This window comes from Pseudomonas sp. PS01299 (assembly GCF_029960145.1).
GTDB lineage: Bacteria > Pseudomonadota > Gammaproteobacteria > Pseudomonadales > Pseudomonadaceae > Aquipseudomonas > Aquipseudomonas putida_A.
In genome coordinates, this window is sequence record NZ_JASCPO010000031.1 from 1 (window position 1) to 42,466 (window position 42,466).

Genomic DNA, 42,466 nt, shown 5'->3' on the forward strand with positions numbered 1-42,466 from the left:
ACCCGTATGGCATCACCTGTAATGGTTGCGGCTTCATCAACGCGCCGCGCGTGACGCTGACCACCGGCAAACCGGTGCTGGATGGCGCGGGGCGGCTGGATCGTTTTCAGGTTGATCAGGGTTCTGTTGCCATCGAAGGCACCGGGCTTAACGCGACCAACGTCGACCGCTTCGAAATCATCACCCGTAGCGCCAAAATCAACGCTGAGCTCCAGGCGCAGAACCTGACCATCGTTGCCGGGCGCAACGACGTCAACGCACAGACCTTGAACGCCACGGCCCGCGCCGATGACGGCAGCGCCAAACCGCAACTGGCAATCGACTCTTCGGCACTCGGCGGCATGTATGCGGGAGCGATCAAACTGGTGGGCACCGAGGCCGGTGTCGGGGTGAAGCTCGACGGTAAACTGATCGCCAGCGGTGGCGATATTCAGCTTGATGCCAATGGTCAATTGAGCCTGGTTGATACCTCGGCGACCGGTGCGGTCAACGTCAAGGCGGCCAGTCTCGATGCGCGCGGGCCGGTGTATGCCGGCACGACATTGAACGTGCAGACCCAAGGCAATCTGACCAACCGCCAGACCCTGGCTGCCCGCGACAGTATCAACCTCAGTGCCGGCGGTCAGCTGACCAACGCCGGAGTCATCGAGGCCGGGGTCAACGCCGACGGCAGCCGTAACGCCAACGGTGATCTGAGCCTGAGTGCGCAAAACCTCGACAACACTGGCAAAAGCCTCATCGCCGGCCGCAATCTCACCGTCAGCGCCGCGCAAACCCTGAGCAACCAGGGCGGTACGCTCAGCGGACAAACCACGGCGGTCACGGCGGGCACGCTGGACAACCGCAACAGCGGCCGCGTGCTCGGCAACGCGACGCTGAACGTCACCGCCAATCAGCTATTCAACACTCAAGGGGTGATCCATAGCTCGGGCAATCTGACCGGTAGTTTCGGTCAGATGGACAACAGCAACGGCGAGTTTTCCAGCAACGGCGTCACCCGGCTCAACGCGGCAACGGTGAACAACCGCAGCGGTCAGATCCTCGGCGATCTGGGGCTGAATATCGACCTCAGCGGCGCGCTGGACAACCGTGACGGCGTGCTCGGCTCCGGCCAGTTGGTGAGTCTGCAGGCGGCCAGCCTGGATAACCGCGATGGCGGTGTGCTGGTCAGCGACGGTAGCCTGGCCGTGCGTCTGCGCGGCGCACTCGACAACCGCAACAAAGGCGAGATCACCGCCAAGGGCGCCATCAATGCGCAAGCCGGCAGCCTCGACAACCGCGACGGCAAAGTCATCGGCAAAACCACACTGGCACTGCGCAGCGATACGGCAGACAACCGCACAGGCGTGATCCAGGCTGATCAGCAACTGACGCTCAACGTCGATCGCCTGGACAACCGCGACAAAGGCCAGATCACCGGCAAGTCCGGTATCGCTTACGCCGGTACACGTCTGGACAACAGCGGCGGACTCATCAGTGCGGTCGGTCCAGTCAGCCTCAACGCGGGCGAAGTGCAAAACGCCGCAGGTCGGATCTCCAGCCAAGGTGATCTGACTGCGGCCATAGGGTTGCTGCAACAGCAGGGTGGTGCGCTGGTCGCTCAGGGCAATCTGAGCCTGACCGGCAAGACGCTCGACAACCGCAATGGCGGTCTGGTCGGCACCACAAAAGCGCTGAGCCTGATTGTCGACGACATCGACAACCGCAACGGCGAAATCTCCAGCAGTCTGCTGTTGAACATCAAGGGCCAGCGCCTGGACAACAGCGACAGCGGCAAGCTGCTGGCCGGCACCGAGCTGGGCCTCGCCGTGGCGAAACTGATCAACCTGAATCAAGGCCTGATCAACGCCAAGGGCGCAACCACGCTGACCGGCGGCAGCCTGGATAACAGCGGCGGTCGCTTCAACAGTCTCAACGGTCTGGTGATTACCCTCGACGATGCCTTGATCAACGCGCAGGGCACTATCAGCAGCGAGGGCACGCTGACGGCCAATCTTGGCCGGTTCGACAACAGCGCCGGTAGCCTGAGCACAGCCGGCGTATTGTCGGTAACCAGTCGTGGCGCGGTGCTCAATCGGGCGGGTTCGATCAACACCGACAGCTCCTTGACCCTGACCAGCGCCAGCCTCGATAACAGCCAGAAAGGTTTGATCAGCGCCAAAGGCGCCAGTCATGTCGATACCGGTGACTTCGATAACAGCCTGGGCGGCAAACTCACCAGTGAAGCGTCTCTGACGCTCAAGGCCGCTCAGGTCAACAACGCCACTGGCCGGATTGCTAGCCAGCAAGCGTTGAACGTATCGGTCACCGGGCTGGATCAGCAGGGTGGCGAGCTGTTCAGCAAATCCGACCTGACCCTTGATTTGAACCACGGCCAATTGAACAACCAGAACGGTCTGATCAACGCGCCCGGCACGCTGCTGCTGAAAAACCTCAATGGCGTGAACAACCAGAGCGGCGAGATCTCCAGCCAGCAAGCATTCACCCTCGCCGCCAATGAGCTGGACAACAGCAACGGCAAGCTGATCAGCCAGCAAGGGCTGACGCTGCGCATTGCTCAAGCCCTGAATAACCTCAAAGGTGTTATTTCTGCGGCGGCACTCGACAGCCATTCCGTGAGCCTCGACAACCAGGATGGCTTGATCAGCAGTCGTGGCCCCCTGGTGCTGACCACCGACAAGACCTTGAACAACCAGTCCGGCACACTCATCGCCGACGGTGAACTGACGCTGACCGCTGATACGCTGATCAACCAGCAGGGCAGCATTGCCGGCAAGTCCGATGCCAGTGTTCAGGTCAAAAACCTGAACAACCAGAACGGTAAACTGATCGCCACCGGTATGCTCAAACTGAGCGCCGAGACCCTCGACAACCGCCAGGGTGGCTTGCTCGGTTCGACCAAAGCCATGACCCTGACGGTCGATGCGCTGGACAACCGTGGCGGCGAAATCACCACCAACAGCGATCTGCTGCTGACCGGTAAAAAACTCGATAACAGCGATGGCGGCAAGGTCTTCACCAGCAACGCACTGACGCTCACGGTCGATCAGTTGCTCAACCGCAACAAAGGCCTGATCGATACGGGCACGCTGCTGAAGCTGCAAGGTCGTACGCTGGACAACAGCAGCGGAGAATTGCTCAGCCAGCAGGACATGCTGCTGAACCTCAGCGGCGACTTCACCAACCACCTCGGCAAAGTCAGCAGCGAAGGCGCGCTGACCGTCAATACTGCGCAACTAAGCAATACCGGTGGCAGCCTGTCCAGCGCTGCAGATCTCATCCTCGACAGCACTGGCAAGGTCGATAACCAGGGCGGGCGGATCGTCACCGATGGCGCCCTCGTGCTGAAAAGTACCGGCCTGGATAACCGGCAGAAGGGCACGCTCAGCGGCAAAGGCGCGGTCACGGTCACGACCGGTGACTTCGATAACAGCAGCGGTTCGCTGAGCAGCGCCGACACGCTCGATCTCGTCGCCGGCCAGGTGACCAACAGCGATGCCGGCAGCATCGGCAGCCAGGGCGTACTCACCGCGTCGGTGACCGGCTTCGATCAACAGGGCGGCAAGCTGCTCAGCAACACGCGCCTTAGCCTGGACCTGAACCACGGCCAGTTGAACAACATCAACGGCGTGATCAGCGCGCCCGGCACTCTGCTGCTCAAGCAACTCAACGGCGTCAACAACCAGGGCGGCACGATCTCCAGCACTGAAGCGTTCACCCTGACCGCGCAAAGCCTGGACAACAGCAACGGCAAACTCCTGAGCAATCAGGGCCTGACCCTGCGCATTGCCAACGCGCTGGATAACGTCAAGGGCCTGATCGGCGCGGCGTCGATTGATGGGCGGGCAGGCAGCCTGAACAACAGCGGTGGCAGCCTGGTCAGCCGTGGCGATCTTGAACTTACGGTCGATGGCCTGTTGCGCAACGCTGCCAGCGGCCTGATCAGTGCCGCGCAGGCGCTGAACATCGGCAGCGCCGATCTGAACAACCAGAGCGGCACGCTGCTGGGTGTCAGCGCGGTCACGCTCAATGCGATGGCGCTGAACAACCGCGACAAGGGGTTGATCAACAGCAAGGGCAACCTGACGCTGACCGCGACCAGTCTCGACTCCAGCAATGGCGGTGAAGTCTCCGCCGCGGGTGACATCGATCTGACCCTGACTTCGTTGACCCAGAACGGCGGCCGCCTGTTGGGCGACCAAGCCGTCACGCTGGAGCTGGCCAACGGTGACCTCGATAACCAGAACGGTCTGCTCACCGCCAAAGGCCCGCTGACCCTCAAGCGTCTGCGCGACCTGAACAACCAGCGCGGTGAGATCTCCAGCAACCTGAGTTTTGACGTCATCGCTCGTGCCGTGAATAACAACGCCGGCAAGTTGATCAGCGGCGAAAAACTCTTGCTGCGTGGCACCTCGATCACCAACCAGAAAGGCTTGCTGTCCGGCTGGCAAGAGTTGAGCGTCAGCGGCAACAGCCTCGACAACCGCGACAGCGGCACACTCTCGAGCAAGCTCGGCGATGTCGCGGTCGAGCTCAAAGACGCATTGCTCAACAGCGGTGCCGGTGCATTGGTTGCCGAAGGCAGCCTGACCGTCAAGGCCGGCAGCCTCGATAACAGCAACAAAGGTATTTTGAGCAGCGGAGCAGGGCAGGTCCTCACGCTGAACGGGGCGCTGACCAACGTCGGCGGCGCGATCAATGCGCAGCAGGCGATCACCGCCACGGTTTCGCGACTGGACAACAGTGGCGGCCAGATCGCCAGCAACGACGCGATCACCCTCAACCTCAGCGGCGACCTCAACAACAACGGTGGCCGACTGGCTGGCGCGGGCCCCGTGCTGATCAAGGGCGTGACTGATCTGAGCAACCAGAACGGCCAACTCGCCAGCCAGAAGAATCTGAACCTGTCGACCGGCACGCTGGACAACAGCAACAAGGGCACCATCGCCGCCAATGATCTGCTACAGATCACCGCCAGCGGCGCAGTGCGCAACAACGCTGATGGTTTGATCTACAGCCAGAACTCAGCGCTGCAACTGAAGGCGGCGAGCCTGAACAACGGCAAGGGTGCGCTGCAAAGCGAAAACGGCCTGACCCTGGATGTCAGCGGCGACCTCGACAACCAGAGCGGCAAGGTCATCGCACAAAACGGTGATGTGAGCATCAACGCCGCCAATATCGATAACCGTGGCGGGACTCTGTCCAGCATCAAGGGCGCGCTCGAAGCGCGCACGGTAGGTGTGCTGCGCAATGGCTACGACCTCAACAACAACCGTCAGGGCGGCATCATTCAGGCACAGGGTCTGAAGCTGTCGGCACTGGCCGGGCTGGACAACAACGGCGGACGCATCTCCGCGCAAGCGACAGACGCGAACATCACCACGGCCGGATTCGATAACCGCAACGGTGTGCTTTATGCCAAAGGTCTGGTGAGCGTCAGCGGCACCAATCTGGACAACGGCGCCGGGCAGATTGCCGGTGAGCGCATCGACTTCGGCCTCAGCGGCGCGCTGAGCAACGTTGCGGGCGTCATTGAAAGCAACACGCAACTCGCCGTCAGGGCGGCCAGCGTCAACAACCAGAATGGTCGTCTGCGTTCGCTGGGCAACTGGGGCAAGACCGATTTGCAGATCGGCGGCCAGCTCGACAACCGTAACGGCGTGCTGGAAACCGCCAACACCGACATGACTGTCAACGTCGGAAGCTTCCTCAATGACGGCGGGCAACTCAACCACGTCGGCCGCGGCAAGTTCGAAATTTCCACGGTCAATGTGATCGGTGCGGGTGGCAGCATCACCACCGGTGGGTTGCTGGAACTCAATGCTGATACCTGGAACAACTCCAGCGTGATTCAGGCCGGAACCTTGAACGTCAATGTCCGGCAATTCAGCCAGAGTGCCAACGGCAAGTTGCTCGCCTCGGATGTATTACAGCTGCGGGGCGGCAACTGGACCAACGACGGCTTGATCGCCAGTGATGGCTTGATCGATATGCAGTTGAGCGGCGGCTACAGCGGCAATGGCCGGCTGTCGAGTCAGCGCGGCACTTACCTCTCTGCAGCACAGATGAACATCGGCGCGGGCGGCAGTTTTGCTGCGGGTGCGACCTCGACCATCAGTGTGGGTGGGGCACTCATCAACGCCGGGCGCATCACTTCCAGTGAAGACCTGACCGTCAATGCCGGTAGTGTGACCAACTACGGCACCCTCGGTGCGGCGCAGAACCTGAACATCAACACACCTTCGTTGCTCAATGATCGCGGGCTGATTTTCAGCGGCAACGACATGACGCTCAGTGTGGGCAATCTGACCAACCAGCACGGTGATTTCTACGGGTTGGGGAATGTGACCATCAAGGGTTACGGCGGCGCCGCGCGGGCTGCTGGGGTCTACAACATCTCCGGGTCAATGGAGAGCGGTGGCGGGTTCGCGATCAATGCCGATGTTTTCGAGAACCGTACCGAAGGCCCGGTGATGTCGGGTGATCGGAAGCTGATCTCGGGGTTTATTGCAGGCAGCTGTGGCGACTGCGTCGGGGATAACTACAGCCTGTTTATCGCTGCTCGCGAGACCTATCAAAGCACTGACAGCGATAGCACCCAATCTGCGGTGATCAATGCCGGTAAGGATTTCGTGTTCCAGGGCGGTACGTTTCTCAACAGCAAAAGTACGGTGGCAGCGAGTGGCAATATCAATATCACCGCTGACAGTCTCAAGAACATTGGTGCAAAAACCGGAACCATCGAAGTTACCCGCTATTACTCCTTCGGCTTGACCGATGGAGGAACCGAGCGGTTTTTCAACAACGTTGTGATGCCTTACAACCAACGGAACAATCCGGATTTTCCAACTGTTTATTACGTTGCTCCACAGGACGAGATCCGCAAAGCGAAACCCGAATCGACCGAGTTCTCTCAGGGTGGAGAACTTGGACAATACTTCGAATGGGTCGCGCTTTTAGACTCCGTAACGGGCGAAGACGTCAGTGCGCGCAAGTATGGGGCAGGCCTGTCCGGGCTCAAGTATGGCTTCGAAAAAGCAACGCATTCGCTATACGACCCGAATAACCTGGTAGCACTGCCGAGCCAGCTGAGTCAGCTCACCCCGGACAGAACAACAGAGGTCGCCGTCGACAGCACGGGTGCCACAAGCACCGTTACCGGTCGCAACGCAGTTATCCAGGCAGGCGGCAATGTCTCGATCACGGCCGCCAAAACCCTGGAAAACAGCGTTATCCATCAGGACTACGGTTCCACTGGTGGCACCAATAAAGTTGCCGATACCAAAGTCAGCAGCAGCACCGCCATCATCCGCATCAACAGCCAACTGCCGCCGGACCTCGCCCAGCAGCAAGTCAACCCGCTGTCCCTGCCTGGCTTCTCCCTGCCAACCGGGGAAAACGGTCTGTTCCGCTTGAGCGGTCAGGGCGCCGCTGATACCGCGCCAGTCGCCGCGACCGGCCCGGCGCCAACCTGGACCGTAGGTGGGCAAACCGTCACTACCGAGGCACACGTAGTAGCCGGAAGCAGTGGTGGCCCGCGCAACCTTTTCGTTGACGCCCCGCCTGCAGTCTCCGACAGCACACGCGCAGTGGATACGTTCCACCGCACCCCGAGCATCGTGCAGGCCGTCGCCAGCACGGTCGACGTCAACGTGCCGGTGAAACCCGCCGGCCCGGGCATGAAAGACCGCGGCAACGACGCCATGGAGTCGATCGACACACGTCCGGTGACCCGCGTCACCGGTCTGCCGGACACCAAGGCGCCGTCCAACGCGCACAAATACCTGATCGAAACCAACCCGGTGCTGACCGACCTCAAGTCGTTCATGAGCTCCGACTACCTGCTGGAAAAACTCGGCTACGACCCTGACCAGAGCGCCAAGCGTCTCGGCGACGGCCTCTACGAACAACGCCTGATCCAGCAAGCCGTGACCGCCCGCACCGGCCAGGCGTTCATCGACGGCCAGACCTCCAACGAGGGCATGTTCAAGTACCTGATGAACAACGCCATCGCCAGCAAGCACGCCCTCAACCTGTCGGTAGGCGTCGGCCTCACCTCGCAGCAAGTTGCCGCGCTGACGCACGACATCGTCTGGCTCGAAGAGCACGAAGTGAACGGCGAAAAAGTGCTGGTGCCGGTGGTTTATCTGGCGCAGGCCAATGGTCGCCTCGGCCCGACCGGTGCGTTGATTGCCGGTAACGATGTGACATTGATTGCCGGTGAGAACCTGGACAACGTCGGGACGTTGAAGGCGACGAATAATCTGTCGGCGACGGCGGGCAAGGATCTGGTCAACAATGGCGTGATCGAGGCGGGCAACCGACTGGATCTGTTGGCGACCAACAATATCGTCAACAAGTCTGGCGGGATCATCACCGGGCGCGACGTGAACCTGACGACTCGCACCGGGGATGTGATCAACGAACGCACCATCACCTCCTCCGACAACAGCACCCGCTTCGGCACCCAGCATCATGACTATGCCGATAACGCGGCGCGGATCGAGGCGGCCAATGACCTGACCGTCAAAGCGGCCAACGACATCAACATCACCGGTGGCGTGATGAAAAGCGGCCAGGACATGGTCCTGAACGCCGGGCGCGACATTAACGTGTCGTCGGTGCAAGTCACCAACAGCGTGTTCCATGACGATCGGCACAACAGCAGCGACATCACCCAACTGGGTGCTGACATTGATGCTGGACGTGACTTCAAGGCTGATGCCAAACGCGATATCAGTGTTATCGCGAGTCAGATTGACGCCAAGCGCGACGTGGCGATGTCAGCCACTGACAACATCCTGATCAGCTCAGCGGCGGATGAAGAACATTCCCTGTCCAAGAGCAAGAAACTGACTCGTCAGGAAGACCATGTCAGCCAGGTCATGTCCGGCATCACGGCGGGAGGCGATGTCAGACTTGATGCAGGTAAAGACCTCAGTGTGGCATCCAGCAGGGTTACCGCTGGTGACGAAGCCTATCTGGTCGCGGGGGATAATCTCCAGATTCTGGCGTTGCAGGATTCCGACTATTCGCTTTACGACAAAAAGAAAAAGGGCAGCTTCGGTAAGCTCAAAATGAAGCGGGACGAGGTGACCGATATCAAGCATATCGGCTCCGAGATCAAGGCTGGCGGCGATCTGACGCTGTCCAGCAAAGGCGATCAGCTCTACCAGGTTGCCAAGCTGGAAAGTGGAAACAACATCACGCTGGACAGCGGTGGAGCGATTACGTTTGAAGGGGTCAAAGACCTCCATGACGAAAGCCATACCAAGACCAACAACAATGCCGCGTGGGTGTCGTCCAAAGGTCGCGGTAATACCGATGAAACCCTGCGTCAGACCCAGATGATTGCCAAGGGCAACATCGTGATCAAAGCGGTCGATGGCCTGAAGATCGACATCAAGGATGTCAACCAGCAGTCCGTCAGCCAGACCATCGATGCGATGGTTAAGGCTGATCCGCAGTTGGCGTGGTTGAAGGATGCCGAGGCGCGCGGGGATGTGGATTGGCGGCTTGTGAAGGAGATTCACGAGTCGTTCAAGTACGAGAACTCGGGAGTTGGTCCGGCAGCACAAATCGTAATTGCGATCATGATGTCGTTCGTGATGGGCCCCGGAGGATTGGCCTTGGTCAGCGGCGGTGCCGGCGGTGTAATTGCCACCTCTCTGGCGACCACCGCCGTGACCAGCACGATCAACAACAAGGGCAACCTGGGCGCTGCTTTCAAGGAGACGTTCAGCGCTGACAGCCTCAAGAGTGCGGCCATCGCCGGCTTTACGGCCGGCGTGCTGAACTACGCGGACGCGAATTGGTTTGCGGGTGGAACCAGTAAAACAGCAAATATCCTGACCAGCAGCAACTTTACCGACGTCGCAATCCGCACGACAGGCCGGGCGATCATTTCCAGTGGCATTTCCACCACCATTGGTGGAGGTAGTTTTGGTGACAATTTTGGTGCGGCGTTGCTGGGTGGGGCGGGTAGTGTCGCCATGGCCACCGGGTTCAATTGGGTTGGTGACAACACAATCAAGTTCCCGGAAGGCAGTGTTGAGAAAGTTGTAGCGCATGCGCTGATGGGTGGCTTGCTTTCCGAGGCAATGGGCGGGGATTTTGCTACCGGTGCGGCGGCTGCCGGGTTGAACGAAGCGGCTATGAATGTTCTTGTTGATTTCGTAGGCGATAACAAAGAACTGCATCAAATGCTTTCGCAGCTTACTGGTCTAGTTGGGGCGGCAGCTGTTGGGGGGGACTTCCAACTGGGTGCCGATATCGCGGGAAATGCAACGCGGTACAACCACGATTTGCACGAGGGAGCAGCGCGGGATCTCGCGAAACAGGCATTGGGTTTCTGCAATTCAAATCCAGGTAGCTGTGACGTTGGTGTTGATGTTTCAGGACTGACAATCGAGGACGTTGTTGACGCGATGCGCGTCGAGGGCTTGCACGGTGCTGGGATTGATAGCGTGAAGCCTGAGGCGATTGCATTCTTGGATGATTTCATATTTTCAAGAATTCCCGGGTATAGAGACACCCTTTACAGCCCGACAGAGTCGGAGGCATCGAGACTCGACACCGAACAGAAGTTTACACTGGCTTTTTCGATACTCAACCTGGGCCAGGCGGTCAGACACTTTGGTAACACTTTGCAAGGACTGGTGGGTCTTGAAGCGGGTGGCGCAGTTATCGTTAAGAATGTGGAAGAGGCTGTCGCGGGTAGCCTGCCAGAAAAAGCGGTAGAAACGATTAAAGCCCTGCCAGGCCCTCGTCAAATTGATGCGGCCTGGGGAGCCCTCAGCTATAAAAAAGGTGGCCTTATGACGGGGATTGAACACGTAATGTACCGCCATGGGCCTGATACAGGATTCTCGGAAGTTAGCAAATTCTCCAAAGGAACGTCGATGAAGGATATTTCTGCTTATGTCGACAGTGCGCTGAGATACGGTAAAGTCTCTCAAAATGGGCCAACGGGCTACGCTATTGAATACAATGTCGGAAAAGTAATTGGTACTGATAATCTAGGTAATTCGACTAGTATTTTGAAGGTTAATGTGCGCGATGGTGTGATTCATACCGCGTTTCCACTGTGAGGCTTTGATGATGAGTGAGTTGTTTCAGCGTTTTTTAAGTGAGGAGCTTAATGAAAGTACTCGTGAGCTATTACGCAGAGAGGTTTTAAGTGCGCAAGATCCCGGTAGTGTTATGTGTATTCGCGAGTTTAATTTTAATTTATTTGATGTTTTGATTGATTTTGAGAGGCGGGTTGTAGTAGTCCAAGACGTGCTGTTGCCAGAAACTGATCCAGGTTTAGTTATGTCGCTGGATGAATTTAGAAACTTATGTGGGATTTGAGGAAAGTGCGGGTCTCATTTATTGAGACCATCTCAAAGAGGTGAATGACCGACCCTGAGCATTAAGAAATCATACTGAGAGGCGCAAAAGTAAGGAAAAGGGAAAAGGGAAAAGGGAAAAGGGAAGTGATTTATTTTTATCTACGCTGAATTCGCAGGTTGAAAATACATCTGTCCCTGATAGATCCCAGATCCCTGATAATCTGTCGGCGACGGCGGGCAAGGATCTGGTCAACAGTGGAGTGATCGAGGCTGGTAACCGGCTGGATCTATTGGCGACCAACAATATCGTCAACAAGTCCGGTGGCATCATCACCGGGCGCGATGTGAACCTGACGACTCGCACCGGGGATGTGATCAACGAACGGACCATCACCTCCTCCGACAACAGCACCCGCTTCGGCACCCAGCATCATGACTATGCCGACAACGCCGCGCGGATCGAGTCGGCCAATGACTTGACCGTCAAAGCGGCCAACGACATCAACATCACCGGCTGGACAGCGGTGGAGCGATTACGTTTGAAGGGGTCAAAGACCTCCATGACGAAAGCCACACCAAGACCAACAACAATGCCGCGTGGGTGTCGTCCAAAGGTCGCGGTAATACCGATGAAACCCTGCGTCAGACTCAGATGATTGCCAAGGGCAACATCGTGATCAAAGCGGTCGATGGCCTGAAGATCGACATCAAGGATGTCAACCAGCAGTCCGTCAGCCAGACCATCGATGCGATGGTCAAGGCTGATCCGCAGTTGGCGTGGTTGAAGGATGCCGAGGCGCGTGGGGATGTTGATTGGCGGCTGGTGAAGGAGATTCACGAGTCGTTCAAGTACGAGAACTCGGGGCTTGGGCCCGCATCGCAGTTGATCATCGCATTCGCATTGGCTGCTGTAATGGGGCCAATGATGGCTGGAATGAACGTGATGTTGCAGTCAGTGGCGATCAATGTAGCCACGACAGCGACGGTCAGCACCATCAACAATCGGGGCAACCTCGGGGCTGTTCTAAAAGACGTCACCTCGAAAGAAGCTATTAAAAGTTACGCCGTATCGGCTGCGACTGCAGGAGTGGCGCAGGGACTTAACTACGACCCCGGTTCGATGGGTTTCAATTCAGAGAGTTTGAAGGTTGTAGCGATGAAGGTCAGCGCGGATGCGCTGATCAAAACAGCGGTTTATGGCGGAAGTCTGAAAGACAATCTCGCCAGTTCAGCCGCGGGAACCGCAGCAAGTATCGGCGGAGCGGTAGGGGCCGGAAAGATCGGTGACCATTTAGCAGATATCAGTCTGACAAAAATTGCACTGCACGCTGGCTTGGGTGGCTTGGGTGGCTTGCTGGCCGAGGCGATGGGTGGCGATTTCCGAACGGGAGCCATTGCCGGTGGTGCCAATGAAATACTAGTAGGGCTGCTCGGCAACAAGCTATTGCCCTCAAATTATGTACGGGGTTCCCCTTAATACATTCAAGCTCAGGCCAATATTCTTGCTCTTTCCCAAATTGTTGGTGTGCTTGGCGCTACGTTGTCTGGTGGCGACGCCGGCACTGCCGCAGCGGTCGCGGCGAACGCAACACAGTACAACTTTCTAGGCAAACATTCCGAAGCCGAACGAGACAGAGCAAGGGAAAAGTTCCAGGAGACCAATGGGATTGAACCGGCCAGACAGCTCGTGGAACTCGAAGGCGCGGATCATCGTAGTAACAACTTGCTTGCCAAGTTTCGATCTGACCCAAGCTCGCTCACGACAGAAGAACTCACCGAGCTCAAAGTCTATGTGGTGGTTTATGCCGCGGACATGTTGAGTAAGCCCGGCGCCACCCAAGACTCCGTCAAACAGGTGGTTTCCAAACTGTTTAGCGAGGGACCAACGACTACGGGTGTTTATCAGTATGCGGGTACCACCGAAGCAAAAAATGCTGCCGCCGATGCGATGCGCGGACAACTGGATGGCTGGTTTGATCAACTTGCATGGGTTAGACCGAAAACCGAGAACGAACTGATTTACAGAGACGCGCAGGGCTATTTGCGCATCAATAACGAACAGCAGGGTCTGTCAAATCTGGGAAGTCCGGCGCTCTACGGGCTCACGGGACCGCTGGGTACGAGCATTCGCCTGGCTGCAGCGGCCAACGGTGTGCTTCAGATGGGGGTCGGTGCGAATCAGGCATTTAATGGCGACTTGTGGAATGCCGCTGGAAATATCGCTATCGGAGCTCTTGGGGTGGCTGGAGCTGGGATCTCTGTTACAAAATTACCGAGCGCGCCCCCTGCCAGTTCGAACACCGAATCTGTTCAACATTCTTTTGCTACAGATACAGTACGTTCTTTTGATCGAACTGTACTGCATGCTCCCGCAAACGATAAACTCTATGAACGTGCCACACAGGAGTTGCTAGACGCAATCAATGCGATCCCTAGCAATACACAAGCTTCTAAAATAGCAACAATGATTAGTGCCTACGACCCAGTAACGGGGAAAATCGCGGTAGGAAGCAGTAATGGAAAAATTAGTGCTGATCAATTAGATTTTCGTACTGTTGACTATTTAGAGTCAAAGCTTGGTGTGAAAATTGGCGAGATAACGACTCTATGTCGAAACGTCGCTGGTGCTTGTGCAGAGGTTTCAGCGGTTGACAAACTAGTGAGGCAGGGTGTAAATCCCGGTGAAGTGAAATTTACTAGCGCGCTGCGTCCTCGAACTGTTAGAGAAAATGGTGCCGTTACCGGAGATGCAGTTATTAAAACGTGTCCGAACTGTAATGCTGTTTGGCCGGAGAGAAAGTGATGTTTTTAGATATAGATTGGCAACCGAGTTTTGGCGAAATAATTACGTGGTTTGCCATGGATAAAAACGGATTGGTAGCCGTTATGGTAAATAACTGTTTTGGAAAGCTTCCCAAGGTTTTGCTACAGGTGTCGGAGTTAGAGGGGAAGCTTGACCGGTTAAATGAATATATGTGGGAAGAGTCTTCGGGGGTTGTCAGCTATCCAGACAACAAAAGAGGACTTGCAATTCTTGATTTGTATTCAATCTGTAGATTTGGGGGCGATAAGTCTCGTAAAGAGGTCGAATCAGTTATTGCGCAGCGATCTGCATTTGATAAAAAGTTATCAGAGTGCTCGATTCCTTCGATAAAGGGTTTTTACGTTTATCATGCAGTGGAGGGTAGTGTTCAAGGTGAGGATTATCCTGTTGGTTATAGCGGGAAAACTGAAATGGGTGATTATTTCCGCTACCTGATGCCAACTGTGTATGCGAGTATTGATGATTTCCCCGAAGAGCTAAGAGGGGTTGTGGTCGTATCGGATGTATTGGATTTTACTTCTGATCAGATTGTTAGAAGTTGTGAGGTGGATTCAATTTTTAATCGGCTTTATAGTTGATTTTATGATAATTTAAAAGCGGCAGATCAATTTGGAGTAAATGGGGGGCGGACCAGGTTTAGAAAACACTCCGAAAATGTGGTCTGTCCCCGTTAACTCAGGCCTTATAAGCGCCCCTCAAAGATACGCAGGGAACTTCCGTCGCAAGGGAGGGGTAAATGGGGACAGACCACGTTTAATATAATTGGCTGAAACAATACGTAAAATTTTTTCGTCATTTGAATCTTACAGCGCGCTAAGCTTTCAGTTCAGACCAACTGAAAGGATTCATTTATGCCGTGTAGATCCCGAGTATTGATGCCAGGCGTGCCACTGCACTTGATTCAACGAGGAAATAATAGATCCGTTTGTTTTTTTTCGAGGAAGACTACCTTTTTTACATGGAGCTTTTGGTCGAACAGGCGTCCAAAAGTAATTGTGATATTCATGCGCGGTGCCCAATGACTAATCATGTTCATTTGTTAGTCAGTCCTCATCATGCCAACAGCGCAAGCCTGCTGATGAAAGGTGTAATATATAAATCGTACGTATGGTCGCATCGGAAGTTTATGTAGATAAATGGGGACAGGCCACGTTTAGAAAGCACTCCGAAAATGTGGTCTGTCCCCGTTAACCATCACGCAATATCGGGGGGCTCATTTCAACGACGAAGCCGGGAATCACTATGGCTACTAAAATTAAAATCTTAAGAACATTTGATATTTCTCTTCCTAATGAGGTATTCAACCTGCATGAAGATAAAGAATATGGTGAATTGAAGCTATCGGCGGCTAGTCTTACGGTGTCAGAAAAGTCTTATGAAGCATCGGTAGTAGTATTGGATTTTATTTGTAAATCTGCCGTTAAAAATATGCCGGAATATGCATTCTGGCTGCTATTAGGTAATTCGGCTTGGCAACCAAACACGAGACTTGTTAGGTACCTGGGACTATGGGGTGGTTTGAAATCACGAGGAATCGAAATGCCCCAGGTTACTCGTTCGGTAGAGCGTATCGTTGAGCGTGATGGGAAGTTAAGGTTTTTTGGAGCTATGTGTTTGTCCGATTTTTCGGATCGTAAATCAATAGAAGTTCTTTTAACTGAACGATGTTCTTATATCGCTATTTTACCCAAGAATTTTGACATAGAGTGCGTCTTGGATCTTGGTTGGTGCGGCGGACTCTCTGAAGATCAGACGCTGTGTGCTTATGTAGGTGAGCGAAAAGGACTGCTGATAATGCGGGTTGGTGAATTTGACGATCCTGATAACGGATTTGTGTCAGTTGGGGAACAAGGCGTACTGAACGATCTGCTGAGCTAGGGGTAAATGGGGACAGACCACGTTTAGAAAGCACTCAGAAAATGTGGTCTGTCCCCGTTAAACTCCTTTTCCTCATCGAAAGGATGGCTCTGTATTCCAGAATCGTGCATTGGATTTGCCGCAGAAACCAGCCGGTTACTACACTGAGTATGTCCATCCATCAGCGGGTATTGCAGGACCTGGGCCTCAGCGAATAGTCGTAGGGAAAGGCGGCGAAATGTATTACACCGCCGACCACTACAAAACCTTCATCCCAATAAAAAATTGAGGTCTGTCAAAATGTTGCCATTCACGTTTGTGGAAACCCCGCCTTCATATAACACGGCGAAAGTGTTTTATGTGCGGATTGACCCCTCCATTCAGGTTACGGAGGAATTGATAAGATCGCTGTATTACCTACTTTGGTTACCGGGGTACTTTGGATACAACTGGGATGCCTTGTATGACTGCTTAAGCGATCTCAGTTGGATGCCGTGTCATAAAGTCGTCATTGTGCATGAGTCTCTGCCAGAATTGCCAAGAGACGACCTAAAGATATACCTCGAGATTTTGCGTGACTCGGTCCTTGATTGGATTGGTGACGATGGACACGAGTTGGAAGTTGTCTTCAAAGATGTTGATAGAGCTGTGGCCGAAAGTTTGCTAAAAAATTAGGCTAAGCCTGTGACGCGAGGTAAATGGAGGGTGAATGGGGACAGACCACGTTTAGAAGCACTCCGAAAATGTGGTCTGTCCCCGTTAACCCCCAAAAGGTAGCTCGATAGTTGATGCTGAGAAAGATGCACTAGACCGAATAGCGCAGAACCCCAAAGGCCCTGATTTAACAGGTAAGCAGCCCGGGGCAATTCTACAGCAGCAATCTGACAACCGAATTAGCGATCTTGCATCGCAGTACGATAATTCAAGTCTTCAACCAAAGGATTTTCAATTGAGTATAGGAGGAAAGACGCTCCAAGCTGACCCTTATCTCAGTGTTGGTGCGCCTGTTTATTCTGGCACTACGACATCAGATGTAATGAGCTATTTTAGACAGTTGACAGGAACTGAATATATGCCAGTCGTAAAGTCGATTCCCGGGAAAGGGGATGTTTATGCTGCAACGATTACTTCTGGAGCTAACGCAGGTAGCAAAATTACGTTGAGGAATTTCTCGAACTCAACTCAACAGTCAGGCGCAGCTTGGACCATAGATGTAATAAATCCGTCTATTAATGCTGGGAAACGAATCGAGATTAAATTCAAATGAATATAGATTTTTTGTACTCAGCTATTCTAAGTAGCTCCTTCGGTCTATCAATTGGATCGATTTGGCAGCACTTAAGTGTGGAAATTTCGCACTTGAAAATAAGTAATGAAGAAAGAGCGGAAATTTTTCTCGAATTACTGAAGCGTCTAATGCTCGAAGGGCATTTAAAGCTGGCATCAGATGGAAATTATCTCTCTGGTAGTATTGATGAGCAAATTAGTATCATTGCACTCGCATGGCCTGTTCACCCTGAGGAGGATGAACTTGATGGTTTTGGATTTTGGTTTTTAACTACCGTTCCGGTTGGAGTAGTATGGCTTACCTCCGCTGGCCAGGAGATATGGACATAATTTATCTAGGTTAGTTGGTGCAAAAGGCGACAGTGGTGGCGGCACAAAAGGTGGGTAAATGGGGACAGACCACGTTTAGAAAGCACTCCGAAAATGTGGTCTGTCCCCGTTAACTCGCAAGGCAAGAACCCGTCCTCCCTTCTTGGAGGTTGGGCCACAGAAACTCCTATAAAATCTGTGGCGGATGTTCGAAATAAACTTGCAGTTTCTGAAGAGTTCAAATAGGGTCAATTATTCCAAGTCGAATTTACGGTGAAGCCAGGTGTCGGGATTCGTGAAGGAACTGTTGGTGATATGTGGAATGCGAAAAAGGAAGCTCGCTTGCCTGGTGGTGGACATCAAGTTAAATTTATGGATAAGTCTCCCCGAACTAATCCAGAGTTGTACGAGGTTAATATGGGGTCGGTGAGGTCGTTGCAGTGAGTCTGTTGATTAGTGAAATTAGAACAAAGTGGGAATTCGATGATGGACTGCTTTTTGAGCAGTTTGTCAGCTGGAACGGGGCATGTACCAGTTTTGAAGATACTAAAAATATAATGCTGTATGCGCAAAAGCACGCCGTCGTACGATTTGAACGATATTTGGCCTTTGAAAACGGCCTGGAACTACGCATTCCCGTCAGTGAGATGCCTTACATTCTTGCTGATAGAACAGGGTTTTTGGTCGTCTTCAATGAGGTACCATCAAAATTTGGCATGTCTGTATTTCCTTGGTTTTTTAACTGTCCAAATAATGCGGCGATTTACAACTCTGATGGTTCCTTACGCTTCCAATTAAAAAGCGCTCATGGTGTGGGAAGCTATATTGGTGCTGTGCACTATACGTCAACGCCCACAAACCCAAATGCGTTAGGTGTTTTGGTAGGAAGCGTAGGGCATGACCCAGAGTGGCTTTATTTGGTTGATCCAGATAGCCCTGAATTAATTTCTACAGGGAAGTGGATTCGCTATTAGTTTAAATAAAAGAGAGCTAAATGGGGCAGACCTTGTAAAGGTGAAATGGGAAGGTAAATGGGGATAGACCACGTTTAGAAAGCACTCCGAAAATGTCCCCGTTAAACCTCATCTGTCCCCGTTAACCTGTCACAGATTTATTTTTACCGAAGGTTGTAATCGGCAAGGTCAACGCTTTCTGTAATAAGAAATGACTCCAATAAAGGTCAGGTTTCGTTTATACCCAGTGCTGGTTCTGAAGGCGGTGGTGTTTTTTTACCTCGTCGGATTGCTTGGAAGTTTGATAGGCGCGGTTATTATCTATTGTAAACTTGGAGTTTGGGGTTTTAGTGGTGAGGACCTGTTGGTTTCTTTGAGATTTTCGCTTATCTACGGTTTTTTTGGTGGAAGCGGTATCTGGATTTTTCGCAAAAATGGAGGAGATCAAAAGGCGAAAGAAGGAGAAGGTTTAAGCCTTACCGATCCGCGATCACGCTCCGAGGCTTTGCGCCTGATGATGACGCCCCGTCATGCAGAGCTTTTTGGGTAAATGGGGACAGACCACGTTTAGAAAGTACTCGGGAAATGTGGTCTGTCCCCGTTAACCTCCCATCAAGTTACGTTTATGGATAAAACCCCTCGTACAAATCCCGAGTTTTATACTATTGATATTGATAGTTTGAGGGTGTTGAAATGATTGATCTAGTTGAGCGTATAAGAAATGAGGTGGTACATGGTGATGGAACGATCTTTGAGAGTTTTTACGATTGGCATGGGCGCAGAACTGAATTTGAAGTTGAAATGGCACAAGTTAAATATGTGCGCGTGAGTAAGGTTGTGGAGATAAGAAAATACATAGTTTCTGATAGCGGCTCGGAAGTTTTGTTCTCTGCTGCAGGCATCCCATACATACTGCCAGATAGGAGCGGAGTTCTGGTCGTGTTTAATGAAAAACCATCTAGGTTTGACTTTGCTGAATCACCTTGGTTCTTTGGGTTTCCTCACAATGCTGCGATCTACGATGTTGATGGTGCATTGCGCTTTCAACTGCACAATCCTTATGGTGGAAGCAGTTATATAGGTGCCATACATTCAGGTGCGATGCCCGAGCATCCAAATTCGCTAGGTGTTTTAATCGGCACGGTAGGGCATGAACCAGAGTGGCTTTACTTAATTGATCCTGATGGCGCGGAATTAATCCCCACCGGAAAGTGGATTCGTTATTAGGTGAGAGAAAGATTGAGGATTGAAAGGGGAGACGGGAATAGATCACGCTTATAAATGTCTCTAAATGTCTAGTCCTGAAGCAGGTATGAGTAAATGGGGACAGGCCACGTTTAGGAGGGGGGCGGGAATGGAGCGGATTTATTTTTTGATCTGTGATGAAGTTGATTCGCAGGATGACGATGCAGTCAAGGTTCGCATCTGGAGCGACCAGATAAGGTCATAAAGGAGCTTTTATGGAGTCAAAAACATACAGGCTATTAAACGATATTCCGGAATACGCTGATTATGCTGTAGAAGCCGGAGACCTGGATCCAGAGGATATTCCTCAGGAGCGAGTTGACGCAGTGGAGGAATTGCTTCGTCGCACTCAGGACGATAATGAACGGTTTCTTGCTGCGAAGCTTTTGACCAATTGGGGATACCCAAGAGGTTTGATGGCTCTCGAGAAGTGCATGGAAAAGCCTGAAAGTATTGAGTGGACGTATAGCCATCGATTGCACGGTTATGACGATACTTATTGCCATATACTTTTTGCACTGACTCAATATTATGCCAATATGGCCGATCGGGGCCACGCGGAGCTCGCAAGAGTTGAAGTGTTTCCACTTATCTCGAAAATAATTGTGTTAGCGAGTAGTCGGCCATTTGAAATTACTGGTGCATTTGGTCTTGCGAGGAGAAATGGATATCAAGAATACCTACCTCTTATAAAAGAGCATCTGCTCTCGATAATCGATCATTTCGACGTGCATCGATGGAAGATTTACGACGCTATCGTGTTTCTGCTAGAGTTTGATGCCGATTTTGTAGAGGCTGTACTGAAGCAAAAAAACCAAACGATTGAAAATTTCAAGCCAGTGCACGGTGCATAGCTATTGCAGGTCCACATGAAGAAGCAAGCGTTGGGGTTGTTGATTGTGGTTACCGCTAATGAGTAAATCCTGTGGAGTGAAGTGCGAGCAGTGCGGAGGCAATCTTATTGTCCTCAAAGAAGGTATTACTCAGGGAGCCCGCTGTGATCAGTGTTACTGGTCGGTAATAACAACGAATATCTCCGGCATTCAGCTGGATAGATGCAAGTATAAAGTTCGCTGTCGCGGCGACTATCGGAATCATGCCCAGGTGAATGCTGACTCCGAGGTGACAGGTCAAAACTATTTACTGTCGAGGATTACACTCCAGCAAGGCGATGCTCTGGTATTCAGCGGTCAGGCGCAGGAGGTTTTACAGGCTAGAAATATTCTTGTGTCGGCTGGGGTTGTTTGTGAAATTACGCCTGATTTTCCCTGGATATGAATGAATCTGGCGATGACAGCGGTTTTTCGGAGGCGGGCTATGAATCAACAACAGCAGGACTTGATGATTGATCTGATGTCGCATCGGATCTCAAAAGACTGTTTTCTTGAGTCTCTATTTAAGGGTGGGGAAATTCCCGAAGATTACCTGCGTGCTGAACTGGAAACCGCGCTTGAGATGAAAGACGCTGACAGTGTGGAATGCTTGCTGATATTCGGTGCGGTGTTCGGTTTTACTCAGGATTGTGCGGATGTGTTATGCCGCTTACTCGTTGAAGACTGGCACATCAGTCACGAGAATATTGCAAGGGAATTAAAGGTTTTCAGATACCTTGGTGCGGTCGACTATTTATTCAAGACGGCGCTGACCTGCTATCCGTATATCGCTTCCGAGCATGCTCTGGGTGTGAAATGCATTTATGCTTTACACGAGATTGGTACCGATAAGGCTAGAGAAAAATTGCAATTGCTGGCCAAGGTTGATAACGCTGAAATGTCCGAGTGTGCACGCCGTTTATTGGCGCGAGTCTGATGTTGCTTTAAAAGTGGTTGAGTTCGCAGGCATGAATATGCATTTTCCCCATTTAAAATAAAAAGCCCCGAATTGCTTGGGGCTTTTTATTTGGGCTGGCGGTCGGCATGACTTAACGAAACGCCGGCACCACATCCCTGATAAACAACTCCAGCGATTTCTTCTTCTCCGCATGCGGCAGACTGTTATCACACCAGAAACTAAACTCATCCACCCCCAGTTCCTGGTAATACTTGATCCGCGGAATAATCTCTTCCGGCGTACCAATCATCGCCGTCTTGTGCAGGCTCTCCAGTTCAAACTCCGGACGTCCGGCAAACTTCTCTTCCGGGCTTGGGGCGAGGAAGCCGTTGACCGGTACTTCCTTGTTGCCAAACCACGCATCGAAGGTGCGATAGAACCGTGAGATCGCTTTGGCGCCGACTTTCCAGCCGTCCGGATCGTCAGCCGAATGCACGTGGGTGTGGCGCAGCACCATCAGTTGTGGACGCGGGACGTTGGGGTTGTTGTCGAGTGCGGTCTGGAATTTGTTCTTCAGGTCGACGACTTCTTCGTCACCTTTCATCAATGGCGTGACCATCACGTTGCAGCCGTTGGCCACGGCGAAGTTGTGCGAATCCGGATCGCGGGCGGCGATCCACATCGGTGGGTTAGGCTTCTGAATCGGCTTCGGCACGCTGGTGGAGGTGGGGAATTTCCAGATGTCGCCGTCGTGGGCGTAGTCGCCTTGCCACAGGGCGCGGACCACCGGGACCATTTCGCGCAGGGCCTGACCGCCGCTGGAGGCGGGCATGCCGCCGGCCATGCGATCGAATTCGACTTGATAGGCGCCACGCGCCAGGCCAACTTCCATACGTCCGTTGCTGATGACGTCGAGCAGCGCGCATTCACCGGCCACCCGCAGTGGGTGCCAGAACGGCGCGATGATGGTGCCGGCGCCGAGGTGGATGGTGGTGGTTTTGGCGGCGAGGTAGGCCAGCAGTGGCATCGGGCTCGGCGAGATGGTGTATTCCATCGCGTGATGTTCGCCGATCCACACGGTGCTGAAACCGCCGGCCTCGGCCATCAGGGTCAGTTCGGTCAGGTCTTCGAACAGTTGGCGGTGGCTGACGCTTTCGTCCCAGCGTTCCATGTGGATGAACAGGGAAAATTTCATGACGCTTCCTCGGATCTTTTATTGTTGAGGCTACAAAACTGTGTGGGAGGGGGCTTGCTCCCGAAAGCGCTGGATCAATCGACATCTCTGGTGGCTGACACATCGCCTTCGGGAGCAAGCCCCCTCCCACAGTGGATTTGTGTGGGGTTGAAGTTTTGCTCAGGCCAGAACGGGCAGGGCGCCCATCTTGCCGTGGCAATACACCAGCGGCCCGGTGTGCTGCTCCGGGACGATCAGATTCTTCACCGCGCCGACCATGATCGCGTGGTCACCACCTTCATATTCGCGCCACAACTCACACTCGATGATAGCCGTCGCATTGGCCAGGATCGGGTTGCCTAACTCGCTCAACGTCCACTCGATGCCTTGTGCCTTGTCCTTGCCTTTACGGGCGAAGGCGTAGGCTTCGCTTTGCTGGCCGCCGGAGAGGACGTGGATCGCGAAGCGCTTGTTCTTGATCAGCACAGGGTAGGAGTCGGAGCTGTAGTTGGGGCAGAACAGCACCAGCGCCGGGTCCATCGACAGTGAACTGAAGGCGCTGGCGGTGAGGCCGACGATCTGGCCGTCATCGTCCAGCGTGGTGATGACGGTGACGCCGGACGGAAACGAGCCCATGACTTGTTTGTAGATGGCAGCATCGATCATTGGACGGTCCTCGGGTGTTGTGACGCGATTTTTATGTATTTGTTGGTCTGATGGTATACCAGTATTTTTTCTTTGCAAGAGCTTTTAGGCTGAACCGATAAACGTGGTGCTTTCGTCGGAAACTCAGCATTTATTGGGTTTCTGGCTGGCCTGCAGGCCGCAGAATCAGGGAGGATGGCGGATCAGGTAGCGCCGTAAACTACGGATCAGTCTTGTGAAATGTTTGGAATACCATAATATGGTCTGCATCTGAGGGGCGACCCAGAGTCCCCCCGGTTTGGCTTCATACAAAGATAAGAACAGACAAACTCGAGTTCATGAATATGTCCCAGATGTCCCGGCAAGATCCGTTGATCGAGAATCACACGGTCGACTACGTCCCACTCGCGGAACGCCACGGGAAGGCCCGCGACCTGTTCACCTTATGGTTCAGCACCAACATCGCGCCACTGCCCATCGTCACCGGCGCCATGGTGGTTCAGGTGTTCCATCTCGACTTGCTTTGGGGGCTGCTGGCGATTGCGCTGGGGCACCTGATCGGCGGCGTGGTGATCGCCCTGGCGTCGGCGCAGGGGCCGCGCATGGGCATTCCGCAAATGGTGCAGAGTCGTGGCCAGTTCGGGCGTTACGGCGCACTGCTGATCGTGTTTTTTGCGGCGCTGATTTACATCGGTTTCTTCATTTCCAACATCGTGCTGGCCGGTAAGTCGATTGTCGGCATCGCACCTTCGGTACCGGCGCCGCTGAGCATTTTGATCGGTGCGCTGGCGGCCACGGCGATTGGCGTGATCGGCTACAACTTCATCCACACGCTCAACCGCATCGGCACCTGGGTGATGGGCAGCGCGCTGCTCGCCGGTTTCATCTACATCTTCGCCCACGACTTGCCGGCAGACTTCCTGACGCGCGGCAGCTTCAACCTGTCGGGCTGGCTGGCGACGGTGTCGCTGGGGATTATCTGGCAGATCAGTTTCTCGCCGTACGTTTCCGACTATTCGCGTTATCTGCCGGCGGATATCGGTATCGCCAAACCGTTCTGGGCGACCTATTTGGGAGCGACGCTGGGGACGATTCTGTCGTTCAGCTTTGGCGCCGTGGCGGTGCTGGCAACGCCTGAAGGCACTGAAGCGATGGCTGCGGTCAAGCAGTCCACCGGTTGGCTCGGGCCGATTCTGATGGTGCTGTTCCTGCTCAACATCATCAGCCATAACGCGCTGAATCTGTATGGCGCGGTGCTGTCGATCATCACCTCGATCCAGACGTTCGCCAGTCAGTGGACGCCGAGCATCAAGGTGCGCGTGGCGTTGTCGAGTGTGGTGCTGGCGGGTTGCTGCGTGGTGGCGCTGGGTGCCTCGGCGAATTTCATTTCGCAGTTCATCGGGCTGATTCTGGCGTTGCTGCTGGTGTTGGTGCCGTGGGCGTCGATCAACCTGATCGACTTCTATCTGATCAAGCGCGGCGCGTATGACATCACCTCGATTTTCCGCGCGGATGGCGGCATTTACGGGCGCTTCAATCTGCACGCGATCATTGCCTACTTCATCGGGATCATTGTGCAGCTGCCGTTCGCCAATACCTCGTTGTATGTCGGGCCGTACGCCAATCTGGTCGATGGCGCCGACCTGTCGTGGCTGTTCGGCCTGGTGGTGACAGTGCCGTTGTATTACTGCCTCGCCACACGTGGGCAGACCCAGAATCAACGTGGCGAGGGGATTTATCCCCGATCGGCTGCGAAGCAGTCGTGAAATCAGCGAGTGCGGGCCCCTTTGAGATGTAAAGGGGGCCGCTTCGCGCGCCATCGGGGATGAATCCCCTCACCACAAGTGATCCTCGCCCAGCCTCCGCATTCCAGCGGTCATTCAAATTGGCCATTTCGATCCCCTTTTGGCCCATCCCCCACTGTGCCGCGACCCCGCGGTCGGCAAGAATCAAAGCCATAACGAAACGCTGGACCTTCCTTGCCCTTGGCTACCTTTACAGCCGCTGCCGTGTACAGAACATAAAAACCATCGATCTCACGTCGCAATCCGGGGAAACAAACATGGTCACGATGAAACGCATTCTGGGTGCCACCGTGTGTGGGCTGACGCTGCTGGCCAGCGCGGTACACGCCGAGCAGCGCGAGCTGCGGGTCTACAACTGGGCGGATTACATCCTGCCGTCGGTGCCCAAGGATTTCGCCGCGAAGACCGGCATCAAAGTGACCTGGGACACCTTCGACACCAACGAATCGCTGGAGGCCAAGTTGCTCACCGGCAACTCCGGCTACGACCTGGTGGTGCCGTCGAACCAGTTCATCGACACCCAGATCAAGGCCGACGTGTTCCAGAAACTCGACAAGTCGAAACTGCCGAACTGGAGTCATCAGGATCCGGCGCTGCTCAAACTGCTCGACGCCAATGACCCTGGCAACCAGTACGGCGTGCCCTACATGTACGGCACGGTACTGATCGGTTTCAACCCGGCCAAAGTCAAGGCAGCGCTCGGCGACAACGCGCCGGTGGACAGCTGGGATCTGGTGTTCAAGCCCGAGAACATGGAGAAGCTCAAATCCTGCGGCGTAGCGATGCTCGATTCGCCGTCGGAAATTCTGCCGCTGGCCCTGCATTACCTCGGCCTCGACCCGAACAGCCAGAACCCGGCCGACTATGAAAAGGCCAAGGACCTGATGCTGAAGATTCGTCCTTACGTGACCTACTTCAACTCGGCCAAGTACATGACCGACATCGCCAATGGCGACATCTGCGTGGCCATCGGTTACTCCGGCAGCTTCTACCAGTTCGGCAACCGCGCGAAAGAGGCGGGCAACGGTGTGGTGGTTGACTGGCGTTTGCCGAAGGAGGGCGCGCCGATCTGGTTCGATACTTTCGCGATTCCGAAGAGCGCGAAGAACGTCGAAGAGGCGCATGAATTCCTCAACACCTTGCTCGATCCGAAAGTCATTGCGCCGATCAGCGACTTCCTCGGCTACCCGAACGTGAACAAGGACTCGATGCCGCTGGTGAATAAAGACATCACCGGCAACCCGAACCTGACGCCAACGCCTGAGGCCCTGAAAACCCTTTATGTAGTCCAGCCACTACCGCAAAAACTCGAACGGGTACGCACGCGGGTGTGGACCAGCATCAAGTCCGACAAGTAGCCGCACACCCTCTGGAGGAGTGAGCCTGCTCGCAAAGGCGCCGGACCAGGCAACATGGATGCTGAATGTGCCGGCCCCTTCGTGAGCAAGCCCACTCCCACCCTTTGATCTCGGCCAGCTCCGGATCCTCCATCCACTGACTATCACCTGTGGGAGCGGGCTTGCTCGCGAAGGCGTCGGGTCAGCCGACACCTTTATTGAATGTCGCACCGCATTGTGAGCAGGCTCACTCCTACAGGTTTTGTGACGCGTTTTTACTCATCACCAGACTCAACACCACCGACCCCAGAATAACCCCGCCCACCACCGCCAGTGACCATTCCACCGGCATGTGAAACCAAGGCATCAGCGTCATCTTGCCGCCGATGAACACCAGCACAATCGCCAGTCCATACTTGAGCAAATGAAAGCGGTCGGCCATGTCGGCCAGCAGGAAATACAGCGCGCGCAGACCCATGATCGCGAAGATGTTCGAGGTGAACACGATGAACGGATCGGTGGTGACCGCGAAGATCGCCGGGATGCTATCGACTGCAAACATCAGATCGCTGGCCTCGATCAGCACCAGCACCAGGAACATCGGCGTGGCCCAGCGCACGCCGTTCTGCAGCACGAAAAAGCGCTCGCCGTGAAAGCCTTGGGTGATCCGCATGTGCCCGCGCACCCAGCGCAGCAGCGGGTTTTTGTCGAGGTCCGGTTGCTGCTCGGCGAACATCAGCATCTTGATCCCGGTGATGATCAGGAACACCCCGAAGGCATACAACAGCCACTCGAACTGCGACACCAGCCACACACCGGCGAAGATCATCGCCGCGCGCATCACGATCGCCCCGAGTACGCCGTACAGCAGCACCCGGCGCTGCAATTCCGGTGGCACGGCGAAGTAGCTGAAGATCATCACGAAGACGAACATGTTGTCGATCGACAGTGACTGCTCGATCAGATAACCGGTGAGGAATTCCAGGGTCTTGCGCTGGGCAATCTCAGCGCCGAACTCGCCGTGCAAATACCACCAGAGCAATCCGGCGAAAGCCAAGGCCAGTGCGCACCAGGCGATCACCCAACAGGACGCTTCCCGCACTGAAACGCGGTGCGCCTTGCGTCCGCCGAAGACGAACAGGTCCAGTGCAAGCATGGCGAGGACGAAGACGATAAACGCGCCCCACATCCATGGTTCGCCGATATTGATGTTGTCAGTGGGCATGGCAATCTCCCTGTCTTTTATGTCGTTGGAGGCAGACCGGGACATGCTAGCGAGGAGTGAATGCCAAGGAAAAATCGTATATTCCTGAGGTAAAGTTCGATAAAAACGAAGTGTCTGGCTTTTTTTGCGGCAGGCGTCTTTGCAATGGCAGACGGCATTGATGCGTGAATACGAGAGAAATTTCAGTGCGAGTTAATTTGGAGGCAGAGTTGCCAAACACTGCGGGCGGGCACCTACCCGTTTGGCATTAATATGTCATTGTGACTGACTTTCTTATTGTGCAGGTTTGTCAAGAGGACCCGATGCCAGCAGTTCTAATCTGCCTTGTACTTTGTGCGGCTTTCCATCGGGCTCTATTTGAAAATCAAAGTCTGCGTATATTGATTTGTTTTTGTCGTCTCGCTTAAGTTTGATTTCGCCGTTGTCACTCGAAATGATCCCTCCAGAAGCAATGACGCTGGCACGCACAGGGCTTTCGTCACCTTTCCTAATTGGATATGTGCCACTTTCGAGCTTCTGATCAATGATGATAGTAATCTGGTAAAAAACGTCTGCTTCGTGATATCGGCCGATGATGCTGACTGATCCGGGAACCAAGGATGCATAAATAAACAGCTCCGGCCTGAAACTCGGAATGGGCGGAAAATCAGGATTGAATTCGGCCTTGTAGTATTTGCCAACGGGTTGTTCTTCTACTTCTATGAGTAATGGCTTCAAGTCTTCATCGACGCCATGTTGTTTAAGCAGAATGGCATTGCTCATGGTTGCGTTCCTTCAGTGCTGAACGGTTTCAGGGATTTTCCAAATGGAAAGTCTATCGAGCGAGAACGTTACTCGCCGACCTGTTCCACCGCTACTGTCAGAACTGTCAGTTGCCAGTTATGGGGGGGTGTGTTGGCAGGATTGTATTGATGCAGAGATAAGTGACAGGGCATTGCAATCAAAAGCGGATTGAGACCCTTTCGAGTCTCAATCCAACCCAGCTTTTTACTTGCCGGCAGTCAACGCCGGAGTACGCGGCGGCACCTGACGCTTCGATCCGGTAGCCTCGAACGCCGAGGCCAGACGCAACAGATTCGAGTCATCGTAAGCACGACCGGCGAAAGTCAGACCAACCGGCATGCCGATGTCGGCCATGATCCCCATCGGCACAGTGACAGTCGGCACACCGAGATGCCGGATCGCCAGATTGCCGTTGGCGACCCAGACGCCATTGCTCCAGGCGATGTCCGCCGATACCGGATTGATATCGGCATCTGCCGGGCCGACGTCGGCGTTGGTCGGGAACAGCACCGCGTCGAGTTTCAGCGCATCCATCCAGTCTTCCAGATCAAGCTTGCGGGTCTTTTCCAGACCGCGCAGGCCATCGGGCAGGGTCGGGATCTGGTCCCACGGGGTGATGCCGCGTTGGGCCATGCGCACGTATTCGTCCATGCCGGCGGCCAGGTCGCCCTCACGGTTGGGCAGGGTGCCCGGGTCGTGCGGGAAGATCTTCGGCCCGTCGACATCGGCCAGGCGATTGAGCTTCGGATCGCCGTTGGCGCGCAGAAAATCGTCGAAGGCCCAGGCCGACAGATCCCACAGTTCGTGGTGCAGGAATTCCTTGGAAACGATGCCGCGATTGAACACGGTCGGCGCGCCGGGGCGGTCGCCTTCGCAGTTGGAGACCAGCGGGAAATCCACTTCGATGACTTCGGCGCCGGCCGCTTCCAGAGCGGCGCGGGCCTGTTTCCACAGGTCGATCACTGACGCACGAGTGTTGATGCGCTGCCCGGTCGGGCCGCCGATGCCTGGGACTTCGCTGGTGCCGGCTTCGGGGTCGGCATTGATGTACATCTTCGGCACACCGAGGCGTTTGCCGGCCAGTGCATCGGACTTCACCGCCAGTTCGGCGTAGGACGCCGGGCGTACCGAGGCAACGCTCGGGATCGGCACCCACGGCTGCAGGCGCCACAGATCGCCACGGGTGTCGGGGTCTTCAGCAACCACAACGTCGAGCACTTCGAGCAGATCGGCCATGGTGCGGGCGTATGGCACCACCACGTCCATGGTCGGCGTCAGCGGCCAGTTGCCACGTACCGAAATCACTCCGCGCGACGGCGTATAGGCGCACAAACCGTTGTTCGATGCCGGGCCGCGACCGCTCGACCAGGTTTCTTCCGCCAGGCCGAACGCCGAAAAACTCGCGGCAGTGGCGGTGCCGGCACCGTTGGACGAGCCGGAGGCAAACGGCGCGGTCAGGTAGGCCGCGTTGTACGGACTTTCGGCCCGGCCATAGACGCCACGCTGCATGCCGCCATTGGCCATCGGCGGCATATTGGTCTTGCCCAGGCAGATCGCTCCGGCGGCACGCAGGCGTTCGATGGTGAAGGCGTCGCGATGCGCCACCAGATCGGCGAATGCCGGGCTGCCGGAAGCCGCGGTCAGACCCTTGACCAGATAGCTGTCCTTGGCGGTGTAAGGGATGCCGTCGAGCGGGCCGAGGGTTTCGCCCTTGGCGCGGCGTGCATCGGACGCCTGGGCCTCTGCCAGTGCTTCGGGATTGCGTACGACCACGGCGTTCAGTGCAGTGGCCGTGTTCGGGCCATCATAGGCGTCGATCCGGGCCAGATAGGCCTGCACCAGTTCAACCGCGGTGGTCTGGCCGGCGTCGAGCGCCGCGCGTAATTGAGCAATGGAGACTTCAGTGACTTCGATCATGCTGTTACCGCCGACAGGTTCGCTAAAGGGGTGGGTCATTATGGTTATCGTCGAAACGTGTGAAGAATTACCGATGAGCGAAACTCTACCCTGAACTTTGCCGAATGGCATGTGCTAATTCGATAAATATCGACAAAACTCAGCGAAAAAATTCCCCCGGTGTCTCGCCAAACTGTTGGCGGAAGGCTGCGATGAACGCCGAGGTCGAGTCATAACCGCAGGCCAGAGCCACGTCGGTGACGCGTTCGCCACGTTCCAGCGGGGTCAGTGCGCCGAGCAATCGCAAGCGCTGACGCCAGGCACGGAAGGTCAGGCCGGTGTCGCGTAAAAACAGGCGGCTGAGGGTTTTTTCGGTGACGCCGAATTTGTCGCTCCAATGGTGCAGTGTGGTCTGCTGTTCCGGATGTTGCTCAAGGCTTTGATAGATTTGCCGCAGACGGCTGTCCTGCGGCAGTGGCAGCATCAGGTCGATCTGCGGCGCCTCGGCCAGTTGATCGAGGATCACCTGGGCCAGGCGGCCGTGCGCGCCGGTCTCGTCGTATTCCACCGGGACCAGACTGAACTCGCGGATCAGCTCGCGCAGCAGGTCACTGACGCCCAACACATGACAACGTTCAAGCGCCCAGCCGGCCACGCTGCAATCGATGTACAGGCTGCGCATTTCCGTGTGCGGCGAGCTGAACACTCGGTGCGGCACGCCCGCCGGAATCCACACCGCGCGCTCCGGTGGCGCGACGAAACGCCCGGCGCTGGTCTGCACTTCGAGCACGCCCTGAATCGCGTACGACAATTGCACCCACGGGTGGCTGTGACGCCGGGTCAGTGCGCGATTGGGCAGCGATTCGGTGCGTCCGTACAGCGCACGGGGCAGGCTGGGCAGCCCGGGAATGCTGCGCCTGAAGCTTTTTTCATGTCCTTTAGGCGGCATCTGTTGGCTCTTCGGCGTTAGTCGGTAATTTCTGCTCACGTTAGAGTCGCAGTCACGTACTGGCAACCCCCGGATGAACAAGCCCATGACTCGCCCAAGATTCCTGCCCGACAACTTCACCCTGACCCTGATCGGCGTCGTGCTGCTGGCCAGTTTTCTGCCGGCCAGCGGGCAGGTCGCGGTGGGGTTCGGCTGGCTGACCAATATCGCCATCGCGCTGCTGTTTTTTCTCCACGGCGCGAAACTGTCGCGTGAATCGATCATCGCCGGGGCCGGCCACTGGCGCCTGCACCTGTTGGTGTTCGGTCTGACCTTTGTGCTGTTCCCGCTGCTCGGGCTGGCGTTGAAACCGCTGCTGTCACCGCTGATCGGCGACAAGCTGTACATGGGCATGCTGTATCTCTGCGCGTTGCCCGCCACCGTGCAGTCGGCGATCGCCTTCACCTCGCTAGCCCGAGGCAATATCCCGGCGGCGATCTGCAGCGCGGCAGCGTCGAGCCTGTTCGGGATCTTCCTCACGCCATTGCTGGTGACGCTGCTGCTGAACGTGCACGGCGACGGTGGCTCGACCCTGGATGCGATCCTGAAGATCAGCGTACAACTGCTGCTGCCTTTCATTGCCGGGCAGATCGCTCGGCGCTGGATCGGCGCGTGGGTCGGGCGCAACAAGAACTGGCTGAAGTTTGTCGATCAGGGGTCGATTTTGCTGGTGGTGTATGGCGCATTCAGCGAGGCGGTCAACGAGGGCATCTGGCATCAGATTCCGGTAGTCGATCTGCTGGGGCTGGTGGTGGTCTGCTGCATTCTGCTTGCGCTGGTGCTGTTGGCGTCGACCTTGCTGGGCAAGGCGTTCGGTTTCAGCCAGGAAGACCGCATCACCATTTTGTTCTGCGGTTCGAAGAAGAGCCTGGCCACCGGCGTGCCGATGGCACAGGTGTTGTTTGCCGGCAGCACGATTGGTGTGTTGATTCTGCCGCTGATGCTGTTCCATCAGATTCAATTGATGGTCTGCGCGGTGTTGGCGCAGCGCTATGCCAAGCGTCCGGAATCGGTGCCGGAGCTGATGGCGCAGGTTGATCCATAAACACTGCATTCCCTGTAGGAGCTGCCGTAGGCTGCGATCTTTTGATCTTGAAAGTCAAAAGATCGCAGCCTGCGGCAGCTCCTACAGGGGGATTTTCTCAATCCTGCGTAACGTGTTTCGGCCCGGCCAGTGCCCAGGCAATCAGGCCAAACAACGGCACGAACACGATGGCGATAATCCACACGCCTTTGTTGCTGCCTTTGCCTGCGCTCTTGCGCACGCGGTTGATCGCCCACAATTCAACGATCACAAGAACGACGGCGAGTACGATCCAGACGGGTTCAATTTGCATGGGCTACCTCCTGATGGTCTTTCAGTTAGGTGAGTCCAAGCGCGCAGGGTTCATTTAAATTGTGCCGCTGCCTCCTGAATACTTCACCGCAGCGGCTGCCCGCGACGGCACATTGAGCGTGCGCAACAGCGACGACACGTGGATGCGCACGGTGAACGGCGAAATATCCAGTTCCCGGGCGATCTCCTTGTTGGTCTTGCCTTGGGCGATCAGCCGTAACACATCCTGCTGACGCGGGGTGAGGGCGGTGCCGGTCTCCAGCGGCAGCAGCCCGGAAGGCGCGAACCTGACCAGCACTTCGCCTTCGCGGATCGCCAGAATCGCCTGGCCGATCTCATCCGGGACAATGTTCTTGCCGATGAAACCGTCGATGCCGGCCGCCATCACCTCACCGATCAACGCCTCGTCGTCGACCATCGACACCACAATCAGCGTGGTGCGCGGCAGTTTTCGGCGCAGTTCGGCGAGTTGGCTGATGCAGGTCAGGCCGGGGAAGCGCAGGTCGAGAATCAGTGTGTCCGGCTCGCTGCCGTCGGGCAGCAAGGCCAGCACGGCGTCGAGGTCGCCGGCCTCCTCGATAGTCGCCTCGGGCAACAGGCGCTGCACGGTGCGCCGCATGGCTTCGCGAAACAACGGGTGATCGTCGGCTATGATGATGCGGCATGTCATGACGTGACCCTCCCTGGATCAGCGTGGTTTACGGCATGCACCTTAGCACCGCGTACGCAGATTGCCTGCCGGCCGCTGCTGAATCTGACGACTGTCGCACAAGGACGTTGCCCATGAAGTTCGAGAAAAACACCGAGCTGGATCAGGCCAATCTGCGGATCATCATCGCCAGCATTGCCATGGTTTACATCTGCGTGCTCGGTGTATTGCCGGGTCAGCGCTTCGATGTCTATCTGCCGGTGGTGGTCTACATCACGCTGTTTCTGCTGGCGTCGATTGTCTTGCGCCAGGCCATCGCGCGCTGGCCGGGGCATTACCCGGCGCGACGAATATTCGCGATGATCCACGATTACACCGGCACCTGTTTCGGCCTGGTGCTCGGCGGTGAAGCGGCGTTGCCGCTGTACGCGGTGATCATCTGGGTCAACCTGGGCAACGGCATGCGTTACGGCTCGCGTTATCTGGCGATTGCCACCGGGTTGGCGCTGCTGGCGTTGCTGGCGGTCTATCGGTTGACGCCGGTGTGGCAGGCGCAGCCGTACATGGTGCTGATGTTGATGCTCACCAGCACCGTGATTCCGTTCTACGCGCACTTGCTGCTGGAGCGCACGCGCAAGGCCTCCGAAGAGGCGGTCGCGGCCAATCTGGAAAAGTCGCGGTTTCTCGCCCAGGCCAGCCATGATCTGCGCCAGCCGATTCATTCCATCGGGCTGTTCACGGCGTGCCTGCGTGAGTCGCGGCTGGGCGAGCAGGAACGGCAACTGGTCGACAACATCGACCGTTCGCTGCTCAACGTCTCGCAGTTGTTCCGTTCGATTCTTGACCTCTACACCCTCGACAACGGGCGCATTCTGCCGAGGCTGCAGGTGTTCAATCTCGGCGAGTGGCTGGCCGATCTGATCCGCCAGAACGCCGAGGCGGCGCGCTGGGCTGGCGTGGAGTTGCGTCTGCGTCCGTGCCAGCACTGGGTACAGAGCGATCCGGCGTTGCTCGCGACCATGGTGCAGAACGTGCTTTCCAATTGCTTCAAATACGGCGCGCAACGCCCGGTACTGATCGGCGTGCGCAAGCGTGGCAACGGGCTGGCCATCGTGATTTATGACCGCGGCAACGGCATTGCCGAGGAGCATCTGCCGAAGGTCTTCGAGGAGTTTTATCGAGTGCGTCAGGTGCGCGACAAGGACGTGGAAGGCGTCGGCCTCGGGCTGTCGATCGTCAAGCGTCTGGGGCAGTTGATCGGCGTCGATGTGGCCTTGCGCTCGCACCTTGGGCGCGGCACGGCGGTCTCCCTGTATGGCTTGCCGGTGGCCGTGGCGCCGCAGTTGCCGGTCATGCGTGACGATGTGCGGCAGGCCGGCCTGTTGACCGGGCTGAAGGTGTGTCTGGTGGAGGATGACCGCAACGTCTTGCTGGCGACCTCGGCGCTGCTCGAGCGCTGGGGCTGCGTGGTGCAGGGCGAATTGAGCGGGCAGGGGCTGGTCACCGATTGCGACATCATCGTCGCCGATTACGATCTGGGTCCACATTCCACGGGCATCGAGTGCATTGACGAGGTGCGGCGCCAGCGTGGCTTTGCGGTGCCAGCGATGATTATCACCGGGCATGACATCGAGAAAATACAGGCGGCCTTGCACGACCGCCAAATTGCCATCCTGTCCAAACCGGTACGCCCGGCCGAGCTGCGCGCGACCTTGCGCAGCCTGCGCGACCGGCAAACCGAGCCGGCCGAGCAGGTTTGACTCAACGCTTGCAGAGGTAGTCCTGAGTGATGGTGGTTTGCAGGCAGTTGAACTGGCCCATGGTGCGGCAGATGTTCTTCTCGGAACCGGTCACCTCGGCGTTCTTGTAACCCCAGGTCTTGCAGCGCTCCATCGCCACAGTCAGGCCTTGCGCGGCGTTGGTCTGGCCGCTTTCGAACTGACCCAATTCGTAGGAGACCTGGACCACGCCGTCGTTCTTGCTGCCACCGGTGGCTTCCCATTGTTTGGGCGTGGCGCAGCCTGTCAGAGCGAGGGCGGTGAGAGTGAGAGTTGCGATCAGGATTTTCATGATGGAACGTAGTCCTTTACCGGGGATGAAGGTTTACTGGAACGGAATCGGCGAGGCGCCTTTGGGCAGGCACGACAGCGGCGGGGTCATGATGCCCATGCTCGCCACCGCGATAATCGCGCCGCTGGGCAACTCGCAGTTGTACTCGCCGGCGGGGGTGTACGCGGTGTAGTAGGTGAGGGTGCTGTCGCTGCGGATGTTGTCGATTTTCGACACCGGTTTGCCGATGACTGTCTGGGCGCGTTCTTTCATGCTGGCTTCGGTGGGTTTGGCGGTCTGGCAGCCGCTGGCGCCAAGCAGCAGAGCGCTGGCGATCGCCACTTTGCACAGGTTGGAATGCAGTTTCATGGTGTTTCTTCCTTGGTGTTGTTCTGATTTCCAGGCACGACGATCCCGCGCACTGCACAGCGGCAATGTTGGGGAGCATCGGGGGTTGCGAGGGAATATAACGCCGGTGGGCGGGGCGGTCGATTAGCACAAATGTGCTAGTGCGGCGGAGGGAGAGGCGACCCAACGGGTCGCCCCGCGCCGATTACTGAGGAGAGTTGAACTGGTCGGAATAGCTGCCGGTCATCAGCGCCGACGCGACGCGATCAGAACCGACGCCGACGCGTGAGTAGGCATAGCGATTGGCGCCGACCTTGTCGGTGCCGTCGGAAGCCAGTGCGCCTGCGCCGACGTGATCGGAGCCATCAGAGGCGACTGCGCCAGCCCCGACGTGATCGGAACCATCCGAGGCGACTGCACCAGCCCCGACATGATCAGAACCGTCCGAGGCGACTGCACCAGCCCCGACATGATCCGAACCGTCCGAGGCGACAGCACCAGCGCCGACGTGATCGGAGCCATCAGACGCCACTGCACCGGCTCCGACATGATCGGGGGCGACAGCACCAGCGCCGACATGATCGGAACCGTCCGAGGCGACAGCACCAGCGCCGACATGATCGGAACCATCCGAGGCGACTGCGCCAGCCCCGACATGATCGGAACCGTCCGAGGCGACTGCTCCAGCCCCGACATGATCCGAACCATCAGAGGCCACAGCCTGCGGCTGCGCAGCCCAAACCGGTGGCAACATCACGGTCGCCGCGACCGCAAGAATGGCGCCTGATAAAAGCGTGTGTTTCATGATTTTCTCCACGACCCATCAGCCACACAGCATTCGTTGGCCCGGGGTTGACCAGGTTGGCAATTGGCACGGGCGCGCTCGATGGGCGCACGGGTGTCGACGTTTTTGCATGAAACCGCGTTCGCGAACTGAAAAGTATAGATCGGCAAAATGCAGGCGCAGGTGCGACAACATGCAAGCGATAGTCGGTTAACTTCCTTGCACAGGGGCGCTTGAAGGAAATCAGTCTAAAAACACCACCCGCGACTCGATGGCTTTTGCTAGCCTCAAAGGTGTAGGCGAAGACGCAGACTGATGCGCAAGCGGATAGCAAGGGGACGTGGGGCGCGTTCCGAAGGGTACACGGTTAGAAAGATCTCCGCGCTGAGATCCAGCCCTTATGCCGTGTGAGGCAGCAAAGCACCGCTCTTTTTCCATGGTTGCTTTTGTACTGTGAGAGGCCCGATAAACCTTGTAAGCCAGAGACCAGCACTGGCCGCCTACTCAAACACCAAAGCCCGCATTACTGCGGGCTTTGTCGTTGTTGCAGGATCAGATTTTGGTCAGCGCGTACGCCAGATCAGCGCGCAGGTCTTCGAGATCTTCGACCCCCACCGACAGACGCACCAGGCCGTCGCCGATGCCCAGTTTGGCGCGGGTTTCAGCTGGAATAGTCGCGTGGGTCATGATCGCCGGATGCTCGATCAGGCTTTCAACACCGCCCAAACTCTCTGCCAGGGCAAAGATCTTCACGTTTTCCAGAAAGCGCCGTGCGCCATCCAGATCACTGTTTAGATCCACCGAGATCATCCCGCCAAAACCATGCATTTGCCGTTTGGCCAACTCATGCTGCGGGTGCGACGGCAGGCCCGGGTAGTAGACGCGTTTGACCTGCGGTTGCTGCTCCAGCCACTTGGCCAGTTCCAGCGCGTTGCAGCAATGACGCTCCATGCGCAGCGCCAGAGTCTTCACCCCGCGCAGGGTCAGGAACGCGTCGAACGGGCCGGAAATCGCGCCAACCGCGTTTTGCAGGAAGCCGAGTTTGTCCGCGAGTTCGGCATTCTGCCCAACCACCGCGATACCACCGATCACGTCGGAGTGACCGTTCAGGTACTTGGTGGTCGAGTGCAGCACGATGTCGAAACCCAGCTCCAGCGGGCGCTGAATGTACGGGCTGGCGAAGGTGTTGTCGGCAACGCTGATGATCCCGCGTGCGCGGCAGATGCGCGCAATCGCGGCCAGATCCGACAGGCTCAGCAGCGGGTTGGTCGGCGACTCGACAATCACCAGGCGGGTGTCGTCCTGCAGCGCCGCTTCGAACGCCGCCAGGTCAGTCAGATCGACGTAGCTGAAGCGATGCCCGGCGCTGCGCTGGCGCACCTTGTCAAACAGACGGAATGTGCCGCCGTACAGGTCATTGCCGGAGATCACGTGCGAACCGGCATCGATCAGTTCGAGCACGGTGGAAATGGTCGCCAGCCCGGAAGCGAACGCGAACGCGCGGGTGCCACCTTCCAGGTCCGCCACGCAACGCTCCAGGGCAAAACGCGTCGGGTTGTGCGAGCGCCCGTAGTCGAAGCCCTTGTGCACGCCGGGGCTGTCTTGCAGGTAAGTCGAGTTGGCGTAGATCGGCGGCATCAGCGCACCGGTGGTCGGGTCAGGCGTTTGCCCGGCATGGATCACCCGGGTCGCGAAGCCTTGGGATTTATCGTCGTGCTGACTCATGCGAGGGATCTCCGTAATTGGTTGAGCATGTCGGTGCGGGTAATCAGGCCGTGGAAGCCCGAAGCATCGGCGATGATCGCGACGAGGCCGCGACTGAGCACCGCTTCCAGCTCGGCGAGGTTGGCACCGGGGGCGAGGGTTTGCAGTTTGTCGGTCATCACGCTGGACACCGATTGACTGAAGCGCGCAGCGTCTTCGTGCACCGGCAGCAGGATGTCCGACTCGTCGATCACCCCGACCAGTTGTTTGCCTTCAACCAGCACCGGCAGCTGCGAGACATCCGCCAGGCGCATGCGCTGAAACGCGGTCAGCAGGGTGTCGTCGGGGCCGACGCTGATCACGCGGCCGTCTTCGAAACGGCGGGCGATCAGATCACGCAGGTCGCCATAGCGTTTGCGCTGCAACAGGCCCTGATCGGTCATCCACTGGTCGTTGTAAACCTTGGACAGATAGCGCGTGCCGGTGTCGCAGACGAAGCTGACCACGCGTTTCGGCTCGGTCTGTTCGCGGCAATAACGCAGCGCGGCGGCGAGCAAGGTGCCGGTCGACGAGCCACCGAGAATGCCTTCGGCGCGCAGCAACTGGCGGGCGTGGTCGAAGCTTTCTTCATCGCTGATCGAGTAGGCGTGACGCACGCTGCTGAGGTCGGTGATCGACGGAATGAAGTCTTCGCCGATGCCTTCCACCGCCCACGAACCGGGCGTCGGCATCGTGCCGTCGCGGCTGTACTGAGCCATCACCGAACCGACCGGGTCGGCGAGGACCATTTGCAGATCCGGCTGTACCCGTTTGAAGAAGCGGCTCAGCCCGGTTAGGGTGCCGGCGGAACCGACGCCGACCACGATCGCGTCCAGATCATGTTCGGTCTGCGCCCAGATCTCCGGCGCGGTGCTGCACTCGTGTGCCAGCGGGTTGGCGGGGTTGTTGAACTGGTCGGCGAAGAACGCGCCGGGAATGTCTTTGGCCAGGCGTGCGGCCACGTCCTGGTAATACTCGGGGTGGCCCTTGCCGACGTCGGAGCGGGTGATGTGCACCTCGGCGCCCATGGCTTTCAAGTGCAGGACTTTCTCGGTGGACATCTTGTCCGGGACTACCAGTACGACGCGGTAGCCTTTGGCCCGGCCGACCAGCGCCAGGCCCAGACCGGTGTTGCCGGCGGTGGCCTCGACGATGGTGCCACCCGGTTGCAGGCGCCCGTCGCGTTCAGCGGCATCGATCATCGCCAGACCGACGCGGTCCTTGATCGAGCCGCCGGGGTTTTGTGATTCCAGTTTGAGAAACAGTGTGCAGAGGCCGGTATCGAAGCGGGTAACTTGTACCAGCGGCGTATTGCCGATCAGCCCAAGTACGGCAGGGCGTGAATCCTTTGACATTTCTTCACCTCTTGTAGTGGTGTTGATCGCGTTCCATTCGCGGGGAAAAGCTCGCGTGCAACATAGGCTTAGACATGATCCGTCGCAACCTTTAACCCGCCGCTGCGCCAGCCATTTCGATCTAACCATAGAACAGAATCGCAGCCTGCAAGCGCCCGGTTTCAGAGGGTTTACATCAAGGCGCCATCGAGTATTGAAAGGGCGTCGTGAGCTTCGCCTGCAGCTTGATCTGCGGATGAATATCCTGCAGGGCAAACCGTGTTTTCAGCGGAAAAACAGCTCACATCTGATCATGAGAGAAACTCGTGATCATCAAGATTAAAATGAGTTTGTCTCACTAGCGCTTGATCTCGACAATGGCCGCCATCAACAAGACATTGGAGTTGTTTGTCATGGCACTGGCCCATTCCCTCGGATTTCCGCGCATCGGTCGCGACCGCGAACTGAAAAAAGCGCAAGAGGCGTTCTGGAAAGGAGAACTGAACGAGGCCGGCCTGCGTGAAGTGGGTCGTGAACTGCGCAAGGCCCACTGGGACTTGCAGAGGAACGCCGGCATCGAGCTGCTGCCGGTGGGTGATTTCGCCTGGTACGACCAGGTGCTGACCCACTCGCTGATGTTCGGCGTGATTCCCGAGCGTTTCCGACCGCACGACGGCAAAGCCACGCTGCAGACCCTGTTCGGCATGGCCCGTGGCGTCAGCGACAGTTGCTGCGGCGGTGCGCATGCGCAGGAAATGACCAAGTGGTTCGACACCAACTACCACTATCTGGTCCCGGAATTCAGCGTCGATCAACAGTTCCAGCTCGGTTGGGAACAGTTGTTCGAAGAAGTCGAAGAGGCCCGCGCACTGGGCCATAACGTCAAACCGGTGATCATTGGCCCACTGACTTATCTATGGCTGGGCAAGGCCAAAGGTGCCGAGTTCGACAAGCTGGAATTGCTTGATCGCCTGCTGCCGCTGTACGGACAGATCTTTGCGCGCCTCGCCGCCCTTGGTGTGGAATGGGTGCAGATAGACGAGCCGATTCTGGTGCTCGACTTGCCCCAGGAGTGGAAAAACGCTTTCGAGCGAGCCTATAACCAGATCCAGCGTGATCCGCTGAAGAAACTGCTCGCCACTTACTTCGGTGGTCTGGAAGAGAACCTCGGTCTGGCCGCCAATCTGCCGGTCGATGGCCTGCACATCGATCTGGTGCGTGCTGCGGAACAGTATCCGACCATCCTTGATCGCCTGCCGGCCTACAAGGTGCTGTCGCTGGGTGTGGTCAACGGCCGCAACGTCTGGCGCTGCGACCTGGAACATGCGTTGGCAACTTTGCAGCACGCACATGAGCGCCTGGGTGATCGCCTGTGGGTCGCGCCATCGTGCTCGTTGCTGCACAGCCCAGTGGATCTGAACCGCGAAGACCAGCTCGATGCCGAGCTGAAAAGCTGGCTGGCGTTCGCCGTGCAGAAGTGCGAGGAAGTCGCCGTGCTGGCGCAGGCGGTCAGCGAGCCGGAAGCGCCGAAAGTGCTGCGCGCCTTGGCCCAAAGTCGCTCGGTACAGACCAGCCGCGCCGCCTCGCCTCGTATTCACAAACCGGCAGTGCAGGCCCGTGTGGCGGCCATTACTGCACAGGATAGCCAGCGCCAATCGCCATTTACCCAGCGCATCGCCCAACAGCGCGCCGGTCTCGATCTGCCGCTGTTTCCGACCACCACTATCGGATCGTTTCCGCAAACTGCGTCGATCCGCCTGGCGCGTCAGTCGTTCAAGCAGGGCAAACTGAGCGAAGCCGAATACACCGAAGCGATGTACAGCGAAATCCGCCACGCCGTGCAAATCCAGGAACAGTTGGGCCTCGACGTACTGGTGCACGGTGAAGCCGAGCGCAACGACATGGTCGAGTACTTCGCCGAGCAGTTGGATGGCTACGTGTTCACCCGTTTCGGCTGGGTGCAGAGCTACGGTTCGCGCTGCGTGAAACCGGCGGTGATCTTCGGTGACTTGAGCCGCCCGCAAGCCATGACCGTGGAGTGGATTCGCTACGCCCAGGGCCTGACCGACAAGGTTATGAAAGGCATGCTGACCGGCCCGGTGACCATGCTGATGTGGTCGTTCCCCCGCGAAGACGTGTCCCGTGAAGTGCAGGCGCGGCAACTGGCGCTGGCGATCCGTGATGAAGTGGTGGACCTGGAAGCCGCCGGGATCAAAATCGTGCAGATCGACGAAGCCGCCTTCCGCGAAGGCCTGCCGCTGCGCCGCGCGCAATGGCAGCACTATCTGGATTGGGCCGCCGAAGTGTTCCGCCTGTGCGCCTCCGGTGTACGCGACGAAACGCAGATCCACACGCACATGTGCTACAGCGAATTCAATGATGTGATCGAGTCCATCGCCGCCATGGACGCCGACGTGATCACCATCGAAACCTCGCGCTCGGACATGGAACTGCTGGAGGCGTTCGAGGCCTTCGATTACCCGAACGAGATCGGCCCAGGCGTCTACGACATTCACTCGCCGCGGGTGCCGGATGCTTCGGAGATGGCCAACCTGCTACGCAAGGCAGCCCAGCGGATTCCGGCGGAGCGGTTGTGGGTCAATCCCGATTGCGGCTTGAAAACCCGTGGCTGGCCGGAGACTGAAGCGGCGCTGGTGCACATGGTTGCCGCCGCCCGCCAGCTCCGCAAAGAACTGGCCTGAGAGGACAACCACCAAAACCTGTGGGAGCGGGCTTGCTCGCGAAAGCGGAGTGTCAGCTAAATAATTTTCGACTGACACTCCGCCTTCGCG

The 42,466-nt window shown here is 56.5% G+C and carries 30 protein-coding genes and 1 pseudogene; 18 read left to right on the forward strand and 13 right to left on the reverse strand.

From position 1 onward, the window contains the following. The 13 genes and pseudogenes from QMX91_RS08455 to QMX91_RS08515 all read left to right on the forward strand — a co-directional run. A partial coding sequence (locus tag QMX91_RS08455) for a DUF637 domain-containing protein (RefSeq protein ID WP_349016826.1) occupies nt 1-11,090 on the forward strand: 11,090 nt, incomplete at its 5' end. A 10-nt stretch (nt 11,091-11,100) separates the two neighbouring features. Further along, nucleotides 11,101-11,352, forward strand: a complete 252-nt coding sequence (locus QMX91_RS08460) for a hypothetical protein (protein ID WP_282412544.1) — start codon at nt 11,101-11,103, stop codon at nt 11,350-11,352. Between the two features lie 196 nt (nt 11,353-11,548). Then, a pseudogene (locus QMX91_RS08465) lies at nt 11,549-14,136 on the forward strand (DUF637 domain-containing protein); the annotation flags it as partial. Continuing rightward, entirely contained in the window at nt 14,136-14,735 is a 600-nt protein-coding gene (locus QMX91_RS08470; RefSeq protein ID WP_282412545.1) for a hypothetical protein, read from the forward strand. The pseudogene QMX91_RS08465 and the gene QMX91_RS08470, both read left to right, overlap by 1 nt. A 380-nt stretch (nt 14,736-15,115) precedes the next feature. Further along, nucleotides 15,116-15,289 carry a transposase gene (locus QMX91_RS08475; RefSeq protein WP_282412546.1) on the forward strand — a complete coding sequence of 58 codons (174 nt, stop codon included), beginning with the start codon at nt 15,116-15,118 and terminating at the stop codon, nt 15,287-15,289. A 110-nt stretch (nt 15,290-15,399) separates the two neighbouring features. Then, nucleotides 15,400-16,035: a hypothetical protein gene (locus QMX91_RS08480; protein ID WP_282412547.1), complete on the forward strand. Its 636-nt coding sequence runs from the start codon at nt 15,400-15,402 to the stop codon at nt 16,033-16,035. A 279-nt stretch (nt 16,036-16,314) separates the two neighbouring features. Beyond that, complete coding sequence (locus QMX91_RS08485; protein WP_223008869.1) at nt 16,315-16,689, forward strand: barstar family protein; 375 nt, start codon at nt 16,315-16,317, stop codon at nt 16,687-16,689. A 588-nt stretch (nt 16,690-17,277) separates the two neighbouring features. Next, nucleotides 17,278-17,631 carry a DUF596 domain-containing protein gene (locus QMX91_RS08490; RefSeq protein ID WP_096797205.1) on the forward strand — a complete coding sequence of 118 codons (354 nt, stop codon included), beginning with the start codon at nt 17,278-17,280 and terminating at the stop codon, nt 17,629-17,631. A 419-nt stretch (nt 17,632-18,050) separates the two neighbouring features. Next, complete coding sequence (locus tag QMX91_RS08495) at nt 18,051-18,584, forward strand: hypothetical protein (RefSeq protein WP_127646174.1); 534 nt, start codon at nt 18,051-18,053, stop codon at nt 18,582-18,584. Nucleotides 18,585-18,774: 190 nt separating this feature from the next. Then, nucleotides 18,775-19,113, forward strand: a complete 339-nt coding sequence (locus QMX91_RS08500) for a hypothetical protein (protein WP_096797206.1) — start codon at nt 18,775-18,777, stop codon at nt 19,111-19,113. Nucleotides 19,114-19,256: 143 nt separating this feature from the next. After that, on the forward strand, nt 19,257-19,790 hold the full coding sequence (locus QMX91_RS08505) for a hypothetical protein (RefSeq protein WP_282412548.1): 534 nt from the start codon (nt 19,257-19,259) through the stop codon (nt 19,788-19,790). A 233-nt stretch (nt 19,791-20,023) separates the two neighbouring features. Further along, nucleotides 20,024-20,662, forward strand: a complete 639-nt coding sequence (locus QMX91_RS08510) for a hypothetical protein (RefSeq protein ID WP_135296002.1) — start codon at nt 20,024-20,026, stop codon at nt 20,660-20,662. 463 nt (nt 20,663-21,125) lie between these two features. Further along, nucleotides 21,126-21,617 carry a hypothetical protein gene (locus QMX91_RS08515; protein ID WP_282412549.1) on the forward strand — a complete coding sequence of 164 codons (492 nt, stop codon included), beginning with the start codon at nt 21,126-21,128 and terminating at the stop codon, nt 21,615-21,617. 112 nt (nt 21,618-21,729) lie between these two features. On the opposite strand, the gene QMX91_RS08520 is transcribed toward QMX91_RS08515, so the two are convergent. Beyond that, nucleotides 21,730-22,773 carry an LLM class flavin-dependent oxidoreductase gene (locus QMX91_RS08520; protein ID WP_139054800.1) on the reverse strand — a complete coding sequence of 348 codons (1,044 nt, stop codon included), beginning with the start codon at nt 22,771-22,773 and terminating at the stop codon, nt 21,730-21,732. A 159-nt stretch (nt 22,774-22,932) separates the two neighbouring features. Beyond that, nucleotides 22,933-23,418 carry a flavin reductase family protein gene (locus QMX91_RS08525; protein ID WP_003225754.1) on the reverse strand — a complete coding sequence of 162 codons (486 nt, stop codon included), beginning with the start codon at nt 23,416-23,418 and terminating at the stop codon, nt 22,933-22,935. Between the two features lie 323 nt (nt 23,419-23,741). Here QMX91_RS08525 and QMX91_RS08530 point away from each other — a divergent pair, with 323 nt between their 5' ends. Together QMX91_RS08530 and QMX91_RS08535 are read left to right on the forward strand one after the other, a co-directional pair. Continuing rightward, complete coding sequence (locus QMX91_RS08530; protein WP_282412550.1) at nt 23,742-25,163, forward strand: cytosine permease; 1,422 nt, start codon at nt 23,742-23,744, stop codon at nt 25,161-25,163. Between the two features lie 296 nt (nt 25,164-25,459). Beyond that, nucleotides 25,460-26,560, forward strand: a complete 1,101-nt coding sequence (locus QMX91_RS08535) for a polyamine ABC transporter substrate-binding protein (protein ID WP_282412551.1) — start codon at nt 25,460-25,462, stop codon at nt 26,558-26,560. Between the two features lie 232 nt (nt 26,561-26,792). Here QMX91_RS08535 and QMX91_RS08540 read toward each other — a convergent pair whose 3' ends face one another. From QMX91_RS08540 to QMX91_RS08555, 4 genes are all read right to left on the reverse strand, one after another. Next, nucleotides 26,793-27,764, reverse strand: a complete 972-nt coding sequence (locus tag QMX91_RS08540; RefSeq protein WP_282412552.1) for a TerC family protein — start codon at nt 27,762-27,764, stop codon at nt 26,793-26,795. Nucleotides 27,765-28,037: 273 nt separating this feature from the next. Continuing rightward, the gene (locus QMX91_RS08545) at nt 28,038-28,526 is read right to left on the reverse strand and encodes a hypothetical protein (RefSeq protein WP_282412553.1); all 489 of its coding nucleotides are present in this window, start codon (nt 28,524-28,526) and stop codon (nt 28,038-28,040) included. 225 nt (nt 28,527-28,751) lie between these two features. Beyond that, entirely contained in the window at nt 28,752-30,464 is a 1,713-nt protein-coding gene (locus QMX91_RS08550; RefSeq protein WP_282412557.1) for an amidase, read from the reverse strand. A 139-nt stretch (nt 30,465-30,603) separates the two neighbouring features. Beyond that, on the reverse strand, nt 30,604-31,392 hold the full coding sequence (locus QMX91_RS08555) for a helix-turn-helix transcriptional regulator (protein WP_223008895.1): 789 nt from the start codon (nt 31,390-31,392) through the stop codon (nt 30,604-30,606). A gap of 85 nt (nt 31,393-31,477) precedes the next feature. Here QMX91_RS08555 and QMX91_RS08560 point away from each other — a divergent pair, with 85 nt between their 5' ends. Next, nucleotides 31,478-32,476 (forward strand): bile acid:sodium symporter family protein, encoded by a 999-nt coding sequence (locus QMX91_RS08560; protein WP_064587897.1) that lies wholly within the window; start codon nt 31,478-31,480, stop codon nt 32,474-32,476. Nucleotides 32,477-32,573: 97 nt separating this feature from the next. On the opposite strand, the gene QMX91_RS08565 is transcribed toward QMX91_RS08560, so the two are convergent. Both QMX91_RS08565 and QMX91_RS08570 read right to left on the reverse strand, forming a co-directional pair. Further along, on the reverse strand, nt 32,574-32,768 hold the full coding sequence (locus QMX91_RS08565) for a PLD nuclease N-terminal domain-containing protein (protein ID WP_027613057.1): 195 nt from the start codon (nt 32,766-32,768) through the stop codon (nt 32,574-32,576). Nucleotides 32,769-32,822: 54 nt separating this feature from the next. Continuing rightward, entirely contained in the window at nt 32,823-33,437 is a 615-nt protein-coding gene (locus tag QMX91_RS08570) for a response regulator transcription factor (protein WP_134786614.1), read from the reverse strand. Between the two features lie 113 nt (nt 33,438-33,550). On the opposite strand from QMX91_RS08570, the gene QMX91_RS08575 reads away from it, so the two are divergent. Next, nucleotides 33,551-35,176, forward strand: a complete 1,626-nt coding sequence (locus QMX91_RS08575; protein ID WP_282412554.1) for a hybrid sensor histidine kinase/response regulator — start codon at nt 33,551-33,553, stop codon at nt 35,174-35,176. Nucleotide 35,177: 1 nt separating this feature from the next. Here the strand turns inward: QMX91_RS08575 and yecR are convergent, their stop codons facing one another. From yecR to QMX91_RS08600, 5 genes are all read right to left on the reverse strand, one after another. Continuing rightward, nucleotides 35,178-35,486 (reverse strand): YecR family lipoprotein, encoded by a 309-nt coding sequence (yecR, locus tag QMX91_RS08580; protein ID WP_027613060.1) that lies wholly within the window; start codon nt 35,484-35,486, stop codon nt 35,178-35,180. A 33-nt stretch (nt 35,487-35,519) separates the two neighbouring features. Beyond that, complete coding sequence (locus tag QMX91_RS08585) at nt 35,520-35,834, reverse strand: hypothetical protein (protein ID WP_098964292.1); 315 nt, start codon at nt 35,832-35,834, stop codon at nt 35,520-35,522. A gap of 184 nt (nt 35,835-36,018) precedes the next feature. Continuing rightward, complete coding sequence (locus QMX91_RS08590) at nt 36,019-36,618, reverse strand: phage infection protein (protein ID WP_282412555.1); 600 nt, start codon at nt 36,616-36,618, stop codon at nt 36,019-36,021. A 531-nt stretch (nt 36,619-37,149) separates the two neighbouring features. Further along, complete coding sequence (locus QMX91_RS08595) at nt 37,150-38,322, reverse strand: PLP-dependent aspartate aminotransferase family protein (protein ID WP_282412556.1); 1,173 nt, start codon at nt 38,320-38,322, stop codon at nt 37,150-37,152. Beyond that, nucleotides 38,319-39,695 carry a cystathionine beta-synthase gene (locus QMX91_RS08600; protein ID WP_098964290.1) on the reverse strand — a complete coding sequence of 459 codons (1,377 nt, stop codon included), beginning with the start codon at nt 39,693-39,695 and terminating at the stop codon, nt 38,319-38,321. Before QMX91_RS08600 ends, QMX91_RS08595 begins: the two co-directional genes overlap by 4 nt. Before the next feature lie 392 nt (nt 39,696-40,087). Between QMX91_RS08600 and metE the strand changes: the two genes are divergently transcribed. Then, nucleotides 40,088-42,376 carry a 5-methyltetrahydropteroyltriglutamate--homocysteine S-methyltransferase gene (metE, locus tag QMX91_RS08605; RefSeq protein WP_282412558.1) on the forward strand — a complete coding sequence of 763 codons (2,289 nt, stop codon included), beginning with the start codon at nt 40,088-40,090 and terminating at the stop codon, nt 42,374-42,376. The last annotated feature ends 90 nt before the right edge of the window (nt 42,377-42,466 follow it).

Excerpts from the sequence above, each read along its gene's own strand:
- QMX91_RS08565 (WP_027613057.1), bottom strand. The coding sequence starts at position 32,768 with ATGCAAATTGAACCCGTCTGGATCGTACTCGCCGTCGTTCTTGTGATC.
- QMX91_RS08535 (WP_282412551.1), top strand. The coding sequence starts at position 25,460 with ATGGTCACGATGAAACGCATTCTGGGTGCCACCGTGTGTGGGCTGACG.
- QMX91_RS08545 (WP_282412553.1), bottom strand. The coding sequence starts at position 28,526 with ATGAGCAATGCCATTCTGCTTAAACAACATGGCGTCGATGAAGACTTG.
- QMX91_RS08505 (WP_282412548.1), top strand. The coding sequence starts at position 19,257 with ATGATTGATCTAGTTGAGCGTATAAGAAATGAGGTGGTACATGGTGAT.
- QMX91_RS08555 (WP_223008895.1), bottom strand. The coding sequence starts at position 31,392 with ATGCCGCCTAAAGGACATGAAAAAAGCTTCAGGCGCAGCATTCCCGGG.
- QMX91_RS08540 (WP_282412552.1), bottom strand. The coding sequence starts at position 27,764 with ATGCCCACTGACAACATCAATATCGGCGAACCATGGATGTGGGGCGCG.
- QMX91_RS08510 (WP_135296002.1), top strand. The coding sequence starts at position 20,024 with ATGGAGTCAAAAACATACAGGCTATTAAACGATATTCCGGAATACGCT.
- QMX91_RS08560 (WP_064587897.1), top strand. The coding sequence starts at position 31,478 with ATGACTCGCCCAAGATTCCTGCCCGACAACTTCACCCTGACCCTGATC.
- QMX91_RS08470 (WP_282412545.1), top strand. The coding sequence starts at position 14,136 with ATGTTTTTAGATATAGATTGGCAACCGAGTTTTGGCGAAATAATTACG.
- metE (WP_282412558.1), top strand. The coding sequence starts at position 40,088 with ATGGCACTGGCCCATTCCCTCGGATTTCCGCGCATCGGTCGCGACCGC.
- QMX91_RS08460 (WP_282412544.1), top strand. The coding sequence starts at position 11,101 with ATGAGTGAGTTGTTTCAGCGTTTTTTAAGTGAGGAGCTTAATGAAAGT.
- QMX91_RS08520 (WP_139054800.1), bottom strand. The coding sequence starts at position 22,773 with ATGAAATTTTCCCTGTTCATCCACATGGAACGCTGGGACGAAAGCGTC.
- QMX91_RS08500 (WP_096797206.1), top strand. The coding sequence starts at position 18,775 with ATGACTCCAATAAAGGTCAGGTTTCGTTTATACCCAGTGCTGGTTCTG.
- QMX91_RS08550 (WP_282412557.1), bottom strand. The coding sequence starts at position 30,464 with ATGATCGAAGTCACTGAAGTCTCCATTGCTCAATTACGCGCGGCGCTC.
- QMX91_RS08480 (WP_282412547.1), top strand. The coding sequence starts at position 15,400 with ATGGCTACTAAAATTAAAATCTTAAGAACATTTGATATTTCTCTTCCT.
- QMX91_RS08595 (WP_282412556.1), bottom strand. The coding sequence starts at position 38,322 with ATGAGTCAGCACGACGATAAATCCCAAGGCTTCGCGACCCGGGTGATC.
- QMX91_RS08590 (WP_282412555.1), bottom strand. The coding sequence starts at position 36,618 with ATGAAACACACGCTTTTATCAGGCGCCATTCTTGCGGTCGCGGCGACC.
- QMX91_RS08515 (WP_282412549.1), top strand. The coding sequence starts at position 21,126 with ATGAATCAACAACAGCAGGACTTGATGATTGATCTGATGTCGCATCGG.
- QMX91_RS08485 (WP_223008869.1), top strand. The coding sequence starts at position 16,315 with ATGTTGCCATTCACGTTTGTGGAAACCCCGCCTTCATATAACACGGCG.
- QMX91_RS08475 (WP_282412546.1), top strand. The coding sequence starts at position 15,116 with ATGGAGCTTTTGGTCGAACAGGCGTCCAAAAGTAATTGTGATATTCAT.
- QMX91_RS08570 (WP_134786614.1), bottom strand. The coding sequence starts at position 33,437 with ATGACATGCCGCATCATCATAGCCGACGATCACCCGTTGTTTCGCGAA.
- yecR (WP_027613060.1), bottom strand. The coding sequence starts at position 35,486 with ATGAAAATCCTGATCGCAACTCTCACTCTCACCGCCCTCGCTCTGACA.
- QMX91_RS08490 (WP_096797205.1), top strand. The coding sequence starts at position 17,278 with ATGAATATAGATTTTTTGTACTCAGCTATTCTAAGTAGCTCCTTCGGT.
- QMX91_RS08585 (WP_098964292.1), bottom strand. The coding sequence starts at position 35,834 with ATGAAACTGCATTCCAACCTGTGCAAAGTGGCGATCGCCAGCGCTCTG.
- QMX91_RS08530 (WP_282412550.1), top strand. The coding sequence starts at position 23,742 with ATGTCCCAGATGTCCCGGCAAGATCCGTTGATCGAGAATCACACGGTC.
- QMX91_RS08600 (WP_098964290.1), bottom strand. The coding sequence starts at position 39,695 with ATGTCAAAGGATTCACGCCCTGCCGTACTTGGGCTGATCGGCAATACG.
- QMX91_RS08575 (WP_282412554.1), top strand. The coding sequence starts at position 33,551 with ATGAAGTTCGAGAAAAACACCGAGCTGGATCAGGCCAATCTGCGGATC.
- QMX91_RS08525 (WP_003225754.1), bottom strand. The coding sequence starts at position 23,418 with ATGATCGATGCTGCCATCTACAAACAAGTCATGGGCTCGTTTCCGTCC.